The sequence below is a fragment of the Oceanobacillus sp. CFH 90083 genome, from assembly GCF_009389585.1.
Taxonomy (GTDB): Bacteria; Bacillota; Bacilli; order Bacillales; family Amphibacillaceae; genus Oceanobacillus.
This window is the reverse complement of record NZ_VIYG01000020.1, coordinates 1-42688: the sequence shown is the minus strand read 5'-3', so window position 1 is coordinate 42688 and position 42688 is coordinate 1. Positions and strand designations below refer to the sequence as shown.

At 40.4% G+C, this 42688-nt stretch carries 53 protein-coding genes and 4 tRNA genes; 6 read left to right on the top strand and 51 right to left on the bottom strand.

All coding sequences use genetic code 11. The features are described from left to right. Positions 1-124 precede the first annotated feature (124 nt). On the bottom strand, positions 125-460 hold the full coding sequence (locus FLK20_RS19755; protein ID WP_152658309.1) for a YolD-like family protein: 336 nt from the start codon (positions 458-460) through the stop codon (positions 125-127). A 282-nt stretch (positions 461-742) separates the two neighbouring features. Here FLK20_RS19755 and FLK20_RS22150 point away from each other — a divergent pair, with 282 nt between their 5' ends. Together FLK20_RS22150 and FLK20_RS19750 are read left to right on the top strand one after the other, a co-directional pair. Beyond that, entirely contained in the window at positions 743-865 is a 123-nt protein-coding gene (locus tag FLK20_RS22150; protein ID WP_255473842.1) for a hypothetical protein, read from the top strand. Between the two features lie 175 nt (positions 866-1040). Continuing rightward, on the top strand, positions 1041-1229 hold the full coding sequence (locus FLK20_RS19750; protein WP_152658313.1) for an XRE family transcriptional regulator: 189 nt from the start codon (positions 1041-1043) through the stop codon (positions 1227-1229). Between the two features lie 29 nt (positions 1230-1258). Here the strand turns inward: FLK20_RS19750 and FLK20_RS19745 are convergent, their stop codons facing one another. From FLK20_RS19745 to FLK20_RS19715, 7 genes are all read right to left on the bottom strand, one after another. Beyond that, positions 1259-2023, bottom strand: coding sequence for an N-acetylmuramoyl-L-alanine amidase (locus tag FLK20_RS19745; protein WP_152658308.1), 765 nt, complete (start codon positions 2021-2023; stop codon positions 1259-1261). A gap of 72 nt (positions 2024-2095) precedes the next feature. After that, the gene (locus tag FLK20_RS19740) at positions 2096-2320 is read right to left on the bottom strand and encodes a phage holin (RefSeq protein WP_152658307.1); all 225 of its coding nucleotides are present in this window, start codon (positions 2318-2320) and stop codon (positions 2096-2098) included. A 13-nt stretch (positions 2321-2333) separates the two neighbouring features. Beyond that, on the bottom strand, positions 2334-2609 hold the full coding sequence (locus FLK20_RS19735) for a hypothetical protein (RefSeq protein ID WP_152658306.1): 276 nt from the start codon (positions 2607-2609) through the stop codon (positions 2334-2336). Between the two features lie 112 nt (positions 2610-2721). Beyond that, complete coding sequence (locus FLK20_RS19730; protein WP_152658305.1) at positions 2722-3027, bottom strand: hypothetical protein; 306 nt, start codon at positions 3025-3027, stop codon at positions 2722-2724. Positions 3028-3097: 70 nt separating this feature from the next. Next, entirely contained in the window at positions 3098-3382 is a 285-nt protein-coding gene (locus tag FLK20_RS19725) for a hypothetical protein (protein WP_152658304.1), read from the bottom strand. Then, complete coding sequence (locus FLK20_RS19720; protein WP_152658303.1) at positions 3372-3809, bottom strand: hypothetical protein; 438 nt, start codon at positions 3807-3809, stop codon at positions 3372-3374. Before FLK20_RS19720 ends, FLK20_RS19725 begins: the two co-directional genes overlap by 11 nt. Further along, positions 3806-7765, bottom strand: a complete 3960-nt coding sequence (locus FLK20_RS19715; RefSeq protein WP_152658302.1) for a phage tail spike protein — start codon at positions 7763-7765, stop codon at positions 3806-3808. Before FLK20_RS19715 ends, FLK20_RS19720 begins: the two co-directional genes overlap by 4 nt. 68 nt (positions 7766-7833) lie before the next feature. Here FLK20_RS19715 and FLK20_RS19710 point away from each other — a divergent pair, with 68 nt between their 5' ends. Then, positions 7834-8037, top strand: a complete 204-nt coding sequence (locus FLK20_RS19710) for a hypothetical protein (protein ID WP_152658301.1) — start codon at positions 7834-7836, stop codon at positions 8035-8037. Here the strand turns inward: FLK20_RS19710 and FLK20_RS19705 are convergent. The 39 genes from FLK20_RS19705 to FLK20_RS19520 all read right to left on the bottom strand — a co-directional run bounded on the left by FLK20_RS19705 (position 8034) and on the right by FLK20_RS19520 (position 39590). Beyond that, positions 8034-8312, bottom strand: coding sequence for a hypothetical protein (locus tag FLK20_RS19705; protein WP_152658300.1), 279 nt, complete (start codon positions 8310-8312; stop codon positions 8034-8036). The two genes, FLK20_RS19710 and FLK20_RS19705, sit on opposite strands and share 4 nt — an antisense overlap. An 11-nt stretch (positions 8313-8323) precedes the next feature. Further along, entirely contained in the window at positions 8324-9022 is a 699-nt protein-coding gene (locus FLK20_RS19700; RefSeq protein ID WP_152658299.1) for a distal tail protein Dit, read from the bottom strand. Continuing rightward, positions 9019-13572, bottom strand: a complete 4554-nt coding sequence (locus FLK20_RS19695; RefSeq protein WP_152658298.1) for a tape measure protein — start codon at positions 13570-13572, stop codon at positions 9019-9021. Before FLK20_RS19695 ends, FLK20_RS19700 begins: the two co-directional genes overlap by 4 nt. Continuing rightward, on the bottom strand, positions 13573-14160 hold the full coding sequence (locus tag FLK20_RS19690; RefSeq protein ID WP_152658297.1) for a Gp15 family bacteriophage protein: 588 nt from the start codon (positions 14158-14160) through the stop codon (positions 13573-13575). 8 nt (positions 14161-14168) lie between these two features. After that, positions 14169-14633: a hypothetical protein gene (locus FLK20_RS19685; protein ID WP_152658296.1), complete on the bottom strand. Its 465-nt coding sequence runs from the start codon at positions 14631-14633 to the stop codon at positions 14169-14171. A 106-nt stretch (positions 14634-14739) separates the two neighbouring features. After that, the gene (locus tag FLK20_RS19680) at positions 14740-15210 is read right to left on the bottom strand and encodes a phage tail tube protein (RefSeq protein ID WP_152658295.1); all 471 of its coding nucleotides are present in this window, start codon (positions 15208-15210) and stop codon (positions 14740-14742) included. A 7-nt stretch (positions 15211-15217) separates the two neighbouring features. Then, complete coding sequence (locus FLK20_RS19675; RefSeq protein WP_152658294.1) at positions 15218-15610, bottom strand: phage tail terminator protein; 393 nt, start codon at positions 15608-15610, stop codon at positions 15218-15220. Beyond that, positions 15610-15936 (bottom strand): minor capsid protein, encoded by a 327-nt coding sequence (locus FLK20_RS19670; RefSeq protein WP_152658293.1) that lies wholly within the window; start codon positions 15934-15936, stop codon positions 15610-15612. Before FLK20_RS19670 ends, FLK20_RS19675 begins: the two co-directional genes overlap by 1 nt. Then, positions 15936-16271, bottom strand: a complete 336-nt coding sequence (locus tag FLK20_RS19665; RefSeq protein WP_227995171.1) for a putative minor capsid protein — start codon at positions 16269-16271, stop codon at positions 15936-15938. Before FLK20_RS19665 ends, FLK20_RS19670 begins: the two co-directional genes overlap by 1 nt. Next, the gene (locus tag FLK20_RS19660) at positions 16264-16674 is read right to left on the bottom strand and encodes a head-tail connector protein (protein WP_152658291.1); all 411 of its coding nucleotides are present in this window, start codon (positions 16672-16674) and stop codon (positions 16264-16266) included. The genes FLK20_RS19665 and FLK20_RS19660 overlap by 8 nt, the downstream gene beginning before the upstream one ends. A gap of 2 nt (positions 16675-16676) precedes the next feature. Beyond that, entirely contained in the window at positions 16677-17795 is a 1119-nt protein-coding gene (locus FLK20_RS19655) for a N4-gp56 family major capsid protein (RefSeq protein WP_152658290.1), read from the bottom strand. A gap of 16 nt (positions 17796-17811) precedes the next feature. Next, on the bottom strand, positions 17812-18420 hold the full coding sequence (locus FLK20_RS19650) for a phage scaffolding protein (RefSeq protein ID WP_152658289.1): 609 nt from the start codon (positions 18418-18420) through the stop codon (positions 17812-17814). A 125-nt stretch (positions 18421-18545) separates the two neighbouring features. After that, positions 18546-18785 carry a hypothetical protein gene (locus FLK20_RS19645; RefSeq protein ID WP_152658288.1) on the bottom strand — a complete coding sequence of 80 codons (240 nt, stop codon included), beginning with the start codon at positions 18783-18785 and terminating at the stop codon, positions 18546-18548. 56 nt (positions 18786-18841) lie between these two features. Further along, positions 18842-19057, bottom strand: coding sequence for a hypothetical protein (locus tag FLK20_RS19640; RefSeq protein WP_152658287.1), 216 nt, complete (start codon positions 19055-19057; stop codon positions 18842-18844). Positions 19058-19070: 13 nt separating this feature from the next. Next, positions 19071-20249 carry a phage minor capsid protein gene (locus FLK20_RS19635; RefSeq protein ID WP_152658286.1) on the bottom strand — a complete coding sequence of 393 codons (1179 nt, stop codon included), beginning with the start codon at positions 20247-20249 and terminating at the stop codon, positions 19071-19073. Then, positions 20246-20410, bottom strand: a complete 165-nt coding sequence (locus FLK20_RS21760) for a hypothetical protein (protein WP_194165700.1) — start codon at positions 20408-20410, stop codon at positions 20246-20248. Before FLK20_RS21760 ends, FLK20_RS19635 begins: the two co-directional genes overlap by 4 nt. 4 nt (positions 20411-20414) lie before the next feature. Next, complete coding sequence (locus FLK20_RS19630; RefSeq protein ID WP_194165699.1) at positions 20415-21956, bottom strand: phage portal protein; 1542 nt, start codon at positions 21954-21956, stop codon at positions 20415-20417. A gap of 11 nt (positions 21957-21967) precedes the next feature. After that, positions 21968-23323, bottom strand: coding sequence for a PBSX family phage terminase large subunit (locus FLK20_RS19625; RefSeq protein WP_152658285.1), 1356 nt, complete (start codon positions 23321-23323; stop codon positions 21968-21970). Then, positions 23316-23951 carry an HGGxSTG domain-containing protein gene (locus FLK20_RS19620; protein WP_152658284.1) on the bottom strand — a complete coding sequence of 212 codons (636 nt, stop codon included), beginning with the start codon at positions 23949-23951 and terminating at the stop codon, positions 23316-23318. Before FLK20_RS19620 ends, FLK20_RS19625 begins: the two co-directional genes overlap by 8 nt. Positions 23952-24012: 61 nt before the next feature. Then, positions 24013-24786, bottom strand: coding sequence for an SHOCT domain-containing protein (locus FLK20_RS19615; protein ID WP_152658283.1), 774 nt, complete (start codon positions 24784-24786; stop codon positions 24013-24015). 213 nt (positions 24787-24999) lie between these two features. Next, a complete protein-coding gene (locus FLK20_RS19610) occupies positions 25000-25407 on the bottom strand; it encodes a hypothetical protein (RefSeq protein ID WP_152658282.1) in 408 nt (135 codons plus the stop codon). Positions 25408-25411: 4 nt separating this feature from the next. Beyond that, entirely contained in the window at positions 25412-26773 is a 1362-nt protein-coding gene (locus FLK20_RS19605) for an SNF2-related protein (RefSeq protein ID WP_152658281.1), read from the bottom strand. Next, positions 26773-27057 (bottom strand): VRR-NUC domain-containing protein, encoded by a 285-nt coding sequence (locus FLK20_RS19600; RefSeq protein ID WP_152658280.1) that lies wholly within the window; start codon positions 27055-27057, stop codon positions 26773-26775. The genes FLK20_RS19605 and FLK20_RS19600 overlap by 1 nt, the downstream gene beginning before the upstream one ends. A gap of 273 nt (positions 27058-27330) precedes the next feature. Then, a complete protein-coding gene (locus tag FLK20_RS19595) occupies positions 27331-29685 on the bottom strand; it encodes a virulence-associated E family protein (protein WP_152658279.1) in 2355 nt (784 codons plus the stop codon). Positions 29686-29706: 21 nt separating this feature from the next. Further along, positions 29707-31206 (bottom strand): PcfJ domain-containing protein, encoded by a 1500-nt coding sequence (locus tag FLK20_RS19590; protein ID WP_152658278.1) that lies wholly within the window; start codon positions 31204-31206, stop codon positions 29707-29709. 1 nt (position 31207) lies between these two features. After that, positions 31208-31531 (bottom strand): hypothetical protein, encoded by a 324-nt coding sequence (locus FLK20_RS19585; protein ID WP_152658277.1) that lies wholly within the window; start codon positions 31529-31531, stop codon positions 31208-31210. 14 nt (positions 31532-31545) lie between these two features. Further along, entirely contained in the window at positions 31546-31917 is a 372-nt protein-coding gene (locus FLK20_RS19580) for a hypothetical protein (RefSeq protein WP_152658276.1), read from the bottom strand. Continuing rightward, positions 31917-32612, bottom strand: coding sequence for a winged helix-turn-helix transcriptional regulator (locus FLK20_RS19575; RefSeq protein ID WP_152658275.1), 696 nt, complete (start codon positions 32610-32612; stop codon positions 31917-31919). The genes FLK20_RS19580 and FLK20_RS19575 overlap by 1 nt, the downstream gene beginning before the upstream one ends. Before the next feature lies 1 nt (position 32613). After that, entirely contained in the window at positions 32614-32844 is a 231-nt protein-coding gene (locus FLK20_RS19570; RefSeq protein ID WP_152658274.1) for a hypothetical protein, read from the bottom strand. A 14-nt stretch (positions 32845-32858) separates the two neighbouring features. Then, on the bottom strand, positions 32859-34808 hold the full coding sequence (locus FLK20_RS19565; RefSeq protein ID WP_152658273.1) for a DNA polymerase: 1950 nt from the start codon (positions 34806-34808) through the stop codon (positions 32859-32861). Positions 34809-34862: 54 nt separating this feature from the next. Then, entirely contained in the window at positions 34863-35435 is a 573-nt protein-coding gene (locus FLK20_RS19560; protein WP_152658272.1) for a DUF2815 family protein, read from the bottom strand. Between the two features lie 87 nt (positions 35436-35522). Continuing rightward, complete coding sequence (locus FLK20_RS19555; RefSeq protein ID WP_152658271.1) at positions 35523-36710, bottom strand: DUF2800 domain-containing protein; 1188 nt, start codon at positions 36708-36710, stop codon at positions 35523-35525. After that, positions 36707-37213: a hypothetical protein gene (locus FLK20_RS19550; protein WP_152658270.1), complete on the bottom strand. Its 507-nt coding sequence runs from the start codon at positions 37211-37213 to the stop codon at positions 36707-36709. Before FLK20_RS19550 ends, FLK20_RS19555 begins: the two co-directional genes overlap by 4 nt. Before the next feature lie 24 nt (positions 37214-37237). After that, positions 37238-37864, bottom strand: coding sequence for a bactofilin family protein (locus FLK20_RS19545; RefSeq protein ID WP_152658269.1), 627 nt, complete (start codon positions 37862-37864; stop codon positions 37238-37240). 79 nt (positions 37865-37943) lie between these two features. Further along, positions 37944-38159, bottom strand: coding sequence for a hypothetical protein (locus FLK20_RS19540; protein WP_152658268.1), 216 nt, complete (start codon positions 38157-38159; stop codon positions 37944-37946). 134 nt (positions 38160-38293) lie between these two features. Then, positions 38294-38737 carry a hypothetical protein gene (locus tag FLK20_RS19535; protein ID WP_227995169.1) on the bottom strand — a complete coding sequence of 148 codons (444 nt, stop codon included), beginning with the start codon at positions 38735-38737 and terminating at the stop codon, positions 38294-38296. A gap of 93 nt (positions 38738-38830) precedes the next feature. Further along, entirely contained in the window at positions 38831-39073 is a 243-nt protein-coding gene (locus tag FLK20_RS19530; protein ID WP_152658267.1) for a hypothetical protein, read from the bottom strand. 2 nt (positions 39074-39075) lie between these two features. Then, a complete protein-coding gene (locus tag FLK20_RS19525) occupies positions 39076-39399 on the bottom strand; it encodes a DUF771 domain-containing protein (RefSeq protein WP_152658266.1) in 324 nt (107 codons plus the stop codon). 5 nt (positions 39400-39404) lie between these two features. After that, positions 39405-39590: a helix-turn-helix domain-containing protein gene (locus tag FLK20_RS19520; protein WP_152658265.1), complete on the bottom strand. Its 186-nt coding sequence runs from the start codon at positions 39588-39590 to the stop codon at positions 39405-39407. A gap of 380 nt (positions 39591-39970) precedes the next feature. Here FLK20_RS19520 and FLK20_RS19515 point away from each other — a divergent pair, with 380 nt between their 5' ends. From FLK20_RS19515 to FLK20_RS19505, 3 genes are read left to right on the top strand one after another with little or no spacing between them, the layout of a single operon-like run. Then, positions 39971-40531 (top strand): helix-turn-helix domain-containing protein, encoded by a 561-nt coding sequence (locus tag FLK20_RS19515; protein ID WP_152658310.1) that lies wholly within the window; start codon positions 39971-39973, stop codon positions 40529-40531. Between the two features lie 4 nt (positions 40532-40535). Then, positions 40536-41015 carry an ImmA/IrrE family metallo-endopeptidase gene (locus FLK20_RS19510; protein ID WP_152658264.1) on the top strand — a complete coding sequence of 160 codons (480 nt, stop codon included), beginning with the start codon at positions 40536-40538 and terminating at the stop codon, positions 41013-41015. A 32-nt stretch (positions 41016-41047) separates the two neighbouring features. Continuing rightward, positions 41048-42145, top strand: a complete 1098-nt coding sequence (locus tag FLK20_RS19505) for a tyrosine-type recombinase/integrase (protein ID WP_152658263.1) — start codon at positions 41048-41050, stop codon at positions 42143-42145. Positions 42146-42298: 153 nt separating this feature from the next. Here FLK20_RS19505 and FLK20_RS19500 read toward each other — a convergent pair. From FLK20_RS19500 to FLK20_RS19485, 4 genes are all read right to left on the bottom strand, one after another. After that, positions 42299-42373, bottom strand: a tRNA-Gly gene (locus FLK20_RS19500). Positions 42374-42377: 4 nt separating this feature from the next. Continuing rightward, positions 42378-42452 (bottom strand) — tRNA-Gln (locus tag FLK20_RS19495). Positions 42453-42491: 39 nt separating this feature from the next. Beyond that, positions 42492-42564: transfer RNA gene (locus tag FLK20_RS19490), tRNA-His, on the bottom strand. Positions 42565-42572: 8 nt separating this feature from the next. Next, positions 42573-42643: transfer RNA gene (locus tag FLK20_RS19485), tRNA-Trp, on the bottom strand. Between the last annotated feature and the right edge of the window lie 45 nt (positions 42644-42688).

The window sequence follows — 42688 nt, the reverse complement described above, 5'->3', positions numbered from 1 at the left end:
GATACCGGTGGTCGGGGTCGAATATGACCCTTTCGCCACTGGTATATCAACATTTAGGTACAGGAATGTGTTGCATTTGTGTTGTGAGCAGTCAAAACAAAAAAGAGAGGTCTCCCCCTCTCTTTTACAATATGCTTACATTTATAGTATCCTCAAACTTAATCTTGATAAGATTATCGTGACCAAGTTTACTAACTAATTTAATGTACTTATATTGATAATTGATGCTATCTATATAGCCTTTACAATGATGTAATCCATAATCTTTGTAATGTTTAACCTCTATCAGCAGGATATCCTTATGAGCCATCATAAGTTTAAATCCGTTTTCTTCAATCTGCTGTTCGTCTAATATTGGTTTCTCCACTGCATAATACTCTTTTTTGACTTCTTTCAACATGGCAACGTGTTCAGGGATCATTATTGCCGTCCATTTTTTATTTCCTCTATCGTTAATCATTTTTCACCCTCCAAAAGAGAACTTTTGTTCTGAACGTTTGTTCTTATTATAGCAAAATCATTCGGATTGTAAACATGAAATAATTGGTATGAAAAAAGACGCCCACAAAGAGCGCCTTTTAAAATAAGAGAAATTCCCTTACACCAAATATATTATATCATAAGCACCTGCTTTTGCGGGTGTTATTAATGACAAAAAAGATTAAAAACTTTGCTAAAAAGCATTGACTACTACGGACATTCGTAGTATAATTAAGATAGAAAGTTAAGGGGAGGTGATAATATGATTGAAGGAATAAGCAAAATAGCAGAGGCACTAGCCGCTCTCATCACAGCAAGTGCCTCACTAGTAACAGCCATCGTTGCTTACAAGCTTTCCAAGTCGAAAGACAAGGATAAGAAGTAATCAACAACGGAAAGGAGTTACAGCTCCTTTCCTCCATTATAAAATATTATGGGGAGGTTTTCAATATGACACTAATTATGGCTACAGCATCATTTATCACTTCATTAGCAGTGTTAATAATCGTTGTTATGCAAAATAAAAAGAAATAATGGATAAGGAGGGTTAACTGTTGGACATGAAAGAAAATATTAAAAACTTACTGGAGAGTGAGGAAGTTTCTAACTATAAAATAAGTAAAGAAACAGGTATTGCTCAAACCACATTAAGCGATTATGCATCGGGAAAATCCAAAATAGGCAATATGAAATTAGATCATGCATTGAAATTGTATGAGTTTTATTTATCGCATAAAGATGAAGTGTAGCCCCTCACGCTCTGTGAAGGGCTTGTTTTTTACCTAGTGTAATACCTTACATACTGCGTACTAGCAGTAATATACAATCCACTCTTTAGCTGATACATGTGACCATTACCTACTGGGAACCTGTCTCTAACTACTGTAAATACTTCTCCTTGATTTACGATTACAGCACGATCATTCCAATCGGCAGTATTATAAGTCCATAAGGACGGTGTAATAACCTCAACATATGCCTGACCACTTCCACCTCCTGATTTTCGTCTCAATCCGAGAGCTTGAGCAATCCCGTTTGCATGTCCTAAGGCAATGCGATTAAGATAAGCATCTGATTTTAGTTTATTCGCATCTGCTACAGTATCAATGAAGCCATTCTCTGTTAACACTGCTGGCATACTCGTTTCACGCAACACATGGAAATTAGCACGCTTTTTTCCACGATTGTTAAAGTCAACTTGCTTCATAACTTCTGCGTGAAGCCTATCACGGTACACTACAGTATTATTGGATACACTTCCATTAAAAATATAATCTTCATATCCGGTTCCTCCACCAGCATTAATATGAATGGAAACAAAGTAATCAGCGCCCCAGCTGTTTGCATCATTAGTACGCTGTGCCAGACTGCGGGTCGTGTCGCTTGTCCTACTCATACGAATACTATGCCCTTCATAATCACGATTGAGAAAATCTCGGGTTTTTAGAGCGATGGACAATGTTAGATTTTTCTCCTGTAAGCCATTTGCAACTGCACCTGGATCTGTTCCACCGTGTCCCGGGTCTAAATAAATTTTAGCCATAATAAAATTCCTCCTTAAAATTGGTATACTATTTTGTATTAAAAAAGCAGCTTGCCCGTATGGACTAGCCACTTATTTAATCAGTTGATTTTTCTGTAAAACATCCTTCTGCTGCTTCCCTTTAGCTGTCACATAGTTATTTTTGAACCATGTCCAGACCGTTACTGTTCCAGTTAAAATTTCGGCAATAATATCCTCACTTACCACAGGGATGGGCTGCAACCCATAATTAGATAGCAGCATGTTAATCCAAACAATAACTAAAGCGACTGTTCTCACCACTGTACCTTTATCCATTTATAAAACCTCCCTATTGATTTAATAGCAAAACAACCAACGTAACCAACGCAAAAAGCCATCCGCCCCAATTGCGGATGACCTCTAATGTTGTACTTCTGCCTACTCCTGTTGCTTTCATATAGATAATTTCTTTCTGCACCTTGGCAATTTCTTCACGTAGACCGTTATATTTATTGATGGTTTTTCGGGTCTCTTCCATCTCTGTTCTCAGCCTCGTGAAGTCCTTACTCATTTCTATCATAATCTTGTGTAAATCTTTATTTGAGTACCATTGTTCATCTGACATAATCAACCCCCTTTTAGCCATAAAAAATAAGCCTATTCGGCTTTAGTTTGGATATCACAACCTTTTCATGCATGAAAAAAGACACCTCATGAGAGATGTCTTTAGTAATATTTCAATAGGATTCTTCAAAAGTTAAAGTTTGATTTTCTTTATTGAACCTTTTTAAATAGTATTCTTTTCGTTTCTGAATCGGTGTAAGTTCACTGGTCTCCATAATATACGTTGAATATTTATTAGTGTTTTTATCCATAGTGTGCCATAGTAAGACCTGTTCAACGAACTCTGATTCTGTTTCACTTAGGTTTTTTATAAACAAATCAGTTCCCCTTGTAATACTTAAAAATTCATTTTTAAACTCATTCTCTGTTATATTCCCATGATTCTTTACCCGAACTGTTATATTTGTATTGTAATGCATAAACTTCCCCCTTTCTATCTACATAAATTAATAATTCGACAGAAAGGTAGGAATTCCTGCATAAAAAAACTTATTCAGCGTTTTCTTCCTCTTCTTCCTGTTCTCTATCATCTTCCCTAGCTGTTAGCTTATCGAGAACAGTATCTCTAACAACATCAGATAAATTACCGTCGAGACCAGCCTGAAAGAATTCCATTGCAGGAAGTGCTACATTACCATTTAAATTGATGTTTTCCTGGCTTTCCCGCATTTCTCTCGGCTCTCGGGCTGTAAACCTTACAAGTATCTGCTGTTCGCCGTCTACCTCAATAAAACGAGTGGTGCCGTCACATTCAAATTCATAATTATTCATCATCTGTACCCTCTCCTTCTTTATTATTTTCAAAGGCTTCTGCTAAAATATAATGTGCTTCCGCCTGCTGCCCGGATAGCTCTTTATCAAAATCATTCACTAGCTTTTCAACTGTTTTAAGAGCTGATTCAAGGTTTTTGTCAACAAGCACAAACTCTTCCTCAAACAAATCCTTATGAGCTTTATTAAATTCCTTCTTTTCCTTAATAATTGGCTGTCCGTTGTCCAAAAAGACAATTTCACCTTCATCGTCTAATTTTGCATAGTCCTTTAAAAGACTCACCTCTTCTTCGCGGACTTCTTTATCCTTTTCAGTCAAAGCTTTAACAATGCGCATACGGTGTACGTTTTTCTTACCTTTTACGGATACTGTATTTTGTAAAAAGTCTGCCGCGTTTCGTAAGTCCTTGTTCTGTAGTTTAATTGTCATGCTACCATCTCCTTTAATTCTTGAACTTCTGCTTCCAGTTTGGTAACTTTGTTTTTCAATATCTGGTACTCAATACGCTGCCAGTTGATTTCTTCTTCCAGTTTCCAATCCAACTCTTGAACAGCTTTGATAGTTGGGGCAATGAGCTGAGTGTAAGACACCCCCAAAACATCTCCAACATCAACAATACTTTGTTCATTCACTGTTACACCATGGTTATTTAAGGTTTGCAGTAGTTCTTGCGCTATTACTCCTACTTTGTAAATATCGTTCCCGATCATCTTAAAGTCCACTGTTCGTATATCTTTAATAAAATTAAGTCCAAGTGTATTGCCTTTTATGTTTTCTTTAATACTAATATCAGACCCTTCAACAACAAATCCAGTGTACACGCCGCTGAAAGGATTCGAAGATGAACCAATAAAATTACCGCGTAACTGATTTATAAACCCATAGCTAAATGGGCTATTCGCTCCACCAAGGTCATAATATCTAGGGTTAGCCCAATAACTACCTGCATTTAGCCCGACGAGTCTCATACGTGTATTGCCATCTGTATAAACAGTTTCCAGTCTCCAACCCTGTAGGCTGTCGTAGTTGTTTTGAATGGTAAGATTGCGATCAACCACGAGTCTATCTCTTAAATAAAGATAATTGAAACCGTTGCTAGGTGATCCTAAATTATAATTATGGTTACTTGTATACTGCGGAACAATCCCTTTAGTGCCAGCACTCAAATCTACAACAATTGACCCCATTGATTGATCTATCCGTCTACTAAATGTCCAGGTGTCATTGATTAAATCGTTGGTGTGACTGACATTATCTGCGTGCAGTCGTATCCCCCTGAATGATGTGTCGTTAACATTTACTGTTCCGGATCCACTCACAGCCCCAATACTAACCATCGGTGATGAATGACCACTACTAATTGCATACGACACAAATGCCTGTCTCCCGCCTTGTATACGTTTCATTCCTCCGCCGGTTCCGTGGAACCGGATAGATGCACTAGAATAAACATCAAACGTACCTGTATTTAAATTAAACTCAATGTTATTGTTGCTACTTCTTAAGATGCCGGTTGTAGCAATACCAATATTACTACTAATCGCCGATAAACTTGCTGCGTTAATCTTATCTGCATTAACACTTGCTATTTTTGCGCTTGTAACAGCTAAATCATCTATCTGTGCTGTGCCTATGATGGCTCGTACTAATTTGCCTCGCTCGATTGTGCCATCGGCTATATGAGCATTCTGTATAATAGCTTCATCGATAAGAGATAATCCGTTTAGATGGATTAATGCTCCGGATAAACGGATGCCTTCACGGTTTAGGTTAATTTCAGATACAATTTCATCCACATTTACTTTTAGCGAGATATCATCTGCTAATTGCGTTATATTCGATTCAGCGATGGTCATTCGACTGTCCATTTCTTCAGGTGCCGGAGACCAATCCATTAGCATATTACCTTCGGATATCATTACCTCACGTAATACAAATCCAGCGCCATCTGGTCTGCCATTTATAGCAAGTAATAACCTTGCATTTGCGACATCTTCATTATGGCTAAAGGTGAACCATACACGTAAACCATCGCCTTCAATACTACCTTCAAATCCCGAATCGGTTCGCATACTTACATCGGGCAATCTCTTAACAGTTGTTAAAGAACCATCGCTTTGCTGTAAATAAAGATAGTTTAAATCATATCCACTGTTGCTTCTACTCCGGATTATAAAACTGCAAATATAAGTTTTGTCAGCTTTCATATCAAAAGTAGGTGTTCTTATGCCGACTTGGTTGTTTGCCGAAGTTCTACGTACCCAAATCCATTGATGTCCTAGAAAATCAGTGATATCAGCTAAATTACTTCCCCATGGAAACCATGCGGTTAAAGTATCGCCTTTACTGTTAACGATGAGATTACGACCACCAATTTGGATGTTACTAACAGTCTGCTCTATCCTATCTGCTTGTATTACCACATCAGCAAGAGACTCCCTTAAATACCCGGTTTCATTATTAAAAACTGTTTCAGTTACCCGATTTAAAATTTCACGTTCATTCTGCTGGATGAGGCTTTCTTGATGTTCTAAATTTTGAACAACGCCATTCATATCGGTCTCATAACGTGTTATGCTGACGGTGTTTTCAAACATGCCATCAATGTCAGCGATAGTGTAAACATCACCAACATTGACCTTATCAACAAGTTGACCATCGATATATTGCAGATCATCTGATATCTCGCTGATATCCCTTAATAAATCATCACGAGTAGCGTTGATTTCCTCATCTGTATAGATACGAGCCTGCTGATTAATTAAGTCCTTGGCTTCTTGTGATATCTGGTCAAAGTTAACACCATTTTCGCCGATGATATCGCTAATCCTATGCAATTCTCTCATACGTTCAGCAAGTTCTGGACCCCACATGATATCTTCGGTTAACACCCGATGCGTTGCCGCTCTTACCTGTACAGACCAATCTGACGGTCTGCCATGATAGTTGACTGCACGAACACGGTAATACCAGACTTCATCTGTGCCAACGGTGTGACTAAAGGCACTGACATCGCCACGCCATAATAGATGTTGCGTATCCGGTACAAAGTCCTCTGTACGGCTGCCGTAGACCTCATAATGCTTGATAAACAGTTCGTCAGCATAATCCCAATAGAGTTGTATAACTTCTATACCGCCGTATGCTTCCAGGTTGACTGGCGTGCTTGGTTTGCGGTCAGGGTAGCTGCCTTCATCGATTATCTGTTTAGGAGGACGGTTTTTAATACCTTCCACTTCTCGCTCCAAATCATCAAGACGGCTGTCTCCTAAATCCAAAAACTGCCCCATCTCAACAACCATCGTCCCCTCAATGTCCATTAAGTCGTATTCCAGGGCTATTACTCTAGCTTGTATCTCAATAGGACGGGCAAACTTGCGGTCAATGGCTTGGCATGTATCGCCTAGGCTTACTTTTTCATCGAATAGTTCAACAGATAGACGGTAGTTTACTTCTGGCTTCTTAGCTTTTTGGAGTGCTTCCCATGTTGCATATAATAAGTCAGACGGCTCTTCGTAATCTTGGTTGCTAAATATCCCAAAACGGTGCTTATCTCCGTCCTCATATCCGTATGCAGCTAAAGCTTCCGGGTCGCCAACCCACTTTTGACCTAAGGGTTTATTGACTGGATCACCTCGGCTTGTACGCCATTCAACATCCCCGAAATCGATATAACGAGTATAGCCACCTGAATGCTCTCCATCTTCATCCTCAACTTCTAAGCTGGAACCACGTCCGTATAAAGCCGTTTTGGGGTAGCTAAGAACTGTACGACCAATTTCAGTTGTATTTTGATCAATTTCAAATCGTTGTCCCTGTTCTGTTCCAAGCCGTTGGATAAGCTTGACATAAAAACCTTTTAACTCATTCGTTTCCTCGTCAAGTTCTACAATATCCTTAAACTCTCCGCCCCATGTATTGATGGTTTCACTGATAGCTTCAACGGCAGATAGATAATAAAAATTGGTGGTCGCTCTGCCAAGTTCGACTTCAACACTAGATTCCCAACGTGTCCCTTGTACTGCTGCCGTCAAGGCTACATCTGCTGTTTGGTCTATAAAACGACGTTCAACTATGATATGGTCATTAAGCTCATTTAAAAAAGTAGGGAAGCAATTTGCTATGGTTATTGGACCATTTATATCGTTGCTATCGTCCACTTCTTTTATCGTCATCAAGCGCCAGTCACCTTCATGATCTTTAAAAACCACCTTGTTTTCTTCTTTGATATGCTCAGCGACTTCCTGATCTGCTTCAACTGCAAAAGAAAAAGGCTCTGTCGGTACGCTGTTTACCTCAATACGGTAATGCGTTTCGACAAGCCCTGTATTTTCGGAGATAACCGTTAACGGTTGTTCATCCTGGGATAATATAAATAATTCCATTAGTACCCTCCTTTCTGGTAGGATTTCCTCTATTTGTGTCGAATAGTAATATAGAGGAGGTGATACATATGAGAATAGAATCAATAGTTCATTTGAAGAACGGCGACGTATTTGGAGCGCAAGATTTAACTAATGAAAACAAGCAAAATGCTGTTATAGGTATTGAAAGAGCTAAAAGCACTAATGGTTTTATTAACCTTTACACCGATGCTGGTCCAAAACCCATTAAAGCTCAAGAAGTTAAATCTATTGAGTTTATTTTTCATGATTAGGTTAGTTTTTTCCATTTATTTTCTGTAGAACCCAGTTCGTAAGAAGTGGACAGGTCCTTGTTCTCCAATAGCTCAAGGATTCTGTCAGCTTTTTCTTCCAACTTCTCAACCTTCAACTCATAAAACCTCTCGCGACTGATTTCGTTGCCTTCTTCATCACGACAACTATGACCTTTCCATACAATAGGATGTTTTAATTCTAAATCACCATTCTGTAAATCAAACTTAAATCCAGTCTCATTTCCAGCTTTGTAAAGTTCTTTATCTTCACTCATCAATATTCCTCCTAATAAAATCTTTCATCATATTTAAGCGTGCAAGGTTCGCTGGCCTTGATCCGTAAGCTACCTGGCTGCAGCAGCTCATAATTACTTTTTAAACGTATTGCGAAACGAATATCTCTTCCATTCAACTCACAGAGTCTGCCATCATGCGTAATTTTTAACCTGTCACCTTCGATGAATTCGTATCCTAAGAGCAAGTACAGGCCAGTATTTGTTTCTAATTCAAAGGTGATCGTGTTCCGGCTAAATGTAAGGTTTATTTCCCAAGGAGTTTCATCTTGACCAGTGACGGTGTGATTTGTATTACTGGTAGTAACACTGATAGTCTTTTCCTCACCAATCCTGCGCCCATCCAGCAAAAAGAAATTTATCACACCATCAGCGAAATGACCTTTTTCCCTCAAATCCATCGATTCATAATGAGCTAAATAATAACGATCCGGTGTATCTTTAAAGCCTAATTTCTTTGGCTCATCATGAATCAGCCAGTCTGATAGCTCTTCCTTTAATTCTTCAATCCGTTTATCTGGGTGATAGATGCGGATAGGGACAGGCAATGTCTGACTTGTGAATCGTTTTTTCTTAACTCTGCTGCCACCTCTTGGATAATCGAATATATCGAATTCAATCGGTGGAGAAGGAGGGCGGAATAAATCTTGTTTTACTCTGATATAATCTTTTGACTCACCGTTAAAGATCATGCCATCCCACCTCTCAAAGTATATTGTTTACGGTTGTTCTGCCTGTTTTGTAGATTAGTAATGTCGTCAACGATTTCCCTGGCAACTTGTTTAGATCCAACATATAGATTGATAATAGCTGGTTGTTTCTCAGCTGCATCTGGTGCATGGTTATTGCTTGGTGGATCCGGAAACTTAATATTTCGAACTGCCTGTGCCATCGAATCAGATCCATTATAGGCCATTGCAGATGTGCCTAATGCAACCTCTGGACTAACAGGCTTAATCATACCTGCCGCCAAATCATCAAGCGCTCTGTAAACTAATTTGGCGTTGTCCTCAATACCAACGGCAATACCAGCTGGTACCCAACGTCCTACGTCATCCCTCATAAGATGACTTGGCGAGTTGATTTTCAAAGCTTTTTGCATGGTTGAAGCCACTCGACTAGCGATATTTCGAGCAGTTGACATAACACGTCCAGCGCCACCATTAAGCCCTGCATTTAAGCCGCTCATAGCGCTGCTACCAATTGACGACATCCTGCCAGGCAAACTATTAAAAGGAGATGTCATATTAGTAGATAGGCGTGACATTATATTTTGATTGGTAGATGCTCCAGCGCTTAAATGAGCTTGCATAGCAGCCATTGCTGACTGTACTATTACTGGTAATTGATTAATAGTACGAGACATGTTATTTACACCGGATTTCGTTGTGTTATCAAGCATTTGCATACCTGATTTTGTCCGGCTGATCATAGCTGTCGTCATAGCTACGATTGCACTGACTACGCTGCTCTCTTTGCTGGATATTCCGTTATCAAATCCCGATCCGACAAACTCACCAATTCGATAGAATACACGTGATGGGCTGTGGACTTCAAGTACAGACTCTGCAGCTCTCTGGACAGCTCCTGCCATCGTTTCAGCGGCGGCAATAGCCAAACCAGCTGCACCGTTAATGCCGTTGGCAGCCCCTTGTCCAACATTACGCCCGATGCCTTCAAAAGCAGACAGTGGAAGGCCACTGCTTGTGGTACTAACTACATCGCTAGCTAATCTACTTGCAGCACTTGTAGCTATGCCTGCACTACCGTCAATACCTGTTCCTGTGCCGCTACCTGTATTATTACCATAATTAACATAAATCGAACTTTCAAAACCGTTGGCGAACTCGGATTTCACGTCATTTGTTAAGTTATTTGCCGCTCCTGTCGCATCACCTTTGTTTGTAGTGATACCTTCCCCTGTTCTTGTTGACGCACTCCCTCCAATGGTTTCAAACGGCGTAGCATCGATTTCAGAGGATATTTCTTCTCCGGGAGCCTTACCAATTTCTCCTGAAGCCCATGCGACGGACGGTTTTCCGTGATTAATACTGCCAGACAACCTGACAGATATATCATCACCAGTTCCTTCAATGTCGGCATTATCAATCTCTGTTGTCATTGGATCGATTGCTTCTCTGCCTAGCATTTCAGAGGCAGCCTTCACATAAGGTGATCCAGTTTCCATACCGCCGGACATATCTGTCGGTATCTCTTCCCCTTTTTCTGCAAAATCATAGGTACCTAAAACTAAATCGAGCGCTGTCGTCCCTCTTTCACCCATAATTCTCATGGATTCTTCTACTACTTCGGCACTTTCGTCAACACCGCTTGCTGTTTCTTTTCCTACTGTTAGCCCATACTCCTCCCAATCAGCTTCATTAATAAGCACCCGAAGTGTGGTTTCCATTCTCTCTACTAACGTAGACATCAGATCAATAACTTCCTCAAACCCATCTCCTAAAGCTTCTTTCAGAGCGTTAGCGGATAAATCCCCGCCTTCTTGATAGGTTTCTGCCAACTCAGACAATTTCTCTCCACTGGTCCCATTGGTTTCGTCTAAATCATCGACCATTTCTTGTAACACAGCAGCCTGATCGATTCCCATATCCTCAATAAATGGAATGAAACTTTCATAACTATTTTCACCAGCCCATTCCATTAATTTAGCTTGGTTTTCTCCCCATTGTTCAACCATTTCTTGGTTGTGCTGCATGGTTTCAATCATTGAATCCATAGTGTGTTCTGTTTCGGATTCAATTTCGTTAAACGCATCAGTGGCAGCATCTTTTAACTCGCTGTACTTATCAGCCAAAGAGTCAAATGCTTCTTTTGCGGCACCTTCCAAATCTTCATAAGATACGATAATATCATGATTATTATCTGTAATGATGTCTCTAGCGTTTTGACTGGATTCAACCATTGTTTCTTTTGTAGTATCATATTGGATACCGAGCTGCTCGTTTGTATCTTTCAAAGCCTGCTCCTGCTCATCTAATTCTTCAACAGCTTTTTTGTGCTCTCTACTGGTTACGGTGCTATCATTTAATTTACGGTTCCAATCCTTTCGTAAAGCTGTAACTTCATCAAGTTGTAGTTCAATTTCTTGTTGCTCTTTTAAAATTTCAGTTAAACGTTCTTGCGCAGCGTTGGCTTTATCTTGCTCTGCCATCAAGTCAATACGAGCCTGCATCTTTTCAGTGGATTCGCTTAACATGTCCGCTTCTTCATTGTAAGATACATTCAATCCTTCAACTTCACCATTTAATTGAGATACTGCCGCACTTAAATTACGCTTATCTTCAGCCGATTTGTTTTCTTTATCAGCGAGTTTCTCGACCGTTTGAACCAGTTCAGTGTTAGCTTCTCTAGTGGCTTCAATGTCATTAATTCTATCTTTATAGGCGCTTGCGCTCTGATTCATAGATTCAACCAACGAGTCTGTAGATTCGCCTAAAGCTTCGGTTTCTTCTTTTAAACGCTCTCCTTCTTCAGTACTTCGATTAAACCATTTAACAATTCCGATAGCCGCACCAATTAAGCCGCCGATAGCAAGTGTTATCCATCCTACAGGTCCTGCCATTACACCTAGAGTAGTACCTAACATTCTTGATGCCGCGGCAAAAGCTATCTTAGCAGCAATAGCTAATCTAATTCGTCCAGTCATCACCCCGATTGCTAACGAGCTCGCACTTATCATTCCTAGATTAGCAGCTTTTGCGACAGTATCAGCTTTAGTAGCTGCTGTAGACCCAATTTGTGCAACCATTTGTCCTTTTGTGGCTAGAGTTAATCCTTGGGACGATAGTTTCGCAGCCGCTAATGCTGCATTCGATGCATTTATTGCACTCACAACTTTATTAATAATCATTAATGCAGTAAACGCTGTAACCATACCTAAAATTGCAGGAGTTAATGGTTTAATAACAGCTATCGCTGTTTTTACAACCTCACCGAATACTTTAAAAACAGGTGTAGTGGCTTCTATGGTAGATTTCATGAGATTAAAGGCTTCATTAACAACAACCTTCATGCTATCAATATTTTGCGCTATATCCTTGCCTGTAACAGCAATGGAAAGGTTGTTAAATGCCTCAATGATTTTGGCAACGCCATTGGCTATTGCGTTACGTAAGTTACCAAAAGACGTTGCTAACCCTAAGCTATTCTCTCTAGCCAGTTCAGCCATGATACCGGTACCTGTACCAACCTCAATGAGTTTTTCGTTAAATTCATCCAATGTTATGGTGCCATCTTTAAGTGCATTATATAAATCATCTTTGGCGCTTTTTCCGGTATAACCGAAAGCTTCAGCCAACTTAACCAAGCCCACATCCATAGTCTCGGATAGAGTATTCCACGTATCCATTGTAATTTCGCCAGTTTGTAATGATTTTATATACTGATCAGTACCACGTTTAGCCTGATCAGCACTTGCACCTGATCCAAGCAAAGCATTATTTAATGCAAGGGCAGTATCTGCAGCTTTGTCCATATCGCCGAAAGATGTATACATACGCTGAGCTGTCGCAGCTATATCATTTAGTTTTGTTGGTAGTCCGTCGATTCCATCAGACAATTTAGCCATAGCAGCCTCGGAGTCCTCTGCCGATACACCAAGAGCCTGCAGGACCTTAGGAAATGCGTTTAAGGTGTCAAATCGGCCAATGGCTTGATCTACAGATGCTCTCATGGCGTCAAATGCTTTGGCGGCTATAGCGACCAATCCAATAGATGCAGCAAATGTTTTAATAGACCCAGATGCTTGATTTGTTTTACCATCTACATCAGCCATTGCATCAGATGCACCGCGGACCGAGTCACTGGCCTGGGCGCTACTATCAGCTACCCCATCCAATGCACCATCGACACCTTGCAGGCCTTTGCTGGCACTATCACCACTGGAGCCTAAACTCTCGATGGTATCACCGGCGCCTTTAACACTCGACGCCGCCTGAGTCGAACTGTCAGCCACTCCGTCAATTGCGCCCTCAGCGCCTTTTAAACCTTGCCCGGCTTTTGAACCACTCTCACCAAGTCCTTCAATGGAGTCTCCAGCACCTTTTACATTTGATCCTGCTTTACCACTAGCATCGGATAAGCTATCAAGGCTATCCTCAGCCGCCTTAATACCTTTACCAGAGCGATTACCGGATGCCTCCAGGTTATCCAATTGCTTTGCAGCAACATCCACCTGTTTACCATCAACTTCGATTGATATTTTAATAGATCCATCAGCCAATTAGTCCACCTCCTCCCTGTCTTTGTCATGGATTGCGTGTAACCTTTGGAGCTTTTCCATTTCCTTTTTGTACTTAGGTGTGTCGTGTTTTGACGGCTCCCACAATCTAATTTGGATGATTCTCTGCATAATTGTGTCGGATGGCAAGGCATTCAGCAGTGCTTTAAAAGTGTGCCAGTGCATGATGCCTTGCTGCTTAAAGAGGTCAATATCATAAGCCTGCAAAAAAGACGCATAAATGTACTCTGCGTCCTGTTCTAAGTCAATATACCTTTTGTTATCTTCATCACCCTCTTTAGGTAGAGGAACTTTATTACCTTTTCTGTCATATACAACAAGTTCCTTTTCCTTGAAAACGATGAAATTTTCATAAATGTAATTCCAGAGTTCGATTCTGGATTGCCATGAATGAGGCAATTCTTGGTTATCAAGTAGTAACCGCAAGCATCTTAATATCTTTTCATGATCCCGCAAAAACTGATTTTCCATCTGATCAAAAATATCAAGAATATTATCAAAAGCCATATCAAGCTCATATTCAATGCCTTCAAATGTAAAAGAGGTGACTAAAGGGGTGTTCAACCGCATTTAATCACCTACTTCTTTTTAGCTTGTTTCTTGGCTTTATTCCTCAAAATTTCTTCTGTCTCGGTTTCGATAGCTTTCGCCCTTTCTTCCTCTTGCTGTACAATTCTATTCTGAATCGCTTCATTGATTGCCCTGAGAGCGTTTTGCAATGAAACATAATCCGGATACTTTGCGTATAATTTTTTAAAGGTGCCTTTACCAAACATCAAGTCATACTCGATAGCTGTTTGCTTTTTTTGATGTTCAATAAATTTCATGCCTTTCTGGTGAGCTCCGGGTAAATCATTCAAATAATCCTCTGGCATTTCAATATTTTTCATTTCTTCGATACTTTTCTCTGATTCTTCCTGTATATGCTCAGCTAATTTGAAAAAGTTTACTAAGTTTTCATGAGAAGAATCAAACCACAACTCAATTTCCCCGACTTTTACCGGAAACCCTGTCCGCTGGATATCTATTTGAATACCTGACATGTAATATCACTCCTTATAATAAAAAAGAGGAGCCTCAGCCCCTCTTACTCTAAACCTATTGTCGCCCCGCTTGTCGTTGGGTTGACTGATACAACCTCGGGGCTATCTACTCCCCCGACCCACCGTCACCATTATCTAATTCTGTTTCTTCAGGAATACGATCAAATCGAATATTACAGCTAAATGCTTCATAATCTGATGCTGCCCCAGAACCAGCTACAATAGCTGAAACAGTTGCAACACCTGTATATGCTTTTTTGCCATCAGCTGTTTCTACCTTGTGCCACACTTTACGTCCAATACCAGTTTTCAACCGCAAACCTTCTACAAGTGCCATTGCAGGATCTTCTGAATCATAGGTTCCTTCTACATTATAAGCTAATGCAACGGAAACAACTTCATTTTCTGGTGTTCCATCGCCACTGTAATAAGCCACCTCTTCCGTACCTTCTTGCGTATCATCTGAAATATCAGTAATCCAGTCAGCTAGTTCCAACCATTCTTCTCCTGGCTCATTTTCTCCTCTTTCGTAAGCTTGGATAAAGTGCCCGCGTAAGGCGTTTTTATTTCTACCCATCTGTAAATCACTCCTTAAAAGTTGTTATTTTTGCTTGTATATCTAATAAAAAAACAAACCATCCTTGACTATCAGCCTGATTAATAAATGGTTTGTTGGTAATAATTAATTCATCAAATTCAAAACTTCCATCGTTACTTTCGATGTTGTCAATCTGTTCAAGGGCATTTTGTACAACCCATAACGTACTATGGATATTCCCTGGCACCTTTGATTTCATAGCAAATTCATAATTCAGCTGCTGATCTTTTACACCGCTAAAATACTCATTTACAACCCTCGAACCTGGTATAGGATAAACAACAAATGATTCAGCCTCACCTAAATAACCTGGCTCACATCTAATAGGGAGCCCATCAATTTCATTTACCTTATCTACTAATCTATCTAAAAAATCCATTACCACTGAGCCCCCTTTATAAATGCGTTTATCCAGTCTTTCATATGGATAGCACTTGCTTTGTTATCCCATCTTGGACCCGTTCCAGGCGTTGTATAATTAAATTTGTACATATAAAACATTTCGGCTGCATAAGGCGTGTTGTAGTTCACTCCTCCGCCGTCGATGTCGATTGTGGCTGTCTGTCTTAAAATACCTTCTTTCATCGGTACAAACGGATTCATGTCTGCCATAGCTTGATTAGCAAGCGCATACTGTCCCTGCTGTCTGCTTTGCTGGCTCATTTTACGTTTTGCGCCATCTAAATTGATAGTTATTTGTACCATCAGACCACTTCCAGCTCGTATGAATAAATGACATTATCATAAGCCTCATAATTCGTTATCACCTTAGTTAAGATGTGATCTTGTCCGTCAAAACGAATCTTGGATTGAGTCTTAAACTCAGGCATTGGGTCTGTTACACCACCAAAGCAAAAAACAACCGCGTTATACAGCAGCTGCTTACCTGATGATGATTGGCTGTATTCAGCACCTCGGTCAATCCGACAATGTTCAATTTCGACAGGTTCTTTATAAATAGGGCCTGTACTCCAGTCATCACTTACGAATTCGTAATAGTCGAATGAATCAATACAAAAGGATTTAGGTGGTTTAGGCATTACCATGTGCAACACCTACCGACCTATTTAATAATCCAGTACCTTCAAGATAAATAAATACATCCTCGGCAACTAAAGGCTTTGTCTCATTTTGACCTGTTGAACTGTATCGGCTTGGATTAGTAACGTTCGTACGACCAGCAGAAAACGATTGAGGACTATTATTGATCTCCTCGTATGACGTAGCTCCCAACACATGGAAATACTCAATTTGAGCCACAAGAGCCTCTTTAAATTTATCGACACGCCAGGTATTATCCTTTTTGATATCAACACGAGCATAGAAATGATTTGTGTTATTATCCAAGATAGCAGAGGCTTTAGGCAATAAAGCATTAAATGCCTCATCACCTATATCTTTGCTTGTTAGCCCCTTAAATTCATCAAATGTTAAATAAGCCATGCTTATTCACCTTCTTCTGGATCCGGCTCTGGTTCAGGTTCTGTCAACGTCAGTACATGAGTGTCTGTATAACCCCCATCAGATGTAGTTACAGTGGTTGTATAAGTGCCTGCTGGTGTGTTTTCATCCCATGACACTCGACCATTACCACTAACCGTCAAACCCTCTGCATCCGGGCTAATTTCATATGATACAGCCTTATTTGATGCATCGTATGGCGTTACAGTTGCGTTTAATTGACGGTTGCCAGATGTACCAACCTCAGCGTTGGATGTCTTAGGAGATAAAGAAACATTCTCAACATCAATAGGCTCGATGCGGACAATTTTAGATTCGTCAACCAGAGCTACGGCGTAGTGTTGGTCAGCGTTGAATTTAGTCAATTTATGGTCCATATCTCGACCACTTTCAGCTAATAGACCGCGCTTAGTGTAAGTGCGTAATGCACCTGCTTTTACGGCGAAACCGTGACCTTCTTCAATCTTCATGGACCTCACAATTTCCCATCCTAACAATTCGCCAAACGCTCCAGTAATTAGGATTCTGTCACCTAAATCAGATGCACGTGTCCAGTTCTGTGCTGCTTCCTTACGTAATTTAGCTGCATCTTTATAGGACAAGAATAAAACGCCTTGTGTATCAACATCCTCAAAGTTATCAGGAGCGTCCACAAAGGCGTTTTCAAGTGTGTCAATTAAATCTAAATCAATGTCATGATTAACTGCTAACGGTGCGGTTAGTGCTGTCTCCACGATGTCATTATCGATTTTAGAAGCGATAGCCATGCGAATCTGACGCTGCGCTTCACCCACAGGGTCACCATAACCGGATAGCACGGATTCATCCGTCAATTTTACACCTCGACCAGCCTTTTTGATGGTATACTGATCAGTGTCTGTTTCAAGTTGTTCGTACTGGATTGCTTCTCCTTCTGCCACATCCTCAGCGTCACCAATATAACGATATTTAGGCACTGTGATAGTTGACCCCGGTTGCCCTTCTAAAACGTTATCGACTGGCGCAATGCCGCTAAATTTGATAGCTTTAGGCAACTGTGCTGAAATCATTGCAGCCATTACCTCTGGATCAATTAAATTCTGTAATCTTGTTAAATCTGGCATGTTTCATCATCCTTTACTAATTTTTAGTTAATTGTTCGAACTGGGCAGGATTATTGGTTTTTAATTCTGCCAGCTCTTGATAAGTCATATCAGCAATGTTTTTCGGTGTATTGCCACCACCGCCATTCGGGTTACCTGGATTGACGATTGTCGGTGTTTTTGTCTGTTGATCTGATTCAAACAAATATGCTTCCTTTTCTTTTACTGCCTCTAATTGCTCATCCAGCCCAATGATCTTTTCACCATCCAGTTTCAGATTTTCGATATCAAGAAAAGGTCTAACCGCCTTCGCGCTCTTTGCTTTAGCACCAGATAATGCTTTATCTAAAGCAAAATCAAATGCCTGTTTGTCGAGCTTTTCTTGATAAGCTTTCTTATCGTTCTCATTGGTTTCTTGTAGCTCATCAATTTTCTTTTGCAATGCATCAGCATCAACCCTTTTTAATTCTTTCAGCTGATTGTCACGATTATCCAGCTTCTGCTTGTAGTCGGTAATCTGACTTTCAAGACCTTCTACCTTAGCAGCCTTTTCTTTGTAGTCATTTGTTGACTTACCGTGTTCAACCATGATTTTATCAATCGCTTCTTTCTCAAGACCCAATCCTTCTAAAAACTTTCTTTCCATCTATAATCTCTCCCTACATTTATTTTTACGTGGTGTGACCACGACAGGATAGCTATTTAACGCAGTAGCTACGAAAAAAGACATAATTAAAAGCCTTGTTTAACGTCTATTGGCTAAAGACAAGTTTATAAATCGAACATGTCGTTCATTATTAATTGCTTTCCGCACTCCAATAAACCCACACTTGCCGTCTGTAACATATCGCTGTAGGAAATAATAATTTCATCATTCGAATTACGTGTAATACATACAATCTGTTTAACATCACCTTGCTCAATCGCATCCAGTAATTCATGAGCAATGTAATGAGGAGTGACTTTCCCCTCTTTTTCCGCTTTCTTTTCAGTGAATTTAATTGGTTTCAACTCATCACCCTTCCATCATTTACAAAGGCTACTACCTGTAGCTAGGAGATAATGGATCACTTCCTTTCTTGATCGTTGTTTTCAAACCCTTTCAACAATGAATCATATATGCCTGTCATACCGAGTAACATTGGTCCGTCTTTAGATGGAGACTTAATGTTTAGCTTCTTTTTAAGTTTATCCTTAGTGGTTTTATCCAATTTATCAGTGCTTGCTAATTTTTGCTGGATACTCTCACCGTAGTTCATAAGTGTATCTTTATCTGGCAACATCAAATATCAGCCCCTATCCTGCTTTATAATCAAAATCCTTAACCAATGTATCTAAAGGCGTATAGACTTTTTCCCTTCGATAATTCCGGCTTAAATACTCACCGTTTTTTGACAAATGGTCACGCATAGCTTTCTGACGCTTGCTAACCATCTGTTTCCAGTGAGTAGCTTTATCGCTGCCAAGTTCCTCGGCTACCATGAGATTTTTCTTATATTTGACAATCTCCCTTTCGATACGACGCTGTGTATCCCTAGCTTTAGCAACTTTTTCATTCAGCTCATTATCAAATTTAGGCTGATTATTGGTATTTACGCCTGGAATAAACGGAATATGAATATGCCGGCAGTTAACTCCACGATGACCACCAGGAGAACCAAAGTAAGCTTCCCAGTATGGATCATAGATTGATAGATATTCACTATCAGCTGGTATCTCATTGACAGGACGCAAATCTACGACATTTCCCTGTATGATAGAGCACGCTTCCCTAGCTCCTGCATGGCTTGTGACAACAACCGTATGAACGTCATAATCAGCCATACGCTCTTTGCGCACTTCGTCATAGGTATTAGAAAGAGTAGACTTTAAAACGGTTCGTGTATAGCCCTCTAATGACCATCTATGACCACCGCGGTCAATCATGCCAGAACCGATACCTCTCTGAGCCAATTCAGTAACAGCACGTTCAAGCGATTGGTCAAAGGTATATAATCCTGTATTAAACGCTGCGCTTGTTTGATTTAACACTTGTGTATATGTTCTCTGCGCTTGTCCTACGCCATAATGAGTGGTGATAAGTGTCTGATTAACGTAATTATCAATCTCACTCCAGGATTGGTTGTGATAAGCTCTCATGGTGTTGTCAAGGTTGTTCGGCATTGGTTTGGTTTCATATGGCATTGCTCTGTCAATATCTTGAACGATATCCTTGCCAGCAGTTTCAAACATGTTGCGTATTTGAGTTTCTGCGACTCCTGTGACCTTCGATAGCTGTTTAGTGACCTCATTGTTGAATAAACGCAATTCTTGAAGCTTTTGCGCCTGCCACATGGTGATGTCATCTGATCCATTTTTAAGGCGTTTGATGATGATACGTATTATTTCACCTTCTAAGCTGTTATAAAGACTGGACATGTTAGAACTCCATAAATCGAGTTGGTGTGGAGTAACTTTAGGCTTTTTATAATTCATTTAATCACCGATTTCTCTGTAACTGAATATCTGTACTCGCCTTTTGTATTTAATCTTTCCATTTCCTTTTTGGCAGCTAGTTCCTTTAGAAAAATACTATGAACGGTTGGAGTCCAGGCAGAAACCAGTAAATCATGTTCATATAGGATATACACCTTCACACAATCACTCCTCATCACCAAACATCGTTTTAGCTGCTCTGGTCTGTAACTCAGATGGCTCTAACATCAACTGTTCTTCCTGGATCTGTTTCAGCCAATCTTCAGCTGTTTTTTGCGGAACATCAAATACTCGCTTGATTACCTCTACGGTGGGAATAATCCCAAAAGTTTTTGCTTGACCATAATGCCGTAGCTGCTGCCCTTTGTCTTGAAATACTCCATCATCAAAATCAACTCCTATGTTGTCGAATGTAGGTATTTCTCCATCAAAAAGATTAAACGCCTTAGCAAGTTCAAGCGTAGAGACAATCAAACCTTTGATAAACTTCTCAACCTCGTTGACGTGGTTGTTCCTGGTACGGTAAGTCAAGCTGTTCTCGCTGACAATCTCAGTTGCAGTCTTAACGGATCGACCGTCAAACGAAAATGTGCCAACAGACAGTTGCAGCTGCATCTCTAACGTTTTAAGTGACTGATTAATAGCTTCCGTGTATTGTTCAGTCCGAATGTCAATAGTGACATCTTTAATCAAATCAGTATCATTAGCCATCTGCATGGACTTATATACGTTGGTGTCAGGATCGAATACTTGAATAGGTGGCCTGCCATCCTCCGTCTCCATTGTGTTTAGCATATAATCACTGACAAAGACAGTGCGCTGCCCCATCTGCACCTCCCAATTAAATTGATCCCATGTATCGTTAATCTGTTTAAGGGTAGGCTTGCAATTGTCGGTTAAACCAAGACCAAGCGGACTGTGCGGATTGATATTGTTAAATCCGGCTGGTTTTACATAATTAAAGAGAGGGCGTGTTAAGCCTACAATCTTAGTTTCTTCCTGCAAATCAGGATACAAATCAGCTAAAGGAATTCGTTTACCAATCTCACCTCTATTCTCAGATTTATACAGCTCATTGGTGATGATATAAATATCCTTCTCCCATTCGTGAAACTCAAGCAGCGTGTAATATATCTCCTCACCGCCAATAATTTTAGTAGTGACAGACTTCATCACACCTTCTGATATACCGTTGGTGCTTGTTCGTAGTGGATAAAAAGCATTAGCCAAAGCCCAGGAGTATTCAATTTCTCCGGTTTCAGCATTTGCATACGGTCTTACAGTTAACCCGCCAGCTGCAAACATCGGGTCAAGATAACGCATAAAGTTTTTCTTGAAATCATTATGCTCAAAGGTTCTGCCAATAAAGTCATCTGCCGACTTATAGGTATTTGTCTTGTTTTCGTCTGACTCATCGGACACTGTTACGTCGCACTGCTCGTTAAACACAAGCCCGGATAATAATTCAGATGTCAATTTGACCATATTCAACGTCATGTAATCGCGTTTTCTTTTTTCTCCGTAGGAATTGAAGTATTCAACCTTCGGATAACTGCCTTTGTATTCGTTAAAATTACGTTCAATCCTAGCCAGTTCTGCCGGATCAATATTAATCTTTTCATGGTCATTAATCGTTTGTAAAGTCTGTCCAGTCAATGCATAACCTCCTCTCTTAAACCAACTTTTAACCATATCAATAATGTTCAAGCCATCACCTCCTAAAGCTTGAGTTTTAAGTCTCTGGCATTATCCACGCAGAAGTATTGAAATTCATCACATGTATGGTCATCCTCTTTGACAACTTGAGGATTATCACTATCTAGCGGTTTCTTTTTCTTTTTTTCTTCCCATCTGTACTTTTTATGCTCCTCGATGAAAATATCATTGCTATCACAGTGTTCAAGTCTTGTAGGTATAGGATTTTCAAGATAATAAAAACGACCTTGAGCTAACAGGTCGTGTACGTAATCTACCATATTTACTTTTTTAAGCTTATTGACTGGCATCCAGTGCTGTCCATGGTCTTTATAGTATTGGTTTCTCAAAGCGCCCTCTGCACTATCAATGGTACGTTTGCGGATTCTGGCACCTTTAAACTGTGAAGCTGTTGCCTTAATAAACTCATATATATCCTTCGACAACTCACTAGGAGCCTTTTTATTAACCTGACCAGCTGGGCTGTAGTAATAACCATTGAGCCGGATGACTTTACGCTTAGCGGTCAGTCCATAGCATCCAACAGACGTTGCAGAAACGCTGTGTCCGGTGTCCGCAGAGTAAAAAAGTGCTATAACCCTATCATCACTTGGCAACTTACTCAAAGGCTTAAATAGATTCATATTGTATACGTTTGTCCCAAGTCCTACAGGTTCACCAAGATATAAATATCGATAGTAGTCATAATCATTTCTCTTAATTCGCTCGATGTCTTTAAGCATTTGAGGCGTAACAAAACCTAGTCTGTCATCCAGATAACTAGATTCATGTACCAAGTAATCTTCTTCACCTCTCATCTGGTCAGCCCATTCATTAATCCAACTATATGGATTTCTAGGTGGGTTATAGCTCCAAAAGAATTGAACAAACGGAGCTAGTTCATGTTTTTGTCTCATAAATGTTACGTTAGTCTGGTCAAAATCTTCTTGACTTTCAAATTCTGCTGCCTCTTCATACCAAACCGCAATAATGTCATCAATATCGTTTGATTTAAGCTTCTGGAATTGATCCAATCCATAAAAATAAACCGTTGACCCTGTATAATTTTCTGTTATCTTAAACGGTGCAACTGTCATTTTAAGATAACGAGAAAAACCAAACTTGCTAAATGCCCACTGTAATTTGTTGAACACTGAATCACGAATTGTTGTTCCTGTTCTACGGAGTATAACAATATTTGCTTTTTTTCCTTTTAAGATATAGGGGATTAACAAATGAACTAATTTCAATGCAATAACTGATGATTTAAAAGAGTTACGTCCACCTTTTAAAATGTTATACGGCTTATCAGAATACCATACAGAACCAAAGTGAGGATTTACTTCCTTTTCAATGTCAAAATTTGTGACTTCACTCATAATCTTTACTCCAAGACGGTTCAATGATATTAATAACTGGCGGAGCACCAGCTTTATCATCTTTATTGATTTTCTCTGTCTCAGCTTTTGTCTTAGCTATGGTTGCCTTAATCTTATCAATCTCCAGCAACCTTATATCATCCTCGTCAGTCATATCAGCATACTGTTTGATCATGTTACGGAGTTCAGCCATCGATCGACTGAGAGAAACCATAAAGGTAGAATGCTTATCCCAGGCATGCTGTACTTCCCATTCCTTCTCATTCGTGCTCTCACCTTTCCTAACACGGCTCAGGGTTTTTGTTGTGTCCTTCTGATTCTTAACATCCATAATCATCTGCGCCCGAATGATTGATGCATTAAGCATCTGTATATTCATCCAGAGTATTTCTTTGGAATCCAATGTAGTAGCTTCATTCATAATCTGAAGCGTTTCTTCAGGCAAGTATTTAGCAAATAAGCCATGTTTATTAGCGTTTTTATTCTTTTTCATTTTCTTGGGTGGAGCTCCAGTAGACTTACCACCATGCATACGACAACGGCCATTAGGCATAGCCTTGTTTTTGCATGATTTACCGGATCTGGTCTTAGCTCCACAAAAATTGTTTGCATGGGGTTTGTTTTGCATCTTACATCGTCACCGCCTCCAAATAAAAAAGACATCCGTCGTGGATGCCTTGATTGGTTTATTATAATCCTAATAATTCCTTTTTCTTTATCGCAAACTCTTCCTCAGTGATAATGCCTTGGTCGAGAAGATTTTTATATTCCAGTATTTTCTCAGTTTCATTTATGGTATTTTGTTGTTCTTCTTGCTTATGTTCATCACATATTAACTGCAGTTTTGATATACTTTGTTGCGCATATTCAACTGCTTGTAAGTATTCTTGAGAATTCTTTTTCGTTGGCTTAGCAATAAAAGTAATATACCTAATTTTAGCGTTGTATTTGTCATCTGGATTGACTAAATCTAATTTCATTTTCATAGTTGTGCAAATGCCTTTGCTCTTCTTTCCTCCAGTAACAGCCCCTACAACTGCACCTGTTTGACCAAATAACACACCTCCGGCTATTGCTCTTCCGAGACCACCGCTGGTTACTGTTTCACCATCTTCAAGTAACTCAAAGCTTTTAATGTCTTTATAATTTATAAATGTATTATAATCAGTCGGATCGAAAGGCGATGCTGGAATTAATAATTTTTCATTTGTATCATCAAAATGTACTGCTGTACCTAATTTTTGATTAGCTTTGAAATCTAATAACTCAATACCCTTTTGCCCAGAGCCGGCTATTCCTTTTTTAACATCGTCTATTGATAGTTCTTTAAGCTTAAACCTTTGTTTAACACCTAATTTTGCTTTATTTAAACAAATATTGCAGACAATATTACCGTCACCGAGTTTTCCTGCTTCCAGCCAAACCACTCCAATCGATTCACCACAAATCTTGCAACTATTCACTTTTAGATCTCCCCCATATCTAGTTTAAGTAAATTTTACCATAACCACAGAAAAAGGGATAGAGGCTGGATTTGATCCAACCTCTCAAGATATGGGTGACGCAAAACGTCAATACTACACATTAAATAATTGATTTTACGCATAGATATAAAATGTGTATTTAGGTCAAAAACCTATGCTAACACTATAAAACAGATAATCAATAGTTACCAGTCACTTTGTGAGTGAACATAAATGATACATTTCTATAAACTTGATTCGCTTCACGATATCAGCGTGTATTTTGCGTATATGGCTGGCGCTATAATTCAATTCTACTGCAGCAACTTCAAGGCTTTTGCCCTCTACATACTTCTTGAAAAGTATCTTGTTATCCAGACCGTCAAACATTCGAATTAAATTTTCTGCATCATACTGATCGTTCATTTTACAGGCAAGCTCGTACTCAATTTCTGCTATTTTTTCTTCTAACCCTGAAGCTATTGACTTCTCTTTGAGTTTTAATCCGTATAGATCGCCCTGCACCCATCGCCTCAATTCTCTCTTTTCACGTTGTAGCCTATATTCCAGATAGTCTATTTCATTGGATAAGTTCTGATAGTCTTTCAGCCATTCATACATACGCTCACCCACCTTTTACATTTTCAATCCGTGCCTTAACAGCTTCTAGCAGTGCATCCTGTCCGGCTGTCTTATCTTCCAATCTCGCTGCCACTATTTCATCAATCGTGTCAGCAGCAACTAAATGATGAATAACAACTCGCTCTTTTTGACCTTGGCGGTCTAGTCTGGCATTCGCTTGCTGGTATAATTCCAGTGACCAAGTTAGCCCAAACCAAACAACATTATGGCCTCCATCCTGCAAGTTGAGACCGTGGCCAGCTGAAGCTGGATGCGTTAAAAGCAGCGGTATTTCTCCTTTGTTCCACTTCGCAATATCCTCAGGACCTTCTAACTTTTTTGCCTCTGGGAACCGTTCAAGAATCCGTGATAGATCATGCTTATACGTATAGAAACAAAGAATCGTTTTGCCGTTCGCTGCTTCGATCAAGTCTTCTAATGCGTCTAGTTTTGCCTCATGAACCTCTTGTACATCTTTGTTTTCGTCATAAACCGCCCCATTTGCAAGTTGCAACAGTTTATTAGACAGGACAGCAGCTGTATCAGCCGTCACATCACTATCCTCAAAAGGCAGCAGTAAATCTTTTTCTAACTTCTCGTATTTCTTCCTAGTAGAAGCTGATAAATTGACTGGAACTATTCTTTCAATTCGCTCCGGGAGATCCAGCCAGTCTTTCGCACTCATACTGACACAGATATCAGAAATTTTGTCATAAACACGAGATTCGGCTTCTTTTTTCTGTTTCCATTCGTAGACTACGTGGCCGTCTCTTTTCCCTGGATCAAAATATCTATCTCGATAGCCGGTGATGGTTTTTCCTAATCGTTCTCCTTGATCTAGCAAGTACAGCTGTGCCCATAGATCATGCAGACCATTTGGGCTTGGCGTTCCAGTCAGCCCTATAATACGTTGCATTAAAGGTCTTACCCGGCGCAATGCTCTGAATCTCTTGGACTTGCTAGACTTAAAACTGGATAGCTCATCAATCACTACCGTATCGAAAGGCCACTTACTGCCGGTCATACTCACCAGCCAGGGGACGTTTTCTCGATTGATAACATAAACATCTGCTTCTGCCTTTAATGCTTTTTCCCTCTGTGCCCGGGAACCTAAAATTTTTGAAATAGTAATGTGCTGCAGGTGATTCCACTTTTCTGTTTCCCGGCTCCAGGTATCCTGTGCTACCCGTAACGGTGCTATAACTAATATTTTTCCTGCATCAAAGTACGTATTCTTCAACTCTTCCAAGGCCGTTAAGGTGATAACCGTCTTTCCTAATCCCATGTCCAGGAATAATCCTGCAGCTGGCGTATCAATAATTTTTTGTATTGCGTACTCCTGGTATTGATGGGGTACAAACTCCATTAATCATCACCTCTCACCATATCGATAAAGTCATCCACCTTTTGCTTTGTATTCAAAACATAAGCTTCATGACCTCTAGCCCGTAACTCGTCAAGTCTTTTCCGCTGCAAGGGACTTGGCACACCGTCAGGAGCTTTCATTTCTACAAAGACAGTTCGCCCTTTGGGCAAAATGCAGATACGATCCGGAACTCCTCTTCTTCCTGGGGATATCCACTTGAAACATAGCCCCCCTAACTGTTCAATTTTATTTTTTAGTCGATCTTCTAATTGTTTTTCTTTCATAATTATCACCTCATTTTATTTAGACAGCAGGACACGATTACGCGCGTATACAGATGAAATTAATTTAACCTTATAATTTAACACTTATTTTTATTTATAGAATTAATACTAAATTCGATGTCCCTCCTGTCCATATAGCATTTAATTCCTTGATACGACTGAACTTATGAATGGACAGGGAAACGGACAGCAGACTCTTTTTGCTGTCCGTGCTGTCCGCTTAAAAATATTTTATCGGACAGCACGGACAGGACTGGACAGCAGCATTTGGACTTACTGTCCGTCTTTCCGTTCAAATGCGGTTTGTTTTCCGTATCCTTTGAAGGTCTTTCTTACTGGAAGTTCTTCCCATCCTGGCATGTTTCGCATAATCTGCACAAGCTCTTTTGCCCGCCAGTTTTCCATATCATTCTTCTTGCCTCCTAGACATTCCACCCATAACTGCGCTGCACAAACACGCTGTCTGTATTCCGGCTCGTCCATAAAATCTTCCTGGATGGGTGTTTCTAGAAATTCCTGAATCAGTCCGATTCTTGGGTTTTCTTCCATATGTGCTTCCTGAATAACTTTCGCTTTTTCTTCAATAAGTGCTGGAAGTACAAGACTTTCACCTTGTTTACAATAATGTTTTGCCTCAGCCCATATCTGTCCTATTTCCTCATCTGATAAATAGGGCGTATCGGCGTCTTTATAAAACACGCTCTTAGTCGCTTCAGCTGGGGTCAACGTAACCGGCCAAAATCGTCTATTCCCCGTCTTGTCTTTTAGAAAATCATAGTTATTTGTCGTTCCGAAAAAGATACACTTCCGGGGAAACTCTGAAACAACCCTATCATAAGCCACACGGTACATATCTGTTGTTTTGGAAGCAAAAGCCTTTATTTCTTCTACTTCTGCCTTTTTCATATTTTCTAACTCTGCAAATTCAAACACCCAGGAACTCTGCAGGTATTCCCCAGCTTCCTTTGAATCAAAATTCTTTAAGGAATCGGAGAACCATGGACCTCCCATTTTTGCAATAAGGGAGCTTTTCCCGCAGCCTTGCGGACCAACCAACACAAGGATGTTATCAAACTTGGTACCAGGCTCATAGATGCGCCTTACGCCTGCCATAAACATCTTCCTGGTAACTGTACGTACATAGTCGCTGTCTTTCGCTCCCAGATAGTCGATAAAGAGCGTGTCCAATCTTTCCACGCCATCCCATTTAAAAGACTCCAGATAGTCATGTATAGGATGAAAGCTATTTTTTCGTGATACGTATGTTAAAGCATCCATAATAACACCTTGTCCTTTCAATTCGTGATATTTCCCCAGCCAGTGCCTTAATTGAGCATCATCAGCACCTAGCCATGGATCATGACTGCTTAACGGACTTTTCTTCCGCCAAGGTAAGTCGCCAAGTATAACCTCTCTATTCTTAAAATCATCATACGCCAGGATCCTTTTTAAGCTTCCATTAGATAGAAGCAACTCCGCATTTTTAGCATTGCCTACTAAGTTTCCTTGTTTGGTATAAGCCAGTTCATCTTTCCAAGCATCCGGATCCATTTCTTCTTCATCTTCTATCTCGTTAGCAAAATCTTCATTAATACTTGCTTCTCTTTTATCCATCAGCGCCCGTTTAATCTCTGGAAGCTCGTAGATAAATTCCTGCATGGCTGCATAAGACGGATATTTAATACTTGGCGTATTCTTTTTGACGTTGTCGTCCATATCGCCAAACTTATGCAGCCGAACCAGGTCAAATAGATTTTTACTGTGACCGTCTGCAACAGGATCACTATCTTGGTGACTGTAAGCAAGTGCCTGGTCAGGAAATACTTCGAGACCATTTGCAGAGGATCCATGAAGATAGGTGAACCGATTCTCCATCGACCCCTGTTCATACTGATCAGATAGAAATTCCTCTATCCCCTCGTCAATCGGATACGTCTGACAGAATAATCCGACCACGCCACGCTTTTCAGTAGGATCCTGTTGCTTCATTCCATTTAATACGAGTGTTTTACTTTCTTCCTCGTGCCTTGGCCATTCAGCAATATCAGTCCAGTCAACGTATTCAGCCAGCACGTCATCCACATTAAGAGGATCACCTTCAAAAACTTCAAAGGCCGGTTCAGCGTCTTTAGAACAACTGGGGAAATACATCAAACGGTGAACTTGAAATGTCGTATGGTCAAAATAATCCATGCCGATATTTTGAGCCAGTTTACGGCTAACTGCTGCATACTCGTCCAGCTGCATTTCTCTATCTGCAGGTATAACTAGACGATATTTCTGCCGGTCCTCACGGTGACTGTGCGTACTGTAGATGAGATAATCGGTACCGCCCAGGATTAAATCGACATCCAGCATAAAATCGTCATCAGCATAATCGGCATCCAGTGTAATAAGCCAACGGCTTTCTATATTTACTTTCTTTCGGCGGCCACTCCGGATGAGCCCGCCTACAAAGGCAGGGCCATCCTTAATAGCACCTTGTTTTTCTTTGGAGAGTTTGTCGTATTCGGCCATCGTTTCATCTGTCCGGCGAAGTTCAAGCGTATGGATGAACTCGTCCCACTCCAGGAAGTCCGTCGTCCAGTTTTTGTCTGACCGATTACGACCAAAGGAAATTTCAAGCATAGTTGTCTACTCTCCTTTCATTTAAGCTGGTATCTTTCTTCTCTTGCGTTTAGGCTGTAGCATCTCAGCAGCAAAATTATGCATAAACTCGGCAACCTCTTTTGTCTGACCGCGGTTACGGTGCCCACGGCATTGAAATACCTTTCCGTCTCTGATCTCTGCAGTGTAGAAAGGGATGTCTGGAGCAACTAATCTGCGAACGACAAAGATGTTTGTCTCGCCCTTTGCATAACGTTCAGTGTACTGTCCAACACAATGATGCAGTATCTTACCTTCCTCAAATAGTTCAATGCTAGATGCTGCAGGTCGGATAAATAGACCATCTTTCGAAAAGGAATAATGGTCTAAATACGGAAGTCGTTCGGCAATTTGAGCGTTTAGCTCTGCGTCCACTTTTACCTTCATCCGTTTTGTAGTAGCGATATGCGCATCACGTAAATTGTTAGGCCATTTCACACTATCTTTAGATAGATCCATCCCAAGGTCTCTGGCTTCGTGCCAGTAGTCTCTTAAATCCAATAGTACGGATTGAGGGCTAGTATCTTGTTTATCCACCTGCTTCAAAGTGTATTTAGCGAGAGGTCCTAACGGTTCCCCCAGTTCTGCAGCCTTTCCAACAAAGTTGAAGATTCCAAACCACGAAGCTTGCGCAAAACTTATAGGGTGTCCAGCTTTTTTAAATTTATGATAAGAGTGCAACGTAGCTGGCTCTGGTGCAATACCTTCTTTTTGTAACTGCTTTAAATCTGCCTTAGAAAGCCTAGTGACTTTTTCCAGCGTCTTACCATTCCAATTAATAGCGCCATACGTCCGATCACCTTGAATCTTGGCTTTCACACAGGAATGGAAACCAATTTTAGTTAGATATTCGATGCACCCATATCTGGCTGCTAAGTCAAAGAAGTGGACTAAATCCTCTCTATCGAATATGTCCTTATACTGTTCCCACGTACTATATTGAAATGGCGTACCTTTAACCACATCTCGTATCTTGTCATAAGAGACATAGAGTTTTTTATAACGCATGGTACCTGGAATCTCTGATCGGATATTTTTCAATTTAGTCCATTTATCCCTCCAGGAGGCATAGAAGCGCTGTTCACTATAGCCTGGCTCAAATAGATAGGATGTGACTGTACCAAATACAAGTTCTCCTTTGTAGTTATCAAAGTGAATACCTACAAGTAATCCTACTGCTACGATTGCAGCCGGATTGATTTGCGATTTCTCGTACCATACAACATAAGCTTCATTGTATAAATTCTTACGACCTCTGCCAGCACTTTTTACAGTAACTAAGGACTGGCAGTGACTGCATACAGTTTGCTGATTGTGCTTCAATGCTCCTTTAACGTGCGGATAGTTTGTTGTATACTCCTGCCGGCAATGAGAGCAAAAGCCGTACTGAACCTTTTTCTCCCGACGAACAAATAGATAGCGATCTTCTTCAAACACCACGTTTTTTACGTAATCTATTAATTCCTGACTGACAGTTTTCGAAAAGTGATCTTTAAATTCCAATTCATCTACCTCCAAGATTCACGTTTATCACTAGATCTGTTTCTTGACTACCGACAACTACAGGGGCATCATCCTTGCCCTTAATGCCGAAGTAGTCACATACTACGGCAAAGCCTTCTGCATCTGTCAGCATTGCCATATTACCGACTTTCTTCTTTTCAGCAACTTTCCGCATGGCGTCCAGACTGCCTTTTATTGATTTGTCTTTTTCCTCTAGCTTCTTGGCATCTGCCGGATTCTCTTTTAAGTGATCCAGCAGATAGTTGCCTATTAAAGTGACATACGGATTATTTTCCTTTTTCATTTCATCCTGCAGTTTTTTCATTTGAATACACTCCTTTAAATTTCAATCTCCGGAAAATCTGCATTATATGGAAAGTGTTCAGACAGGTCATACAGAACTGCTTTTCCTCGAGTAGACCCATCTGGAGAACGATAAGTTAAAATAAGCTTGTCTCCCTGTACAGATTCATTCACGGCATAGCCTTTTAGCTTTCGTAACATGGCCCGATAAACTTTTTGATTAATAACAATATTTTTTACCCTGGCCGGCTGCATAACCTTTAATCCGAATCGTTTAAGGTAGCGTTCCATCTCCGCAATTTCACCATCAATCCTTGTCGCTTCCACTTTTCCCACACGCTTACGATGTTGCTTTAAAACCCTAAGCCGATGACGTTTAGCATCTAACATTTCCTTATGAGCGCCCATTACGTACTACCTCCTAGCCGGATATATTCTAAAAGCAAGTCATGCTGTTTCTGTAGGTTTTCTTTCTTACTGTTATCCAGCAGGTCATCCCGTTCCTGAATAAGTCTCTGCACGTCTCTATTTAGTTGCTTCAGCAATTTATCTCGCTCTTTTACTTTAGATTGTTCTTGCTGGAGTCTCTCATAGAAGCCCTGTCTATCTGCTTTCAGAGTTCCGATAGCTTTTTGGTGCTGTTCCAATTCTTGTTTTAGAATACTTATCTGTTCATTAAGGTCTTTAGCTGTTTGTTCCGCCATACTCTCACACTCCTCTGTCATTTGATTGTGCTGATACGCCACTGTGCTATAACTGACTCCGACCTCTTTTGCGATTTCTTTACGAGTAAGGTTTCCTTCTTTTAATAAGTTCTTAATTTCTGCCTTTATCTCCGGCTCGATCTTAGTTCTACTTTTCGTTACCAGTCCGTGCTCGGACAGGTATCTTTCCAGTGTAGAAATGGACATTTTCATTGCCTTAGCAATACGTCTCCGGTCAACTTCTTTTCCAAGTAGCCACTTAATATCCGATGCAGTTAAATCTCTTTCTTTTGTAAGCAGCTTATCTACTTTAGCAGCTGTTTTGGCTTCTCTGTCTGCAACCTGCTTCCTTAACAATTCCAGTTCATCAGCTGATAGGAGGCTTTCAGATTCATTCAATCTAATCACCGTCCTCTTTCATGAGCTTATTACTAAGCTGCGTATACGCATCTACTGCTTCATCACGCTGGATAGATACCTTATGATAATCAATCAGTAATTCAGCGTTTTCCTGCTGCAACCGATCATTTTCGTCACTCAAATTCTTATTTTCATGCGCCATATAGAGGGCAACCACAACTAAATACACAAGTATTAAATAAAAAGCTAAATTTAAAATCCTATTCGTCATGCAACCCCTCCTAATCAATCTTTAATGTAATAATCCGTCTCATAGCCATCTGCAGCTAAAGGCAAATCCTTTGCCCAGCTGACAGGCTGGCCCATGATATCTGTAATCTCTTTTAATCTGCCTTCTTTTTTAGGAGCATCTATTACTGCCTCATCATGAACGTGCATGACTATCTTATAGCTGGCTTCTTCCAGTCTGATAAGTGATTCTCCCAGGCAGTCTCTTGCAATAGCCTGGACAATGTTCTCCACCAGTTTGCCCCCATAGGTGCCTATCCGTTCCATCCCGGTGCTTCCTGGTCCTTCATAGGTCAGTTCGTCCTTTCCTTCAAACTTCTGATGAGGCTGGATTCTTGGCCGAACATAAGCTAACTTCCTGCCGGATGGCAGTTGAATAAATAGAGTTCCAGATTCATAGATAAATTTGATACCTTTTGCTCCAGTTACGGTAGTTTTCCCGCGAACTGCAGCAAGCGCATTTGCTTCTGTGTCGTACCACAACTGCCTGATTTTTGGATTAGCATCACGCCAAGCCCTAACAAGCACGGGAAGTTCATCTTCTTCAATACCCATATCCAGCGCACCCATTTGGATTAATGCACCTGGACCACCTTGATAACCAAGTGCCAGCTCTGAAACTTTTCCTTTTTGACGTAACGGGCTTCCTTTATCAATTTCCTCTATTGGTACATTAAACATAGTAGAAGCAGAGGCCTCATAGATTTTTCCGTGTGATTTAAAAACTTTTAATCGCCATTTCTCATCTGCAAGCCATGCAATCACTCTCGCCTCGATTGCTGAGAAGTCAGATACATACAGGACATTGCCGGGCGTCGGAATGAAAGCCGGTCTTAACAGCTGCGACAACGTGTCCGGAACATCACCGAACAGAATCTCTAATAAGTCAAACTCACCTTGTTTTAAAAGATCTCTGGCCAATGACAAGTCCGGTAATTTATTTGAACGTAGGTTTTGGATTTGCACCAACCGCCCCGCCCATCTGCCTGTACGATTCGCACCATAGAACTGCAAGATGCCTCGTACTCTGTTATCGTTGTTGACTACCAAACGCATCTTGTCAAATTTGGTAACAGAAGTTCTGCCAAGTTCTTGTCGAATCTCAAGCGCTTCCTGAACAACCGGATTGTCTGCCTTTTCTATCAGTCCAGGAACCGTATCTTTTGTGAGGCTCTTGACGTCCTCTCCAGTCTCTTGTTTTAGCCATTTTTTAAGCTGCGGAAGGCTGTTCGGATTATTTAATCCAGTTACTTCTGACGCACGCTTTAAAAGCCGTTGACGGTACTGCTTATCACAGGCAATAGCCTGCTGTACTAATTCTTTATCTAAATAGACGCCTCTATCGTTAATGGTTTGATCTACCTGCCATAATTTATTTTCCTGTTTAGGGATAGGGAACTTCGCAAGCTTTTTACGAATCTCTCTTTCTACCACAACATCCTGCCGGCAATACTCTTTATACATCTGCCATTTTTCCGGATCGTGATGCGGATAATTTCTTGTACGTCCACCGTTTGCTTTGGTGGGCTTGCACGGGACAGAAAAATATTTAATGAGATTTTTACCCTTTTGATCCTTTTCTACATCTAAATTCATCGCTTTGGCCACACCATCAAGATAGTTAGGTAAACCTAACATCAAGGCGTGAACGGAACTGCACTGCCATTGAACAGGATCCATATTTAAGCCGAAATGTTTTGCAATGGTTGTTCTTTCAAAGTTAGCGTTAAACGCTGTCTTTAAAACGTTCGGGTGGGTTAATGCCTGCATAACCTTGATAGGAACATCTTCAAAGTCTGTTAAGTCAATAACGGTTACCGGATTATCATCAAAAGCATAAGCAAAGAGCAATATTTCAAAGTCCGGGTCTTCTACATATTTATAAACGCCAGTTTTGATTAAATTCGTACTGGAATAAGTTTCTACATCGATTGCCAACGTAGCCACAAGCTATCTACCTCCAGGAGATTAATAGAAAGAGGGAGTAAAAACTCCCCCTGATTAATTTAAAAAGTCGTCCACTTCCTCGTCATCATCTAATTCCGGCAGGTCGTCAAAGTCATCTTCTGCACGGCTGCGACCGCCTAAGAAGTCCCCATCTTCCCACTTCTGTATATTATTAAGTCCTACTGCGATGCCTTTATTGCCGTTTGTGTCGAATGGGTAGAAGTTAATCGAAACTCGCACATAGCAACCGCTGTACACTTCCGTTGTATCAATAATCTCGTCCCGGTTGCGGTCAACGATGCCTGGTTTATTATTAGACGATGCATTTAGGAAATAATGTCCTTCGTAAGCCTCGCCTTTCTCGTCTGCTTCGTCATCACCATCACGAACAGGAGTGTGAAGGTTCTTAGGAATTTTACCGCCCCATCTCTCATTTTTGCCTAGCTCTTTGGCTGCTTCTACAGCTGCCTTGATTTTCTTCATCGTGTTCTTGTCCGTTTTAGGGATAAGAATAGATGAACTATACTTTTCAGCTCCGCCGTTGATAGACTTCGGCTCCCAGATGTTTGCAAAGCTTAAACGTACCTTTCCTGTGATAACCTTAGTGTCTGTATTTGTAACTGCCATAATTGAAATCTCTCCTCTTATAATTGTTTTTTGTTCCCCATCTTCCTGATGTGTATTGGTCTACTTGGTAATCTGCTATATCCCCCATCAAGACTCACCTTCTTCTTTAAAATCTTCTGCTGCACTTGCTGCAGAAGATAATGCAGGCCGCTTGTCTGATTCCGGAGCAAGGTTCGGTTTGCCTGGCGGCTTGATGATAAAGTCTTTCAGTATAGAATTAAACTGCTTTTTGCCAAGTGCGTCCTGCATAGCAGTAATGCCTTTTAGTTCAGCCGGCTTATGAATTTCTTCCTCGCTATATCCTTCCAAAATAAGAAGATCTGCAACGGTTTCCCTATCTGAATAGATTCGATTACTTCTGCCTTCAACTACTTTCCATCCAGGGTAGGTGACTCCATGCTTATATGCTTGAGATAAGGCATGGCCTTCTACGTCATCCACCCATGATTTCAATTCGGATGCCTTGGATAATATCTCTGCTACCTCTCCTGCGCTTAACAGAGCAGGATCCTTAAATTCGTGTTGTGCTAACTCTAAGTTAGCCTCTGCCCTTACTCGGCATTCAGCCCGTGCTTTACAAAATTTGCAGTGAACTCCGGCTACGAATAGCTCACTGCCGGCTGCTGCTTTTTCCGCAGTCGGTTTGACCTCTTCATCAGCCCATTTCAATAAATCATCAGCTGATAGCTCTTCAGTTGAAGCACTGTCCAACCTTGGCTGGACAATCGTCATACGTACCGTTTCAATGCCATAAAGCATGTCATAATCATTAAATGCACCTAGACCATACAGGCGCATCTGACTGTTGTTCTCAGCTGATACCGGCACGCCTTTGCCGTATTTAAGGTCAATAACTTCAATTACTCCATCAGCAATGATAAGGACATCGCCTGTGCCAAATCCTTCCGGAACCCACTTTGAAAAATCAAGACGCTGTTCCAGTAAGACCTGGGCATCAGGTGTCTCTGCCCTTGCAGCATTGACACGTTCCATCACAATGTCTGTGTAATCATCACAGTAGTCATACATGCCCTGGCTATAATACTCGCCTTCCTTGTGCTTTGACAATTGAGCAGTGAACTTCTTTTTGGTAAGCTCACCAAGTTTGTGCTGCAAGATGAGTTCCGATAATTCATGCGCTGCCGTACCTTCTTCCGCAAACTTAGAAGTAGTATCTGGATAATTGCTTTCCAGTGCTACGCTGCCTGGGCAAGCAAGCCACCGGCTGGAACCGGAGGCGCTTAACCTGGCATGCGCTCTTTCTGCATGGCTCATAGCTCATCCAACTTTTCAATAAAGTCAGCACGCTGATCTTCCGGAATCTTAGATATTGCGGTGACGCCAAACTCGGCAAGAAGGTCTTTAACCTCATCTCGTTTACCAGCCTTAGATGTCTCTGCAGTTTTCGCACGAACTTCTTCAACAGTTGGTACGGAATCCTCTTTTTCATCAGGCGCTTCTTGTTCAGCAATACCTTTGTCGTATTCTTTTTTAGAGATAGACTTAGCGTCAGTAAACCCTGGTTCAGTCGGTATCTCATCGCCTTTTTTGAAAGCAAGGTACGAGTCGCTTTCTTCATGGTAGTAATAGCTGGCACGACTAAATGTTTTAGGCTCTTCTTTTTTCTCCTGCTTCTTATCTTCTTTCGCTTCTACCTTTTTAGCAGGCTCTTCCTTCTTTGCAGGTGCTTCAACAACTGGTGCTGACCCCATAGCAGCAGCAAGATTATTTACAGCTTCAACTAATTCCGGTGCTTGTACATTAACTTCAATTTTCATAAATGATTCCTCCTAAAATTTTGTTTATTCGCTTACCTCTACAACCGACTTCGTAAATTCTTTAAATCGAACTTTGATAAATTCGACTAAAATGAGATACTCTTCTGCATATTGGTTCTCTCCATGCGTACCTTTCACAGCACGTTCAAATTCCCCAAGCGTCCCCTTAAAACAACCACGTTTAACTTCAATCTCACTTGATTTAGTTAAGAAGGCAGTGAGCGTTCCGCCCTCGGATCCCACGGATGAAAACCACACGATATGTCTCTGGGATGATACCCATGCATTGCCGGATACCGCAGCATTGCCGGATACCCTTGCATTGCCGAATACCCTTGCATTGCCGGCTACCTCTGCATTGCCGGATACCTCTGCAGTGCCGGATACCCTTGCATTGCCGGATACCCTTGCATTGCCGAATACCCTTGCATTGCCGGCTACCTCTGCATTGCCGGATACCTCTGCAGTGCCGGATACCCTTGCATTGCCGGATACCCATGCAAGGGTATCGTGAGCAAGGTTTGATTCTTTTTCAATCCATCCGCCTAATTCTCCCGCATCTACATTGCCGAATGATCTAATAGCCTTGATACGGTATAGCGTTAACCCAAAATGCTCTTTCTTCTCTTCCGTTAACGTAAACTTTTTCATTTGAAAATTTGCCTCCCATTTTTAACCGCTATATGCTACAATAACGGTACGTAGTGTTTTTTAAGCTCACTGATTGCCGTCAGTGGGTTTTTCTTTTCGCGGTATTCCATGCTGTTCCTATCAGTTCGCTCCAATCCCAGTAAACCGTTGTCCTATCATCAAATTGGATAATTGGAGAACCATGTATCGTTGTAAATAACTCTACTTTTCGCTCTTTTCCTTCATCATCTTTGATCGTTGCGCTACCTTGTGACACCCTCATAAGCAACTTGTTTTCCGGTAAAATATTAGGCATTATCGTTCACCTCCCTTCAAGTTAATTGCAATCCTCGCAGTCTCTTGGATAGCCAGGGTCGTCTCCATCAACTAAGGCTCCGCAACACTGACAAAGATACCCTTCAAAAACTAATTCCGCGGTATCCCCCACCTTTATGCCTCCTCCCCTGGAACCTTAAAATCGAAATTGAAACCCTCTACTGGACGTTGTAACTCATTGATAATTGCTTGCCAAATGTTACTTCTACGGATAACCAGCTGAAAGAACTCGTCACCGTCCTTGAATTTCTCAATAATCGAAACGTTATTGCAGTTCAACCAATAGCGATCTCGCTTTCTATAAATGAAAAATAAGATGTTTTGAAGATGTTCCCGATCCATGCCTTTCAATTCGTGGATAGTGCCTTCTCCATCGATCCACGTAGTGCGGTTTAACACGGCCTCTGTTTTATAAGGATCGGTCTTTTTACTCTTGCCGGCAGTGATCTTTAAACAAGCATAGTCAGGATTTATTGAAATGTGACTATCGACCTCTAATCCTTCTGACCATATTTGACTCATTCCGCTTTCTAAACACATATCTGCAAATTCTCCCATGTAAAAACTCCCTTCAATAATGAATAAGACTTAAAAATAAAAACCCTGCTGCAGCTGCAAACATTACATTGAAGTAGAAATCCAGCTTGTCCATCAAAACATGTTCCTCCGGATCTCTTCATTAGCAGCTACTGATACATCAGCATCGATCTTTTTGCGATGCAGCATTTCAAGCTTTGCATATGCCGTACTCATTTCAGTAAAAATGGCTTCTTTCATTTCAAACTGTGCATTTTCAACTACGTCAAAACATTTCACACTTGCTGTTGAAAACCGCTTAATTTCCTCAAATACTTGAGGCATGTCCTCAGTTAAAAAATGATTAGTTAGTGACATGGTTAACCTCCTTTGAATATTTGATTGAAATTCTTATCCAAGAACTCTGCCATCTTGTTTGCTTGAAAACTCCAAATTTGTCCTTTTGATCTCGGATAGTAAACAAAACCGCCGTTTTCTACATCAAGAATCTTTTTGAAACGAGTGGGATACAATATATTCTCTTTTATCCAGACCTGTTTCCTTCCAACTTTCTCTTCCAAATCTTTCATGGTCCAATATACTCCAGATAATGATTGATCTTTAAGCTCTTGCAACTCAACCCTGCTAATGACTACTTGGTCGTCCGGAACAGGTATAGAAAGATTAACGGTAAGATGCTGCATAGTAACTACTCCTCTTCCATCTCTAAAATTTCTGAAATTCTTCCTTTGTACTTTTTACCTGGCCGAGTACCTTTTAGAATTTCACCTAAATAGTAAGGAGATATTCCCAAATCTTTTGCTAGCTCGGCCATAGAAATTCCTTTTATCAGCATGATTTTTCTTGCTTCAGCTCCAAACTCTGAATAGTTCAACTTTACATCTCCTTTGCATCGTATTGGCGTTGCAACCGCCATGTTTTTGCTATAAGTCTGTACAAGGTGCACCGTCGTTGGCTCGGTGCCACAGCGCAAATTATTAAAGAATTAACTAAATATCAGCATATTATCTTGACAAAAATTAAAGAAGTTTGTAGAATATAGACATAGCTAAATAAGACTTTAAAAAGCCTGTAATATCACATTTTTGAAAGCTCCCCAGCGTTAAAAATGTATTTAGATATGTCGTATTTTTTGTTGTCTTTTTTTGCTGAATAAATAGCTTACTTAGAGTATATTAAAGAACTTTATAGAAGTCAATAATTTTAATTAAAGAATTCTTTAATTTATTCCTGTGAGCTCCAAGGATGGTTGATATGACTATATTTGATAAGGTTAAAAAACTTTGTAAAAGTCGAGGAATAACAATAACTGAATTAGAAGAAAAGGTCGGATTCGGTAGAAACTCAATGTATTCATGGAAAAAGAATAAACCGTCTACCGATAAACTGGAAAAAGTAGCTGATTACTTTAATGTAACTACTGATTACCTTTTAGGAAGATCCCTAAAATCAATTGTCGAAAATGAGCTAAGTGCGAAAAATTGGAAATATGAAGATTTAGCAGTTAACACAGGACTAAAGCTTACGTATCTCCAAGCGCTCGATAGAATCATCCCCGGCATGGAAGATTATAAAGCTGTAGAAATTATAGCCGAAGCTCTTGAAATAAATAAAGTTAGTCTTACTAAAGCTCTATCTCGTCAGGAACCACCTTTGTGCGATAACTCTATACCTACTAGCACAGTAGCTGAAGATTTCGTAGAGTATGAAACCATCGCAGCCCACCATGACGGCGAGGCTTGGACTGATGAGGAACTTGAAGAACTAGAAAGATTTAAAGAATTCATGCGCTCAAAAAGGAATAAAAAGGAGTAGATTCATGTACGAGTGTCTATTAAATCACGCTTACAGAAATAGTATAGATGTTTATGAAACACAGATGAAAGGGAGAATTAAAGGGTTGTACGGCAATAATATCATCTGGCTCAATAAATCACTTCTGAATTCTTCTGCCAAAAAAGCTTCTGTTCTTTCAGAGGAATTAGGTCATTACCACACTTCAGTTGGGAATATAACAGACCAAACAAACTTGTCCAACAGAAAACAGGAGCTGCGAGCCAGGATCTGGGCGTATGAAAAAGTAGTTCCTCTATATAAAATAGTACAAGCTCACCAGCAAAATATTAAAAATGGATTTGAGTTTGCTGAATACCTGGGTATTACTGAAGATTTTCTATCGGCGGCTTTAATGAGATACCAGAACAAGTATGGGCTATCTGTTGATTATGATAAATTCACTATCTATTTTGACCCTTTAAAGGTGGTTGAATCGGTTAGCCATAAAAATTTTTACACTTAAAAAGAACATACATTCCTAAAAGGAGGATTAGCATGGCTACATTTCAAAGAAGAGGAAAAACATGGCAGTATACTATTAGTCGATATACAAACAAAAAGTATGACCCAATTCGGAAAGGAGGTTTCCGGACAAGGGAAGAGGCTAAAGTAGTGGCTGATGAAATCGAATATAAAATGAACACTGGGCAACGTATAGGCATTGAACCTAAACCAATAGCAAAATACTTTGAGGATTGGTATACGATTTACAAAACTGATATTGCCCCTCAGACATTAAGTCATTATAAAGATACGCTAAGGTATATCAAAGATCATTTTGGTGAAGAAAAAACGATTCAGAAAATTACCAGGGACGACTACCAATTATTTTTAAATGATATCGGAAAGAAATATGCTAAAGAAACAACATCTAAAGTACATGGGCATATTAAAGCAGCAGTTGATCATGCTGTAGAAGATGAATTAATACGGGTAAACTTCACTACCAAAGTGAAAGTAACTGGGAAACCTCCCAAAAATAAAAAAGATAAATATATAGAGTTTGGAGAAAGTGAAAAGCTTTACCAAGAGGTATTCAGCAAGTTGAGATCTGGATTAAGCTATTATGGAGTGCTTCTGCTCCTGGTGTCCGGGATAAGGTTTGAGGAGCTTGTCGGCTTAACTAGAAATGATTTTGACTTTAAAGCGAATACCATTAATGTAAATAAAGTCTGGGGTTACAATCATAAAATGCCTGAAGGTTTCGGACCTACAAAAAACGAACAATCTACACGATTAATAGGAATAGATCCAAAAGTGATGAAAGAATTTAAAAAGCTGTTCATTCAGATGCCTGACAATATTGAACGGCTTGTCTTTTTCAGTTCACAGTCCAAGTATAAAGTAATAAGCAATAATGCTGTTAACAAATCGCTAAAAAAGACATTGCAAAGTTTAGGTATAAAGAACGAAATCACTGCTCACGAATTGCGACATACACATGCCAGCGCATTAATATATAAAGGAGCATCGATTATTTATATAAGTGAAAGATTAGGACATTCCAGCCCAGATATAACCTATAAACGATATGCACATGTGATGAAAGAGCTTCGTAAAGCAGATGATAGTATAGCAGTTAATATGTATTAAATTGTGCTGCACATGTGTTGCAAATGTGTTGTGAATTTTAAAAACCTATGTTTTTCTATACCATCACCGCTAAATAAAAAATGCTTACGAACGCTGTTATATCAACGCTCATAAGCACATCGACGATTTCTAAAATCATCCTAAATNCTCTTCTGGAGCGGAAGACGGGATTCGAACCCGCGACCCCCACCTTGGCAAGGTGGTGTTCTACCACTGAACTACTTCCGCAAAATGGCTGGGCCACTAGGATTCGAACCTAGGGTACACGGGATCAAAACCCGATGCCTTACCGCTTGGCTATGGCCCATTTATAAAATATATATGTAATGTAATGAAATAAAAAAGGGGCGACCGGTGGGGATCGAACCCACGCGTGCCGGAGCCACAATCCGGTGCGTTAACCACTTCGCCACGGCCGCCATATTGACAGGGGTAGTAGGAATCGAACCCACATCAAAGGTTTTGGAGACCTTCGTTTTACCATTAAACTATACCCCTATAATTTTTAATAAATGGTGGAGGGGGGCAGATTCGAACTGCCGA

Coding starts and splice junctions, on each gene's coding strand:
- FLK20_RS19755 (WP_152658309.1), bottom strand. CDS start 460: ATGATTAACGATAGAGGAAATAAAAAATGGACGGCAATAATGATCCCT.
- FLK20_RS22150 (WP_255473842.1), top strand. CDS start 743: ATGATTGAAGGAATAAGCAAAATAGCAGAGGCACTAGCCGCTCTCATC.
- FLK20_RS19750 (WP_152658313.1), top strand. CDS start 1,041: ATGAAAGAAAATATTAAAAACTTACTGGAGAGTGAGGAAGTTTCTAAC.
- FLK20_RS19745 (WP_152658308.1), bottom strand. CDS start 2,023: ATGGCTAAAATTTATTTAGACCCGGGACACGGTGGAACAGATCCAGGT.
- FLK20_RS19740 (WP_152658307.1), bottom strand. CDS start 2,320: ATGGATAAAGGTACAGTGGTGAGAACAGTCGCTTTAGTTATTGTTTGG.
- FLK20_RS19735 (WP_152658306.1), bottom strand. CDS start 2,609: ATGTCAGATGAACAATGGTACTCAAATAAAGATTTACACAAGATTATG.
- FLK20_RS19730 (WP_152658305.1), bottom strand. CDS start 3,027: ATGCATTACAATACAAATATAACAGTTCGGGTAAAGAATCATGGGAAT.
- FLK20_RS19725 (WP_152658304.1), bottom strand. CDS start 3,382: ATGATGAATAATTATGAATTTGAATGTGACGGCACCACTCGTTTTATT.
- FLK20_RS19720 (WP_152658303.1), bottom strand. CDS start 3,809: ATGACAATTAAACTACAGAACAAGGACTTACGAAACGCGGCAGACTTT.
- FLK20_RS19715 (WP_152658302.1), bottom strand. CDS start 7,765: ATGGAATTATTTATATTATCCCAGGATGAACAACCGTTAACGGTTATC.
- FLK20_RS19710 (WP_152658301.1), top strand. CDS start 7,834: ATGAGAATAGAATCAATAGTTCATTTGAAGAACGGCGACGTATTTGGA.
- FLK20_RS19705 (WP_152658300.1), bottom strand. CDS start 8,312: ATGAGTGAAGATAAAGAACTTTACAAAGCTGGAAATGAGACTGGATTT.
- FLK20_RS19700 (WP_152658299.1), bottom strand. CDS start 9,022: ATGATCTTTAACGGTGAGTCAAAAGATTATATCAGAGTAAAACAAGAT.
- FLK20_RS19690 (WP_152658297.1), bottom strand. CDS start 14,160: ATGCGGTTGAACACCCCTTTAGTCACCTCTTTTACATTTGAAGGCATT.
- FLK20_RS19685 (WP_152658296.1), bottom strand. CDS start 14,633: ATGTCAGGTATTCAAATAGATATCCAGCGGACAGGGTTTCCGGTAAAA.
- FLK20_RS19680 (WP_152658295.1), bottom strand. CDS start 15,210: ATGGGTAGAAATAAAAACGCCTTACGCGGGCACTTTATCCAAGCTTAC.
- FLK20_RS19675 (WP_152658294.1), bottom strand. CDS start 15,610: ATGGATTTTTTAGATAGATTAGTAGATAAGGTAAATGAAATTGATGGG.
- FLK20_RS19670 (WP_152658293.1), bottom strand. CDS start 15,936: ATGGTACAAATAACTATCAATTTAGATGGCGCAAAACGTAAAATGAGC.
- FLK20_RS19665 (WP_227995171.1), bottom strand. CDS start 16,271: ATGCCTAAACCACCTAAATCCTTTTGTATTGATTCATTCGACTATTAC.
- FLK20_RS19660 (WP_152658291.1), bottom strand. CDS start 16,674: ATGGCTTATTTAACATTTGATGAATTTAAGGGGCTAACAAGCAAAGAT.
- FLK20_RS19655 (WP_152658290.1), bottom strand. CDS start 17,795: ATGCCAGATTTAACAAGATTACAGAATTTAATTGATCCAGAGGTAATG.
- FLK20_RS19650 (WP_152658289.1), bottom strand. CDS start 18,420: ATGGAAAGAAAGTTTTTAGAAGGATTGGGTCTTGAGAAAGAAGCGATT.
- FLK20_RS19640 (WP_152658287.1), bottom strand. CDS start 19,057: ATGTTGCCAGATAAAGATACACTTATGAACTACGGTGAGAGTATCCAG.
- FLK20_RS19635 (WP_152658286.1), bottom strand. CDS start 20,249: ATGAATTATAAAAAGCCTAAAGTTACTCCACACCAACTCGATTTATGG.
- FLK20_RS19625 (WP_152658285.1), bottom strand. CDS start 23,323: ATGAGTGAAGTCACAAATTTTGACATTGAAAAGGAAGTAAATCCTCAC.
- FLK20_RS19620 (WP_152658284.1), bottom strand. CDS start 23,951: ATGCAAAACAAACCCCATGCAAACAATTTTTGTGGAGCTAAGACCAGA.
- FLK20_RS19610 (WP_152658282.1), bottom strand. CDS start 25,407: ATGTATGAATGGCTGAAAGACTATCAGAACTTATCCAATGAAATAGAC.
- FLK20_RS19605 (WP_152658281.1), bottom strand. CDS start 26,773: ATGGAGTTTGTACCCCATCAATACCAGGAGTACGCAATACAAAAAATT.
- FLK20_RS19600 (WP_152658280.1), bottom strand. CDS start 27,057: ATGAAAGAAAAACAATTAGAAGATCGACTAAAAAATAAAATTGAACAG.
- FLK20_RS19595 (WP_152658279.1), bottom strand. CDS start 29,685: ATGCTTGAAATTTCCTTTGGTCGTAATCGGTCAGACAAAAACTGGACG.
- FLK20_RS19585 (WP_152658277.1), bottom strand. CDS start 31,531: ATGAAAAAACTGCAGGATGAAATGAAAAAGGAAAATAATCCGTATGTC.
- FLK20_RS19580 (WP_152658276.1), bottom strand. CDS start 31,917: ATGGGCGCTCATAAGGAAATGTTAGATGCTAAACGTCATCGGCTTAGG.
- FLK20_RS19570 (WP_152658274.1), bottom strand. CDS start 32,844: ATGACGAATAGGATTTTAAATTTAGCTTTTTATTTAATACTTGTGTAT.
- FLK20_RS19560 (WP_152658272.1), bottom strand. CDS start 35,435: ATGGCAGTTACAAATACAGACACTAAGGTTATCACAGGAAAGGTACGT.
- FLK20_RS19555 (WP_152658271.1), bottom strand. CDS start 36,710: ATGAGCCATGCAGAAAGAGCGCATGCCAGGTTAAGCGCCTCCGGTTCC.
- FLK20_RS19550 (WP_152658270.1), bottom strand. CDS start 37,213: ATGAAAATTGAAGTTAATGTACAAGCACCGGAATTAGTTGAAGCTGTA.
- FLK20_RS19545 (WP_152658269.1), bottom strand. CDS start 37,864: ATGAAAAAGTTTACGTTAACGGAAGAGAAGAAAGAGCATTTTGGGTTA.
- FLK20_RS19540 (WP_152658268.1), bottom strand. CDS start 38,159: ATGCCTAATATTTTACCGGAAAACAAGTTGCTTATGAGGGTGTCACAA.
- FLK20_RS19535 (WP_227995169.1), bottom strand. CDS start 38,737: ATGGGAGAATTTGCAGATATGTGTTTAGAAAGCGGAATGAGTCAAATA.
- FLK20_RS19530 (WP_152658267.1), bottom strand. CDS start 39,073: ATGTCACTAACTAATCATTTTTTAACTGAGGACATGCCTCAAGTATTT.
- FLK20_RS19525 (WP_152658266.1), bottom strand. CDS start 39,399: ATGCAGCATCTTACCGTTAATCTTTCTATACCTGTTCCGGACGACCAA.
- FLK20_RS19515 (WP_152658310.1), top strand. CDS start 39,971: ATGACTATATTTGATAAGGTTAAAAAACTTTGTAAAAGTCGAGGAATA.
- FLK20_RS19510 (WP_152658264.1), top strand. CDS start 40,536: ATGTACGAGTGTCTATTAAATCACGCTTACAGAAATAGTATAGATGTT.
- FLK20_RS19505 (WP_152658263.1), top strand. CDS start 41,048: ATGGCTACATTTCAAAGAAGAGGAAAAACATGGCAGTATACTATTAGT.